Raw genomic sequence first — 42,426 nt, forward strand, 5'->3', positions numbered from 1 at the left:
CCAATTAACTTAAGCAGTTTTTAAAACAAAGCAGCTGATAAAACTAAAAACTCTTAGTTTTATCAGCTACTTTTAAACTATTTAAATAAATCGCTCCTGAAAAACTAAAGTTTTTCAGTGCCCTCGAAAGTCGCTTCAGTGATTTTTTATATTATGCTATATATTCATTATCTACTGGGTCACTATTAAAGCTTGTTTGAGATGATTTTGAGGTTATCTTTTCCTGTATTGATATTAAAGCAGGAATAACTATTGGAAGTAATACAACGCTTAGTAGGAATAATCCAGTAACTACACAAATAGCTAGTTCCATAAGAACATGTATATTTGATGGATATAATGTAGCAAAAGTACCTGCAAGAATTATCGCTGCAGACATTACTACGCCTCCTACATTTTTAGCTGCAAGTATTATTGCTTCCTTTGGATTTGTATTTGGATATTCTTTAAAACGAGTCATTAAGAATATACTATAGTCAACTCCTAGAGCAGCTATTACTACAAAGGAGAAGAATGGTACGTTCCAAGACATTCCGTCAACATTACTAAATAGCTTAGCGGTTAAGAACGCTGTTACTGAAATTGCTGTATAGTAGGCTGCAACTAGAGAACCAACTATATATACAGGTATCCAGAAGGATCTTATTACTAAAACTAATAGTACAAATATAGCACCAAGAACTATTATTTGAGTAAAAGTTATATCGTGAGTTGCTATATTGTTTAAATCATTAGTAGTTGCTGTTGGACCAGCTACACCAAATTTAGCATCTGCAAGCTTTGATCCCTTTAATTCATTCTTAACCAAGTCATTTATTTCGTTAATTGTCTTCATTGATTCTTCTGCATACGGATCTGAGTCAAGATTGATAGTTAACTTAGTTATCTTTCTATCGCTAGACATATAAGCATCAAACATTTTTGTAAGGTCTGATTTCTCAAAGGCTTCCTTAGGGATAAAGAAACTCTTTGTTCCATTTGTTAACTGTGTTAAGAAATCATTAGTTTTATTTATACCGTCATAGATTGAGCCTAAACCATTGCTGCTCTTACCTATACCGTCTTTAAGTTGAGTTAAGCCGCCAGTTAATTTGTTTAAGCCGTCATATAATTTATCTTGGCCATCTTTTATTTTGCCAGCGCCATCTTGTAATTTTGCCATGTTGTCAATTATAGCCTTCTGACCAGCATTACCTTGTCTTAAACCTGCTGCTAAACCAGCTTCACCTTGTTCTAATTGAGCTATTCCTTGAACTAGTTTTGAATTTGGACTTGTACTAGCTATGATTAGGTTTAAACCATCATTTAGACCTAATAATCCAGTTGTTAGTTGATTATAGGTTGCATTAAATTCAGTAACTTTTCCTGAAAGTCCATCTAATGTAGCCGAAAGTGTTGCTAGTGTACCTCTAAGTTTAAGGATATCAGGATCGTTAGCAGGAACTTTTGTTGCAAGTGAATCTACAGTTGAGTTCATTGATATTATAAATTGTTTAAGTCCTGATATTTGAACTGGAAGAGCATTATAAAACTGTCCGATACCAGCATATCCCTGTTGGATTGTGGCTAGTTTACCATGGATAGTTTGAAGTCCTCCGTTTATTTCAGCAACTCCACCTTTTACGCCTGAGATACCAGAAGTAAGTTTATCGGCGCCATTAGCCCCTTGATCTATACCAGCGCTTATTTTCTTAAGACCATCTGTAATTGCGCCCATACCATTTTGTATTGCGCCTGTACCAGTTGAAAGCTCTTTAACACTTGAAAAATCAGGAGTAGTAAGACTACTGTCTATCTTCTTTAATCCATCATTTATTTGACCTACACCACCATTAGCAGAGCCTAACCCGTCCACTACTGTCTTTGTTTGAGAGTTTGTGTAGAAGTTTTCTATAGCATCACCTTTTGGCTGAGTAACACTTGATACCTGCTGTATACCTTTTTGATTTTTAAGCTTCTCTGTTAGAGAATCTATAACTGCTAAATCTTCATTGTTATCCATAGCATCTTTGTTTTCGATAACTACAGTAGTAGGCATAGCCTTACCTCTACCCATCTTGTCTGCAATTAGATTGAAGCCTTTAACAGATGGTGTATCAGCACTTAAATCTTTAAGACTATCAAAGGATAGTTTTGTACTATTAAATGCGATTACTGGAGTTATTATAGCTGCCACAAGTATTATAGATATAGCTGGATGTTTAACTGAGGCCGAAGTAACTTTTTCCCAAAGCTTGTTTTCTTTATGACCTGAAACATTATGTGAAGGCCAGAATAGCTTTCTAGCAAGCAACTTCATTAATAGTGGAGTTAAGGTTACAAGTTCAATCAATAGCACTGCTATACCAATAGCTACAGCATTAGCTGAACGATATATTGGGAAGCTAACAAAAGTTAAACTAGCAAAGGCCATAAATACTGTTAGTCCACTATATATAACTGTTTTTCCAGCAGTTTTGTAAGTTGTAACTATGGCGTCATCTATTGAAAGACCATGTCCCAATTCTTCTTTGAATCTATTGAAAAGTAATATATTATAGTCTGTACCTATACCAAACAACACAAGAATTACGAACATTTGTGTTAAGCTTGTTATAGGGAAGTTAAATGCATTGATTAGTATTCCTATTATACCCATAGAGCAAAGATAAGAAACACCAACGGCAAGTAGTGATACGAAAGGTGTAACTATTGAACGGAACATTATCATTAGTACTACTAATATAAAACCTACAGTGATAAAAGCACTTTTATCTACACCTTTATTAGTAGCAGCTAAGTAATCATTATTAATAGCTAGTTCACCAGTTATATAGTGAGTTGTCTTAACATCTTTTAAAGCATCTTCAAAAGCACTTATTATGGTTTCACTATCTTTAGTACCTTTTTCATAAGTAACTTGAGCTATTAGAGTAGTACCATCCTTAGAGATCATCTGGTCCTTAGCTTCAGGCGTTCCGAAAGGATCCATTATACCGTTTATTTTTAGTTCATCTTTCTTATCGTTAAGACTTTGTATACCTTTTTCGATATCCTTCATTTCTTCATCAGATAGTTTATTTGGGTCATTAAACACAAATATAGCAGTGTCACCTTTTGAAGTCCCCATTTTGTTTATCATCTCTGATGCTTGCTTTGATGGCGAATCATCACTTATTGAAGCTTGACCTTTTTGGTTTAATATCTGCTTTAGGTTAGGTTGATTTATGGTAAATAAAACTGTTGCAATTATCCATATAGCTAACAAAACCCATCGAAATTTTAGCATCTTTCTCATGTATTTATCTCCTTTGTCTCTTCTTATATTATAGATATTTCAGGTGAAAGTATTAAAAATGAATTTAGTGTTGTGAATGTTTGACAGAGCAATAATGCTTTAGGTTTCATGCAAAAATTTGAGGCTATAGTGCTTAAAGTTATTACTCATAAGCTACTTTTAAAAAGTTCATATTAGCATTGGATGGACACATTTTTTAAAACGTCCTCTATTCCTTGTTTTACATGTGCCTCCTCATAAGCTATACCTAAGGCTTGAAGGTTATAGATTGTAAGTGCATAGGCATAGTTTGTTAAGCTAGTAGGAGTATCACTCTGAAGCCATTCCATAATTACGTTATAGAGTGTACCAATGAAAGCTAAAGAGCATATCTTAACATCAGGGGTTTTAAGATCACCGGCTTGCTTCATTTGTTCAAAATAATTTGAAGTGTAGCTCACGTACTTTTGAGTGATCTCATATCGCCTTTTTTCGAACCTAGAGTTTAGGCCAACTGCTTCAATAAGCAGAATTCTTGCTAGAGGTTTGTTTAATTCAATAGCCTTTAGAAAGAAAGTTATAGCCTTGCTAAAACCTAAATCAATTTCCTTGTTTATGTTATCTAGCGAATTAATTAAAGCATTAAAAAATTCCTCAGATACGTCATCATAAAGTGTATCAAACAGATCTTCCTTGTTCTTAAAATAGAAATAAAAGGTTCCTACAGATATATCAGCAGCATCAACAACATCTTTAACAGTAGTGCTATGATATCCATTTACAGAAAAAACCTTTATTGCAGTTTCAAGAATATGTTTCTTTTTTAAGTCTTTTCTTTCTTGTGTTTCCTTTGAACTTTTGTAAACCATTATATTACCTCATTTCAAGCATAGAATGACGCTTCATTTTATGCTTATTATAATTCTAATTTAGGTTAAATGTCAATGTTGTGAAAATGTTTACTTTGCTTTTATATAAAATAATTTAGTAGGCATATTAATATAGGATAAACAATTCAATGAATTTTATATGATGGGTGCTAATGAAGGTAACGAATAATATGGTTGGGTAGCGTATAAAGGAAATGCAAAAGCAAATTAAAATAAATCTATAAGTTAAATAAAAAAACTAAAGCAATGCATAGTATATCAGCATAGCTTTAGTTTTTTTGAAGAGAAATGAACATTTAATTGAATTATCTTATTAGTATAATATATGTAGGAAGAACAAAAGAAATTATGGCTATAAGTAATGAACCGATTGCAGATAGTTTATTATTTTTCCATTGATACTTTGCAAAGCTTAATAAATACATATTAAGAATTAAAATTATTATTATTGCAATAAACTTCATAAAGGTCAGTCTCCTAACATAAAGTTTTTAATTACTTTTCTCGCTAGATAATATTTCTGAGTTATATATCTTAGTTCCATTACGTCTTATGACAAATTCTACTTCTGTATGGACCTCTGAATCTTTAAATTTCTTAAGCCAATGATAATCTTCGAAGTCTTGTATTGTACTAAATTGAGTAGAGGCATAAGAACCAAATCTAAATACATCTGTTTTTAATAATTGGCATTTTTCAATTGTTTTATCTATTTGATTTTTTATTGAAACCTTAAAAGCATCTTCAATTAAAGGTCTTAACTTATTGCTATCATAATCGATAGTACTTTGAATAGAGTTAATATCACCTTCAAGGAATATCTTTAGATTAATAATTGGTCTATCGTCTTTCATATTTACTTTTATTTTAGGTGGTTTTTGAGGTCGAATATTAAGTGCAACAACTTTTTTTTCTTCGATAGGATCTTGAATAAAGAAAAAACCCCTTTCGAATTCATTTCGTATCATAAGAAGGGCTCTGGTTTCATCACCAGTTAGTTCACCAACCATTTTTCCTCCATCGAATATAGCAGAACCAAAGAACTCTGTAGGAGTTCCACCTTTACGTGGAAGCTGCCCTGCATAATAGGACCCACCAGAAGAGAAATTTGAGTTATCAAATCCATTGATTTCATGAAAATTTTCACCATTATTTGTTGAACCTAATGGTAGCAAAGGCTGCTCTATAGGACTTTTAATTTCATCAATCAGGTCTCTGTAAGTAGCAATAGGGAAGTAACCGGATTTTTTTGATTGAAACATTAAGCCTTCCTCCATTTTTGATAGAGAATGAGTTGTAACTGGGATATTATTTTCAAGAAATTTTCTTGCAGAACCTTTAGTTACGGCACAATACGTATCTCGTCTTACTTCCCGTTTTCTAATAATACCATTTACATAAGGGTCTATTCCTTCTTTTGCTAGTTCTTCAGAAAAAATCATAAGATTTGTATGATTAAAGGTTAATTCTCTGGAAATATAAGAATTTATCATATTAATTCCATTAAAAAAAGTAGGGCAATCTACTGATAGAATCAATATATCACCTTTTTGTGAACTAGTTATTCCACCTTCATTGGCGCTATTGTTTGAATTTTTATCAGAAGAAGTAAGTTGAACAGTTAATCTAAGTTTATCTGCTACGCCTTTTTCTAAACCTACGCTATGCACATATGCGAATTCTGTTACTTCATTTGAGTCAAAACATCCTGAAAGTATTGAAGAAGATATGGCGCATATCAAAAAAATAAAGATGATTTTACGCATTTTTTATCACCTTCTTTTTCCGTATGATATCTATAATAAGTGCAGCAAAAGGTAAAGCAAAAAATACAACCCAGCCATATTGTCTTAATATAGTGATAAAACTCATAAGATTCATAAGATTATTTGGTATCATACTCAATGCAAAAAGTATAATTGCTGATGGAATTATTAAAGGACGCATGTCTTGTATCCTGAAGGCTTTGCAATAAGTTGATAAAAAGGTATAAAATAGTGTGCTTACTGAAATTAATGTACCGATACTCCAGGAAAATATAAATATAGGATCAAGCCTATTAAAGAAAAAGCCTAACTGTATTACTCTGGTCATGGTGTACATTAGCGAAGTTACTTCTTGTGCTTGAGAATATCTGAAAATTAAAGTGGACGAAAGGTAAGCCGCTGATATTAAACAACCAGATATTATTAAGGATGTAAAGCCAATTTTTTTTAAGTGTTTTGTGCCTTGCAAAGATTGTGCTATGACTCCAAGTATTACTACCTCACCATAAAAAGAACTTTCCTTAAGGCCAAAAACTACGGTAGGTTTTATACCATAACCTAATAAAGGAAATAAATTGTGATAATCAAAATGATTGTAATTAAAAACTATGGTTCCAATAAAGCTTAAAAGTATAAAGTATCCGATGTGCTTAGAGAAACGTGCAATAGTTTCGAGTCCTAAGAAGCAAATGATAGTTATCACTACAATTTGTGTAAAAATATGAAAAACAAGCGGAGTTTCAGGGATAACGTAAACTTTCGAAACTTCACTAAATTCTCTTAAAAGTACAGCTCCATTTACTAACAGCATGATTGATAAAATAATAGATGCAATAGAACCTAATAGACGGCCAAAAGATTTTTCGAAAGCAAATACTAGGTCTTTGTCAGGAAAACGCTTTAGCAAAATATAAATAAATGTAAAACCAACAATTGCAGTAGCAGCAGATATTAAAGTCATATACCAGGTAGAAGTTCCTAAAGCTTTAACAGTCATACTTGGGCCTACGAAGTATATTTTGACTGAAATAATAATTACAATAAGTGTTATAGCTTCTTGAACACCGATTTTTCCTTCTTTAATCACTTGTTTCCACCTTCTTTAGCTTTATTATCTAGTTTGGAAGAAGTTTTTTGCCTTTTTCTATCTACTGTATTTAAGAAATCAGGTCTTAATTTCTGACTAATTATTGGTTTCCTTATAATTAAATCAGCAGAATCCTTATTAGTAGGAGACACCGGAGAAAGGTAAGGAACACCAAAGGATTTTAAGCTACAGGCTAAGCCGCTAATAATAACAATTCCTTCTGTTATGCCTAAAAAACCAAGTATGGATGCTAAAAATATAAAGAAAAATCTTAACATCCGAAGACCTAAGGACACTGAATAATTAGGAATCGAAAAGCTTCCAAGTCCTGTTATTGCTACAATGATAATCAATATTGGGCTCACAAGCTTTGCAGCTACTGCAGCCTGACCTAATATAAGTGCACCTACAATACCAAGGGTTTGACCTATTACACCTGGTACACGAATACCGCCTTCACGAATAAGTTCAAAAGAAAATTCCAGCATTAGTATTTCAATTAGTGTTGGAAAGGGAACCTCTTCCTTTGAGGTTGCCATTGCAGCTAATAATTCTGTTGGAATTGCTTCGTGATGAAATAGTGAGAGAGCTACATAAAGTGCTGGTGCCAAAACTGTTACGAGCATCCCCGCAAGCCTTATTATTCTCAAAAATGAGCCATATTGCCAGCGAAGGAAGGTATCCTCCTGGGCATGAATAAAATCATAAAAGGTAGCAGGTACAATATCAATAAAAGGAGTACCATCTACAATAATAGCCACTCTACCGTCTAGGAGGTAGTTAGCGGTTCTATCAGGTCTCTCTGTATTTAATATTTGAGGAAAGATTGAGTATTTACTATCCTCTATATATTGGGTTAACAACCCGCCTCCGATAATAAAATCTGTATCTATACTTGCTATTCTTTTCTTAGCTTCATTGACTATATCCATATTGGTTAAACCGTCAATATACAGGATTGAACAAAAGGCTTGATTGGTTTTACTAACTTTCATTACTTCAGCTTTTAGATTTTGGTTTTTTATTATTCTTCTAATCAAGCTCACATTTGTACGCATGTTTTCTGTAAAGGCTTCCTGAGACCCAAGAATAACGTTTTCAGCGGTAGGTTTATCTACAGCACGTTTTTCAAAGCCTTTTGAATCGATAATAAGCACTTGATTGGAACCATCAATAAATAAAGCTGAGTTTCCGCTTAGAACATTTATTATGGAACTAGGAAAATCATTTTCTTTAGAAACTTCATTTGCTGTGATTATGTTATCGTATATGTAATCATATAAGGTTACAGAATTCACATTGTTAAAGTAATCCTGGAAGTTCTCTACCTTCATAAGTTGCCTTATTACAAAATCACTGACAAACATTTTATCCACCATTCCATCAATGTAGACAATGAAAGCATCTATTTTTCTTGCAATTTTGAACTTCCTGATTTTAATATCATTATTATTTGTAATATCAAATTCCTTGTTTATTCTTTCGAGATTTATATTTATATCTGTTGAAATAAAATCATTATCAGATTGTAATGGAACTGGAGAGTTTGCATCCTTTGTTTTCGTTACTGGATTTTGAGCAGGATTTTTAGTACCTTCTCGATCACTTTCCAAAAGTTCGAAGGTAGTGTCTTCATTTGGTTTATATGTAAAGAGATTATTTAATAATTTAAACATAATATGAATCACCTTTGTAAGTTAATTTATATTAGTATTACACTGATTGGCTCTAATATTCATATAGACATACACTATATATTGGTAATGAAGCTAGGTTTAATATGGAATTGATTGATCTTTATATAAAAAAGTACGTGGTAAGAGGGGGAGGACCAGAAGGAAGTGGCAGGAGTGTATAATATAAATTAATAGTTGAGTTAGGAACTCCATAATAAAATCATTGTCGACTTTTTAAAAATATTAAATATGAAAGTTATATTAAAAATATAGAAAATTCTTAATAAATACTGGAAATTATTAATGAAAGGTGTATAATAAAAATATACAATGATAACTGTTATCAATTGATTAGGGGCTAAGTTTATTTCACAATAAAGATAAAGAAAGAAGCCTAGGAAACTTATAACAATAAATTAAATCATTATTTATAGAATTTTATATATTAAAATTAATAATAATATAGAATATCTGAAGTTGTGAGAGGAGTGGAAAATATGAAAAAGTTAGTTTTAATAAGACATGGAGAAAGTCTTTGGAATTTAGAAAATAAATTTACTGGGTGGACAGATGTGGACTTATCTGAAAATGGACTTATAGAGGCAAGAAAAGCAGGCAAGATACTTAAGGAAAACGGATTTACTTTTGATGTTGCATACACTTCAGTATTGAAGAGAGCTGTAAGAACCTTGTGGATAATACTTCACGAGATGGATCTTATGTGGATACCTATCCATAATTCTTGGAAGCTTAATGAAAGACACTATGGTGCACTTCAAGGACTAAATAAACAAGAAACTGCTGAAAAGTACGGAGAAGAGCAGGTTCATAAATGGAGAAGATTTGTTGATGTTAGACCACCAGAGCTTACTAAAGATGATCCAAGGTATCCTGGTCATGAAGTCAAATATAAAGGATTATCAGAAGATCAATTGCCTTTGACAGAAAATCTAGCAGATACTGAAAAAAGAGTATTGCAGGACTGGTTTCAAGAAATAGTTCCCGCTCTAAAGGAAGATAAGAAGGTTATAATAGCGGCACATGGTAATACTTTGAGAGCTTTAGTTAAGTATTTAGATAATATATCTAGTGATGGAATAGCAAGTCTTAATATACCAACAGGAACACCTTTGGTATATGAACTTAATGACGATCTAACTCCAATTAGACATTATTATTTATCTTTAGACGGAAAGCTTCCAGAAATGGCAATACCAAAAGATATTAATGAAAGTAAGCAATTAGTAGGAAAAGCGTAATGATACTTTGATTTCAAAAGTTATTATAGAGTTCCTATATTGAAGCTTAATTTGTACTTGTTCGAAAATCCTGTTATTTTATTCTTTAGGAATTTATAACTAAATTATATTTGCGGATAAAGATGTACCACTTCGATCAGAAATCTATTTTCAAAACTCCTCTGGGTTCTGAGAGGAGAATTCGAAAATATAAATTTTATTACGAAGTGGTACATCTATAATTATGCTAACAGACTTAAGACATAGTATAGTCTGTGATCCCCAACCTATTTCCGAAAGGATCCTCAAATTCTACTGCCATTCCTGTCCTTATAGGGAAAGGGGAAGATAAAAAGTTTACTCCATTACTTTTCATTTTCTCGTATTCTGTATTAACATCTTCAACTACAAACCAAGTAGTAGGTTTTGCATCTTTAAATTTATTTCTATCTTTTAATATAAGGGCAGGTTCATTGTTACCTACATTAAAAGCTATCATGCCTTGATTTGAAAAATCAAATTTTAATGGCAAGCCAAGGGTATTCATGTAGTAGTCTTTAGCTGAAGTAATGTCATCTACTGGTAAAAAGAAATTATCATAATCTTTCATAATACACCTCTTAAGTTTTATTATAGTAATATAATTGATTAGAGTTTTTCCCAAGCAGGAAGCTTATGCATCATAGCTTTAGCAGCTTCATTAGCAACATCAGGGTTCAATCCTTGAGTTTTGATTATGAAGTTAGTTAATGAATCAAGTTTTTCGTCATATGATTGCATTGTTCCGTCAGGTCGTGAGCAGTATTTGCAATAGTCTTTTTTCTCATCTCTATCTGCAAAATCCTCAATGTTTTTCATTGGCATCCCGCATGCAATACAAGTTTTCATTTTCTAATTACCTCCTAAGTTATATTTTTATTAAATTAATATAATGAGCTAATAATTCAGTTCCATAAGTTTTTAGTACAAACTGATTTGGTGAAAAAAGATCACCATTGGTTAAATAGTAATGTATTAATCCAATCCAAGTGTTATAAAGTAAGTCAATAGGAATAGGACGGATATTTCCAAGAGATATCTCTCTTTCGGCAGCTAAGCTAATATGATGAGAGATAGTTGAATTAATACTTATATAGACATTACGAACTTCTTTAGGTAAAAGCCGTCTTTCAATCACGAGCCTTGTATAAAAATCTTCAAACTCAGATAATCCAGTTATATGAGCTTTTAACAAATCCTCTAAAGTACTTTCTTCACTGACTAGTTCGTGGAGACGAGTAGTAATCTTATTACCAAACTCATTTATAACAGCTATAAGAAGATCTTCTTGAGTAGGGAAGTGTGAAAATACAGTTCCATGAGACACATTAGCTGCCTTTGCAATATCTATCGTTCTAGTTGATAAAATCCCATTTGAGCTAAATTGGTCCATTGCTATTGATATTAATTTGTTTCTGGTTTCTCTTTTTTGAATTTGTCTTTTATTTTCTGACATAGTAACACCTCGGTTGTTAAGTAAAAACTCATTGAGTTATGACTCAATAATATACTAATCATAAAATAATGTCAAGATATTCTGGAGAGGATTTACATTATTATTAGCATTGACACATTATAGAAAATATTATATAAATAAGATAATAATTTAATAAGGTCTTATTAAGAGTGGTGGAGGGACTGGCCCTTTGAAACCCAGCAACCAGTATGTTTCATTTGCATACATGGTGCTAAATCCTGCAGCAATGCTGAAAGATAAGGAACGTGTTTTGTAAATCTCTTTTCTTTCAGTGAAGAGATTTTTTGTTTTTATGAAAAAATATTTAAAATAGGATACATATAAAGGATTCCTATATCGAAACTTAAGTTATACTTGTTCGATAATCCCGGCTTCTGGGGATTATAGGGCTCGTATAAATTAATAGTTGAGTTAGAAAGTGCATGGGTATTGCTGGTATCAAGGAATATGACGTGTAGTGAAGGTTAATCTTACTAATATTATTAAACTTACATTAAATTATGAATGGGGGCTTTATAAATGAAAGGCAATTTTAGTACAAGACTTACTCATCTTGGAGATAAAAATCCTAAATCAGTTTCAAGATCTAAGACTATTCCAATATCAATGACTTCAGTATTTGTATTTGATGATGTAGAAACTCTTGATAAAGTTTATGAAAGTGAAGAAGAAGGATATGTTTATTCAAGAAACGGTAATCCAGGGCATGATGCTTTAGAAGAGATAATAGCAGGAATAGATGAAGCAGAAGATGCTCAGGTGTTTTCCTCTGGAATGGGAGCAATAGCGATGTCTATAGTTGCTAATGTAAAAGCTGGGGATCATATAATAGCAGCTAGCGTTTTATACGGGGGGAGTTATACCTTTTTAAAGCAAGAGCTTGCAAAGTTTAATGTTGAGGTAACCTTTGTAGATGTGGTAAATGAAAGTATTGAACAGTATTTTAAGCCAAATACTAAGGTGGTGTATGTAGAAACTATATCAAATCCTTTGATGGAAGTTATTGATATAAAAGCTATAGCAGAATTGACACATAGACATAGTGCAAAGCTTATAGTAGATAACACCTTTGCTACAGGAGTAATATGTCAGCCATTAAAACTTGGTGCAGATATTGTTGTATACAGTGCTACAAAGTATATATGTGGGCATAGTGATGTTACAGGCGGTATTGTAGTTGCAGATAGAGAGAATGTAAATAGTATAAGAAATACAGGGGCTTTATATGGTCCTATGATGAGTCCTTTTGACGCTTGGCTTTTAATAAGAAGTCTAAGAACTTTGGAACTTAGACTAAAGAAGCACTCTGAAAATGCTTTAAAGCTTGCTGAATACTTAGAAAAACATGACAAGATAAAGAATGTTTACTATCCTGGTCTTAAAAGTTCACCTTACTTTGAGGTAGCAAAATCACTATTTAATGGAGATGACTTTGGAGGTATGCTAAGTATTGATGTCATAGATGGAGAAAGAGGAGCTTATGAATTAATACGAAATCTTGAAAGCATAAAATTTGTTCCAAGCCTTGCAGGAGTAACGACTTCAGTGTCATATCCAGTAAAGACTTCTCATAGAGCATTAACAGATGATGAACTTAAAAAAGCTAATATATCTAAAGGACTCATAAGAGTTTCTGTTGGACTCGAAGATATAGATGATATTATTGGGGAGTTTGATAAGGCTCTAGCAAAGATATAGATATGTATTTTACTATAAAGTTGGTAGATTACTAATTTTTTTAAGTATAGAATATTTACGATATAGAAATTATGCAACGTAACGAAAAGCACTTGAAATTATTACTAAAGATGTACCACTTCGAACTGAAAATTATTTTTAAAACTCTCATGGCTTTTGGTGAGAGAATTTAAAAATAATAAGTTTTATTACGAAGTGGTACATCCATATTAATTCTTTGCGCAAGCTCATTATAGCGTTGGATGAATAACCTATTAATTTCAGCATGATACATTCAATAACACCAAATATAAAAGTCTAGTTACGAGTTAGAAGTTTTATGTTTATCATATAGAGTTTATTAACGGATATTAGAAGTATATAACCAATTAAAGCGCCTATAAAGCTACTTATAGAAATTGCCATAATGTAATTTATTCTTATTGAGGACATCATAAAAAAGCTAAATAATATAATGAGATTTATTGTCAAAGGTAATGCAAGTAATAAAAGTTCAAGCTTCTTCTTTGATTTTGAGAAGAGTACCGGTACCCAATATCCTAGTGGTATAAAAATGCTCATAAAAAACACTGATGAAGGTAATAAACTAGAAACTGAAGCTAATTCTATTCCAGGTATAGGAGTTCTATTACCAATAAAGATAAATGATATAATCATAAGTAATCCAAATAATAGAGTTATTTTATTTCTATAGTTTGAAAGTGAATTCGCTACATTTAATCTTAAATGCTTTGCTTCTCCAAAGCTATCGATAGATTTTTTTATAGCCTCAGTTTCTGAGTAACCTTCAGACATGTACTGAAGCTTTAATAACTCCAAATGATCCTTGAATTCTGAGATTAGTTCTAGTTTTCTTTTTTTACTTATCTTTAAGTCTGAGACTATAGAACTAATGTATCTATCAAGTTCTTCCATGAAAACCCCTCCCTACAATTATTAATCAGTCTATTTAATGAATCCCATTCACTAAGTTTTTGTGACAACTTTTTTCTGCCGGCTGCGGTAATACTATAATATTTACGCCTACCACCGATTTCTGAACTTGACCAATAAGAGTGAATAAGTTCCTTTTTTTCTAGTCTTTGAAGTGCAGGATATAGTGTTCCTTCTCCCATGCTATAAAGCTCATTGCTTTTCTCTTTTAATTTTTTTGCAATTTCATAACCGTATAAATCTTCTTTTTCTATAAGTGATAAAAGAAGTATATCAATACTTCCTCTCATAAGTTCTTTATCCATAAAAAGCTCCTTCTATGTATTTTATTTCCATTAAGTACTATACTACATCGTGTGACTAGGTATGTAAAGATGGAAAAGAATAAATCGTACTACAAAATGTGACAAATTACCCTTTAAAAACTCACCTTATGACAGGGATGTATATATAGACAAAGATAATAGTGTTACATATAATCTAATCAAGCGAGTGTTTACTCGACATATCGGAGTCAGAGTGTATCAGCTTTTTCTAAAGATGAAAGAGAAAATAGTTCTAAAAGTTATAGATATGATATTAAAATAGTGCAAAAGCAATATGCCATTTTGCATTTGAAATGTAATACGATACAGAGGCATGTATTATTTATTAATAATTATATAGGATGGTGGAGCTATGAAAAGAATACTTATTGTAGATGATGCAGCTTTTATGAGGATGACTCTTAAGGTCATACTTGAAAGAAATGGATTTGAGGTTGTGGGTGAAGCTGCTAATGGAGTAGACGCAGTAGATAAATATATGAAATTAAAGCCAGATGTCGTAACGATGGATATAACAATGCCTGAAATGGATGGTGTGCAGGCGTTAGAGGAGATTATAAAGAAAGATCCTTCTGCAAAGGTAATTATGATTTCTGCTTTAGGGCAAGAGACCTGGATTAAGAAGGCAGTAATTTTAGGTGCCAAAGGATTTGTTGTTAAACCTTATAAGGAAGAATATATTGTTCAGAGCTTAAATAAGCTTTAGATACTTTGAGATTAATTTTAATAAAGAAAACTTTAGCTGCCTATAAGGGCAGCTTTTTCTCTATAGTATAGTAATTAACAAAAGCTTCAAATAGCAAACCTATAAGAACATTAGGGATTTATCATGATATAACGTATTAAATAAGTATTACTTTGGAATTTTTTTCAAGTTAAAAACAATATACAAAACTAAGTTTGCAAAATCTGCATAAATTGTCTTTAAAATTGAAAGATTAACGTAGAAAGGCAATTTATATTTACTATGTTAGAAGGTGTTAAGACTATGGGTAAGAAAAAAGAACTAACTCCAGAGCAAAAGGAGTATATGAACTTTGCAAGAAGTAAAGAACCTAAGAGGCCAGTTGTGAAGAATTGTATTAGAGCATTTTTAGTAGGTGGACTTATATGTACGATAGCGCAGTGTCTACAATGGGTATTCATTAGATATTTTGGATTTAATGAAAAAACTGCAGGAGCTCCAACTTCAGCAGTGCTGATAATAGTTTCTATTTTACTTACTGGACTGGGCGTTTATGATCATATCGCGCAGTGGGCAGGAGCAGGTACTGCAGTTCCAGTAACAGGTTTTGCTAATACTATGGCTTCAGCAGCTATAGAACACAGAAGTGAAGGATATGTTTTAGGAGTTGGGGGAAATATGTTTAAGCTTTCTGGATCGGTAATTGTTTTTGGAGTTTTTTCAGCTTTTGTGGTAGCTATAGTGAAGCTGACTATTAAGTGGTTAGGTGGGATGTAGAATGCTGAAAGGAAGACAAACTTGGATATTCGAATCTAAACCAGTGATAATTTCTTCTGCTGCAGTAGTTGGTCCTTTTGAAGGAAAAGGAGCTTTAGCTGAGGATTTTGATGTAATCCATGAAGATGTTTGGATGGGAGCTGATACTGTAGAAAGAGCTGAAAAAAGACTGTTAGAAGAAGCCTGCAATGTTGCAATAGAGAAAGCTGGCATGAAGAAAGAAGACATACAGTTTTTTATAAGTGGAGATCTGATGAATCAGATAATATCTAGCAGTTTTACTGCAAGGTCTTTAGATATGCCCTTTTTTGGTGTATTTGGAGCATGCTCTAGTTCAATGGAAGGTCTTGCATTGGCATCACTAATAGTTGATAGTAAAGCGGCACAATATGTATTGGCTGGAGCATCTAGTCACAATATAGCTGTAGAAAAACAGTTTAGATATCCTACAGAATATGGTGCACAAAAACCACCAACAGCTCAGTGGACAGTTACAGGTGCTGGAGTAGGTCTTATAGCACAACAAGGAGAAGGTCCAAAAGTAACCTCTGCAACTATAGGAAAGGTTGTGGATATGGGGATTGGCGATCCATATAATATGGGAGCAGCTATGGCACCTGCAGCAGCAGATACCATAGAAAATCATTTTAAGAATCTAAACATAGAGCCATCTTATTATGATTTAATCGCTACAGGAGACCTAGGGAGAGTAGGTCATGAATTAGTTATAGAGCTATTGAAGAAGAAAGGGATTGAGATGCCTAAGGATAAGTTTATGGACTGTGGGCTTATGATTTACAAGGATGATCAACCAGTAATGGCTGGAGGAAGCGGATGTGGATGCTCTGCTACTGTAACGTATGCGCATCTACTCAAACGGATGAAAAAAGGAGAATTAAAAAAAATACTAATTATAGCTACAGGGGCATTGTTATCGCCGATATCATATCAACAGGGAGAAACTATTCCTTGTATTGCCCATGCAGTATCCATTGAGATGTAAGGAGGCGATTGCTTAGATGATGACTTTTGTTTGGGCTTTTATAATTGGTGGACTTATATGTGTTATTGGTCAAATAATGATGGATATATTTAAATTAACACCTGCTCACACTATGAGTACACTAGTTGTAGCAGGTGCTGTTCTAGGGGGATTGGGTTGGTATGATGCGTTAGTGAAATTTGCAGGAGCTGGTGCTTCAACTCCTATAAGTAGCTTTGGTAACCAACTTGTAAAGGGAGCATTGATGGAAGCTGAGACTACAGGATTAATTGGTGTTTTAACTGGTATATTTGATATAACAAGTTCAGGGATTTCTGCAGCAATAATTTTTGCATTTATTGCAGCACTTGTGTTTAAGCCAAAAGGGTAGGACTAATGCAATTAGTATAAAAAACAACTTTTGATGAAAATAAATAATTAACTGATTAAGCCGTCGAGTAATATTCTATGGCTTTTTAGTCATAATAAAGATGTACCACTTCGAACTGAGATATATTTTTAAAACTCTCACGGGTTCTGGTGAGAGAATTTAAAAATAATAAGCTTTATTACGAAGTAGTATATCCATAAAAGGTAAAAAACTGAAAATATTTAAATATGAGCTTGAAAAATAATCGTGAAATAGGGTGATAAAATGCAAGGTAGCACAGTGACTGATATTAAAACTAACAAATTAATAGATGAGAAAAGTCCGTATCTTCTTCAACATGCCTATAATCCAGTAAACTGGTATCCATGGAATGAAGAGGCTTTTGAAAAAGCAAAAATAGAAAATAAACCTATATTCTTAAGTATAGGTTACTCAACTTGCCATTGGTGTCATGTTATGGCTCATGAGAGCTTTGAGGACGATGAAGTGGCTAAACTTATGAATGAAGCCTTTGTATCAATAAAGGTAGATAGGGAAGAGAGGCCAGATATAGATAATATCTATATGACAGTATGCCAGATGCTTACTGGAAGTGGGGGGTGGCCTTTAACTATAATAATGACTCCAGACAAAAAACCATTTTTTGCCGGCACTTATATACCTAAGACTAGTAAGTATGGAAGGATAGGTATGAGAGAACTTACTAATAAAACTAAGGAGCTTTGGAGTGAGGACAAAGATAGGATTTTTGATTCAGCAGAGCATATATCTGAAAGAATAAAAGAAGCGGCAAAGAATTCTCCAGGGGATTTATTGAGTGAAGAAGTTGTAGAGCTTTGCTTTAAGCAACTTAGTAATAGCTATGATAATAAGAATGGGGGATTTGGTAACTCGCCTAAGTTTCCAACACCTCATAATTTGTTATTCTTAATGAATTATTATCGTATAAATAAGGATCAAAAAGCCTTAGATATGGTTATTAAAACTTTAGATAGTATGAGCATGGGAGGAATTTATGATCATATAGGCTACGGATTTCATAGATATTCAACTGATGAAAAATGGCTACTTCCTCATTTTGAAAAAATGCTTTACGATCAAGCTATGCTTACTTTGGCCTATGCAGATTGTTATAACATTACAAAGAATGATTACTATAAGGAAATTGCAGAAGGTATATTAGGATACTGCAATAGAGTGTTATTGTCAAAAGAAGGCGCATTTTATTCGGCAGAAGATGCGGATAGTGAAGGAGAAGAAGGCAAGTTTTATGTATGGTCTATAAAAGAATTAAGAGATATATTAGATGATCAAGAACTTGAGCTTTTAAGTAGAGTATATAATTTAAAAGAAAACGGCAATTTTAAAGATGAGGCTACAAGAAGATTTACTGGTTATAACATACTTCATCTTAAAGAAAAATTAAGTGAACTCAGTCATGATAAGTATGATGATAACTTAAATAATACTTTAGATAAGATAAGAGACACATTGTTTAAGAAGAGAGAGCAAAGAGTACATCCTCATATGGATGATAAAATATTAACTGACTGGAATGGTCTTATTATAGCTGCTTTAAGCAAGGCAGCGGCTATATTTAACAGGGAGGATTTTACTAAAGTAGCTTCAAAGTGTGCTGATTTCTTTATTAATAGTATAGAAGATAATGGGAGTTTGTTTCATAGATATTGTAAAGGGCAGTGGAATATACTAGGCAATATTGATGACTATAGTTTTATGATATTTGGCTTAATAGAGCTTTATGAAGCTACCTTTAATGATAGATATCTAAAAAAAGCCATTGACCTAATGAATGAACAAATAAAGAATTTTTGGGACGACGAAGGAGGTTTTTATTTTACATCATCAAATGAAGAAGAAGTTCTTACTAGAATGAAGGAAATATATGATGGGGCAATACCTTCAGGAAATTCTATAACTTTTTTGAATCTTCTTAGACTCAGTAGAATAACAGGAAACACAGAATATGAAGAATACTGTGAGAAACTTCAAAAAGCATTTTCTAATATTATAAAGGAAAGTCCAATAGCTTATACTCAAATGGTTTCAGGTATACTTCTATCTCTTAGTAAAAGTGAAGAAATAGTTGTGGTAGGTGATATTAGCTCAGATGAGTTTAAAAATTATGTAAGCAGTATTAGGTCAGTATGTTCTCCGGCTTCAGTATTAGTTGCTAAGAATACCAATGAATCGCATCCCTTGATTCATGAAATAGCAGACTATACAAGATATCAAGATAAGGTGGATGACAAAACAACTATATATATATGTAGGAATTTTACTTGTAATGAGCCAGTGACAAGCTTGAGTGAAGCAATAAGAATGATTGGTAAATGAGGATAAGAAACCTCTACGTGAATTTATTCTAGAGCACTGATAAGGATTATTAAGATGTTATAACAATATTTCAGGCCTTTTTTGGAGTAATAAATTATTCTAAAAAGGCCTGAAAACTTTTAGTGCTTTCTTCATTAACATTATATGAATATTTTAACAGAGTAGAAAAAAATTTTTCGTACGATAATTATATTAGATGAACCATATGAAGTAGTTTAATTAATAAATTAAAATAATTAAAAAATAATTAATGTTAATAGACATTATTTTTCTTATAGATTATAATGTTTATAAATAATATGAAATTAATGTCAAAAAATAAGTGAATTTGTCTATGAAGAAGGGAGGTGGAATATGAGTGTTCTATAACAAAGACTTTAAGAAAAAGAAGATTTTTAATATATTTATAATAAGTTTTGTAAGCTTTATGTTTGTAGGACTTTTGATCCCTTATATAAATCCACCTGTCACAAACGCACAACAACAGGAGAAAAATATTTTACTTATAAATTCTTATGATAGTACTTATACATGGACAATAGATCAAACCGATGGAATATTAAGAAAGTTTAAGGAAGCTGAACCAAAATCCAAGGTATATGTTGAGTATATAGATTGGAAGAATAGTCCGTATGAAGAGAATTTGGATAAGTTTAAGCAATTGATTAAATATAGGTATAAAAATAAGAAGATAGATTTAGTTATGACAACTGATGATGCTGCCTTAAATTTTTCACTTAAAAATAGACAAGAGTTATTTGGAGATATACCTATTGTCTTTTCTGGTGTATTTGATGAAGCTGCAAAAAGAATGACCGATGGTTATGATAATGTTTACGGAGTATTTGAAGAGGACGATATTAAAGATACAGTGAAATCAGCAATGCATATATATCCGCATAAAAAGAAGCTATATGTTGTTCATGACAATACTGAAACTGGAATAGCATCCTTTAGAGAAGTTGAAGAAACATTAAATAGTCTAAATAGTAATGTTGAATTAAAGGAAGTTAACAAGTTATCGCTAAGCAACTTAGAAGCGAGTATTCCTGTAATAGATAAAGACAGTATTGTACTTGTCACAACTTATGCAAGAGACAATGAAGGCAAAACAGTACAAAATGAAGAACTTACAGATATGTTAAGCAAAAAGTTATTAGTTCCTATATTTGGTGTTTACAAGATGAATTTAAATCATGGGATTATAGGTGGTTATTTGCTAAGTGGAGAGGTGCATGGAGAAAGTGCAGCTGAATTAGCAATAGAGATTATTAATGGAAATATACCATCTACGTATCTACGTGAAGATAAGAAATCTATTATAGGTATATACGATAATAACATAATGAAGAAGTTTGGCATATCAAAGCAGCAGTTGCCAGCAGGTAGTGTTTTAATTAATGAAGACTTTTCTTTTTATAATACATATAAGCATCTGGTATGGGGTGTTATATCAATAATACTTATACTAACAGCCGTGGTAACAATACTAATAACAAATATACTAAGAAGAAAAAAGGCTGAAGAAGAGCTGAAAAAGAATAACTATGAACTTTCTGCTCTCTACGAAGAATTAGCCGCTTCAGACGAGGAACTGAGACATCAATATATAAGGTTAGAAGAGAATAGAGACATTATTCAAAAAAATGAAGAAATGTATAGATTAGTATTTGAGATGGCTAACGATGGATTATGGGAAATTAACCTAATAACTGGAGAAAGATATTTTTCAGATAGATGGTATGAAATTTTTGATTTATCAATAGAAGAATTAAGAGATATGAAAGAATGGTACAAGATAGTACATCCCGAAGACTGTCTTACTGCTTGGAACTTTGTTATTGAGGTAAGTGAAGGAAAAAGAGAAACCTTTTCATTTGATTTTAGGATTATGAAAAAAGATGGACAATATAAATGGATTCATTCTATTGGAAAATCAATGAAGGATAAGTATGGTAAACCTTTTAAAATTGTGGGTTCACACTCTGACATTCATGAGAAAAAACTTCAAGAGGATCAGATTAGGAGATTGGCATTTTTCGATTTTCTAACTGGATTGCCCAACAGAACTGAAATATCCAGAGTGTTTGATGAAATTATAAAAGAAGATAGTGAGAGAAATATAGCTGTAATATTTATGGATTTAGATAATTTTAAAAATATCAATGATTCTTTTGGACATACGATAGGAGATGATTTGCTAATAGAGGTATCTAAAAGAATTAAGTCCGTGACTGGAGACAAAGGTGTAGTTTCAAGACATGGAGGAGACGAGTTTTTGATCTTATTACCTGATGCAGTAGATGAAGAATTTATAAATTCGTATATAGAGGACTTAGTGAAAAAGTTAGGTAGTAACATATCAGTAAACGGCGTTAATGTGATAACGTCAGCAAGTTTTGGTGCAGCAATATATCCAAAAGATGGACATAATTTTGAGGAACTATTTAAAAATGCTGATACTGCAATGTACAAATCAAAAGAAGCGGGTAAAAGGACCTTCACCTTTTTTGAAAGATGGATGAATGATAATATACTTGAAATGCTTATAATGGAAAACCAATTGAGATTAGCATTAAATAAAGATGAATTTGTACTTCATTTTCAACCTAAACTATCCCTAAAGGATTCACGAATAGAAGGCTTTGAAGCTTTAATAAGATGGAACAGTGAAACTTTAGGATTTGTTTCTCCTTTTAGATTCATAACATTAGCTGAAAAAACAGGCATAATTATACAAATTGGTAAGTGGGTATTGGAAAAGTCCTGCGAGTTTATAACAAGAATTCATAACCTAGGTTATAGGGATATCAATATATCATTAAATGTATCAGTGGTGCAACTTCTGCAAGATGATTTCTTAAACATGGTAGAAGGGGTCATTGCTAAATCAAGTGTTGACTCTAACTTTATTAATTTAGAAATTACAGAATCTATACTTATGGAGTCTATAGATAAAAACATAACTAAGTTGAACAAGCTTAAAGAAAAATCTATAAAAATATCCTTAGATGATTTTGGTAAGGGATATTCATCTCTAACTTATTTAAAGGACATGCCTTTTGATACTTTAAAGATAGATAAGGTATTTATAGATGAATTATGTTCTGAAGATACAAACAAAGCAAATGAAAGTATAGTTGGTGTAATAATACAACTTGCTCACCAGATGGGACTCACTGTTGTTGCAGAAGGAGTAGAAACTGAAGAACAATATAATTATTTAATTAATAATAAATGCGATATTGTGCAAGGTTATTACATATCCAAACCGGTGCCAGAAGAGCAAGCACTAGAGCTTTTAAAGAAGTATAATTCTTGATAAATCTAAAAGTTCATATATTATGGATGTACCATTTCGTACTAGAATTTATTGTATTTAAAAACTCCCACCAGAATCAGTGAGAGTTTTTAAAATAGATTTTGGTTAGAAGTGGTACATCTTTAAGGTTGTACAAACATAAACTAATTCTCAGTTAATTCTCATTAAAGCATTGTGTGAATAACTATTTAATTTCACCAAAGACTTAATTGAATTAAAAAATTAAAAAAATGTGGAAACGTGTGTTCTTTTTGGTATAATAGTTATGGTATTCTTTTTTATTCCTTAACTTATATTGTGTTTTAAGTCGTTACACATATAGATAAACTACTTCATAATTAGAATTAATCAAAATAAAGCTTCGGAGATTCATCGAAAGCATTATTTTGATTCCAAGGATTGAAGTAGTTTATCAATTCAGAGGAATAGATATAATTAAGTTATATGGATCTAAGGAATAAAAAAAGGGAGTGTTTAAGTGGATAATGTAATAATTCACGTAGATATGGATGCTTTTTTTGCTTCAGTAGAAGTATTGGATAATCCTAGTTTAAAAGGTAAGCCAGTTATTGTTGGAGGCACATCAAATAGGGGAGTGGTAGCAACATGTTCTTACGAAGCAAGACGTTTTGGTGTTAGGAGTGCTATGCCTATATTTATGGCGAAGGAATTGTGCCCTAATGCAGTGTTTGTAAAGCCAAGATTTTGGAGATATAAAGAAATTTCTAATGATATATTTAATATATTTCGAGAAATTACTCCTTATGTTGAGCCCTTAAGTATAGATGAAGCTTATTTAGATATAAGCTATATAAGTAAAAATCCTGTAGATATAGCAAATTATATAAAAAATAGGGTTAAAAATGACATTGGACTTACGTTATCTGTTGGTATATCTTACAATAAGTTTCTGGCTAAACTTGCATCTGATTGGAATAAGCCTAATGGTCTTAAAATCATAACCAAAGAAATGGTGCCAAAAATCTTGTTTCCCTTATCTATAAACAAGATATATGGACTTGGTTCAAAGTCTGTTAAAAAGCTAAATAATATAGGAATCTTTACTGTGGAGGAATTATATAAACTCCCTGAGAATATATTTATAGAATACTTCGGTAAGTTTGGACATGATATCTATGATAGAATAAGAGGTACAGATAATAGAAAGGTCATAACATCAAGAGAAAGAAAATCTATAGGAAAAGAGACTACTCTTAGAGTTGACACAGATGAGATAGAGGAACTTAAAGAATATATAAAAGAGTTTTGTTCAGATATAAGTTCTATACTTAAAAATAAGAATGTTAGTGGAAAGACTATAATACTTAAAATAAAAACATCATCATTCGTTAGCCATACCAAAAGCAGAACGCTAAACAACTTTATAAGAGAAGAAAATGATTTGTATAATGAAGCTATAGATATATTAGAAAATCTACAATTAGAAGAGAAAATAAGGTTAATAGGATTGTCAATATCATCCTTGAAAGAGGATACAATAGAGCAAATGTCTTTTTGGAGTAAATAAATTTATATTTAGTCTATAAATATGAAAAAATGGAGATAATCGTTATAGGATATTTGCATCTGAAATTATAAACTTCTTGGGAAGGGGATTTTATATATGGAACATAAATTAGATATAGAAAGCAGTAGTGCACATCAAAACGATATGACAAAGCTTGAAGCCTCGCCTTTTGAGATTTTGATGAAATTTGGGGTAAGTGAAGAGGATGTTGTTGCAGACATAGGTTGTGGAAGAGGAAGTTTTACTATACCTCTAGGAAAAATGATAAGTAAAAATAAAATTTATGCTTTGGATAATTCAGAAAAAATGTTAGATGAAGTGGATAAAAAAGCTATATTTAGTGAGCTGAATAATATAATAACAATAAAAACTGATCATAATAATCTTAAACTGGAATCCTCTTCGATTACTTTTGCATTAGCCTGCAATGTAATTCATGAAGTAGAAGATAAGCAAACTTTTTTAAGTGAGATTAATAGAATGCTAAAGGATAATGGTAAACTAGCCCTTTTAAATCCTTCAATTCAATGTGAAGAACACCAGATTAAAGCTAAAGACCTAATATCAATAGAAGTTATAAAAGAATTATTAGCTATGACTGGGTTTAGAGTCCAAGAAGTTTTCAATTTTGATGGAAGAAGTTATGGAATATTGGCAACAAAAATATAAAGTAAAGAGACTGAAGTTATAAAGACTTCAGTCTCTTTATTTATTACGAAATTTAATTCTGTAATATAGATGTTTATTTATCTATTATAGGATAAAACATATTACTTGTAACTTACGAAAAACTCCATTACAAAAGAGTTTTGATCGTAACTGTATGAAAAACCTTTAGAATTATTTATATAATTTAATTCAGGGTGCTTTGATATTACATCTACTAATGCATTTGGTGAGAAAGTATTAGTATCGTAAATGCTTGTCTTACATATTATTGAGGTTTGTTTTTTTGATAAACCATTATAAATTATATTATAAAAGTCATTTTTATTATTTGCGAGTAGGTTATTAACTTTAAAGTAATTTGCTGCAGTATTATTGCAAGTAGGGTAGTTGCTCTTTATCCAACTGTGATCTACTGATATTTGAGCGTCCGTTACATTGAAGTAGTTATAACTTAAGAGATTTCCAGATTTAGACACTGGATCATCAAAAGTTGTGTCTAAGTGATAGTAAGCACCATTTATGCTGACAAGATTCCATGCATGGGGTACACCGTTGGCAGTTCCGGTTATTATCTTATTACTTACTCCTGCTGCGTTTAAAAGCCTATACATAGCCTCAGAGTAACCTTGACATACTGCAACTTTCTTAATAAATACTCCATAAGCTGTAAAAGAATCATTAGGAAGAGAATTAAGCTCAAGATTTTTAGAGTCATAAACAGTGTTATTTACCACATAATTATGAAGAGCCAATTCCTTATCATAATCATTCATCCCTTGTTTTATAACTGAGGCAACTATGGACTGAACCTTTGAATTCACAGAATTTATTTGTGAAGTAAAACCTTCTTTTCCTGCTTTATAATTGAAGTGTAAAACTACATTATTTCCAGTTGTATTATACTGAACATTTTCAAGGTAGCCTGCGTAACCAGTTTCACTAGCAACCTTTAAAGCAAAATCAACAAGACTTCCATTTATGGATAGCTTAGATAAATCAACTGATATATCAGTTCCAGTTTCTATTCCTTTTTTGATAGCATCATATAGAGCTGATTCAGTTGAAACATTAACTTTCGATGCATTATTGGCATTTATGTTAGAAGATTTACTTGAAGTTACTGATTTTACAGCTGATGCAGAATTATTTTTATCGACTGGTGTTTGAGCATTACTAGTTGAATTCTTATTTTTAGTAGAATTAGTAGAATTATTTGTACTTGCAGTACTCTTTGAAGAAATATCTTCAGGTGGATCATACTTTATGATATTAGGCTCACTGCTTGTACTAGCACTTGTTGCTACAACTTCATTTTTTGTGCAACCATATAATATAGTATTTAATGTTATTATAGTACAAAATATTAAAGTTAATTTTTTAAAGTTCATTTACAGTTCACCTCTTTATAAGTCTATAAATATTTCTTCTTTTTAAAATATAAAAATTCAATAATAGCTATAATTAAGGCTAATCCAAAAGAGGATATAAAGCCAAACTTATTAGATATTAAGGGCATAATCTCAAAGTTCATACCAAAAACTCCTGTAATTATGGTAAAAGGTAGAGTAAACACTGTTATAAAAGTTAAAAGTTCCATAGTTTTGTTCATCTTATTTGCAGATATTGAATTATATATATCAATGCAAGAATATATAGAGCTTTCAACATCTTCTACTATTTGAAGAGTATGGTCGAGAGAAAAAAATACCTTGTTGTACATTAGTTGTTCTGATAACTCGTCCTCTAAATAATTAACCATTGATTTATAGTAAGTGGTGTATCTTTTAATGATAGAGAGAACCTTCTTTTTCTTAAGGATTTGTTCCATTTCTACAGTTTTATCCGAAACTGCATTCTCAAAAAGTTCCTCTATAGATTCATTTAATCTCATTAGCTTGTCGCTATAGACAAAAGATAAATACTCAAATAAATGAAGTAGCAGTGATTTTGCGTTGATATTTATATCAGCAATTAATTTTTCTTTTAGGAATTCTATACAAGCAGTATCCTTCAGATTTAAAATCAAAGTTTCTTTGAATAAGATAGCTTCTAATATGTATTTACTATTAGTATTTAAATAGGGGATACTTAAAAGTATTGTATCTTTGTCCTTATGCGTAATATCTCTACTTATAGTATTTACAGTACCTTTGCGAGGACTTCTAAAGAAAGCCTCACTTTTGTCCTGTGATATATATAAAAGTGTATTTGAATCAATATCTTTTAGATTGTCCACTGCTGTATTATCTATAGCATGTCCATCTTTATAAAAAATATAAGCCATGATGTGCCTCCAAAAGAACAATGTGTCTACTGCCAGATTTTTCTCATATACGTTGAGAAAAGCAGATGCGGAAATAAAGGTAGAACTAGCGATTTTCTACGGGGGATCTCTATAGACAATTATATGATAAATATAGTTTAGTAACAACTATGATTATTATGGGAGTTAGGGATAGAAATAAATAAAAGTTTGCTAAATAGTTAAGAATCCTCACATGATAACAGTTTCTATAAATCATGTAAGGATCCTTAAATCTAATCTAAACTAATTTTGGTAGGCTTTCAGCAAATTTGTAAAAGTCTTCATATGTACCTTTGTGGTCTGCATTAGCTATATCTTCGGATCTTTTTAGTAAGTTATCAGTTATGAGATAAGTCTCAATTCCTAGCTTACCAGCAATCATATCTTCTTCTACATCATTACCAACCATCATGCAGTCATTAGCATTTTTTCCTAAATCATTTAATATTTCTTCATAGAATTTAACCTGTGGTTTACAGTAATGATTCTTTTCATATGAAGATATATAGATGAAGTCACTGGCATTTAAGCCTGCCCAGCTTATTCTATGAAGTATTGCTTTAAGAGGGAAAAGTGGGTTTGTTGCTATAACCAGTTCATAGCCTTTTTCCTTTAGTATGGCAACACTTTTTTGTATATACTTATTTTCATATACAGCTTTTTTAGCATTTAAAAAACCTGAATCATAAAAACTATAAAATCTTTCTTTATATGTATTTATGTCTGTCTCTATTCTAGCTGCAAAGTCTTCCATAAATACTTCTTCATTAGTTTTAAAATCTAAATTCCTTACCATAGCTTCAGTAGAGGCCCATATGTTTTTAGCTAAAGTTTTTCCATCAATAAGATCTGAAAGGTATATAGCCATTTCAGTAAAGTATATTTTTGTGAATTCATCTGTGTCCATAGGCAGTAAAGTTCCATCTAAGTCAAATAATATAGTATTCATAAAATTCTCCCATCTAACCTTTTATTTACTCATACGTTGAAATTAAGTTGATGCTACCTCCAATACTTTAATTAAAGTTTATAAATAGCAATGTATACTTGTATAAACTAAAAGAAAGCATAATAAATATTATAATAAAATAATTTTATTAATACAATGTTTTGTAACAGCTTGTTTTTAGAAAAAACAAAATGTCTATACTAGTTAACATGTTACTATTGTTGTTGCAAATGTTTACTGATAAATTTTTTAATTATAAAATGAGGTAAAAGGAGTGGTGATTGTGATATACGAAAAATTAAGTAAATTTCCAGATAATTTTCTTTGGGGATCAGCTTCAGCAGCATATCAAGTAGAAGGTGCATGGGATGAAGATGGAAAAGGACCTTCTGTATGGGATATATATACTAAACTACCTGGAACTACATATATGGGAACAAATGGTGACGTTGCAGTAGATCATTATCACAGATACAAAGAAGATGTTGCCCTTATGAAAGAGATGGGGTTAAAAGCCTACAGATTTTCAATAGCTTGGAGTAGAATTTACCCAAGTGGAAAAGGTCAAGTTAATGAAGAAGGCTTAAAATTCTATGATGATCTTATAAATGAATTAATTGCAAATGACATAGTACCTCTTATAACTATATACCATTGGGATGTTCCTCAAGGATTAATGGATGCATATGGTGCATGGGAATCAAGAGAAATAATAGATGATTTTAATGAATATTGTATAACTTTATTTAAGGCTTATGGTGATAGAGTAAAACATTGGGTTACTTTAAATGAACAAAATGTATTTATAGGTCTAGGATATGGTACGGCTTTACATCCACCTGGAGTAAAGGATCAAAAGAGACTTTATGCAGCAAATCATATTGCATTTTTAGCAAATGCTAAAGCAATACAATCTTTTAGAAAAATAGTTCCAGATGGAAAGATAGGGCCAAGTTTTGCTTATTCACCAACATATCCAGCAAGCAGTAAGCCAGAAGATATATTAGCTTTTGAAAATCATGAGGAGCTAACTAGTCATTGGTGGATGGATGTTTATGTTAAGGGCGAATATCCAAAGGCTGCGTATAAATATTTAGCAAGCAAAGGCTTAGCACCAAAAATAGAAGAAGGAGATATAGAACTTCTTAAGAGTGGTACTCCTGATTTTATGGGTGTTAATTACTATAGAACAGCTACTGTGGAAATGAATCCATTAGATGGTGTTGGAGAAGCTAAGATGAATACTTCTGGTAAAAAAGGAACTACTCAAGATGGTGGTATCCCAGGCGTATTTAAATCTAAGAGAAATGAGCATTTAGAAGCTACTAACTGGGATTGGGAGATAGACCCAGAAGGTTTAAGAGTAGGACTTAGAAGAATAACTAATAGATATGGATTACCTATATTGATAACAGAAAATGGACTTGGTGAATTTGACAAGTTAGAAGAAAATGATGTTATTAATGATGATTATAGAATAGCTTATTTAGAAGCTCACGTTAAAGCTTGCAAAGAAGCAATAACCGATGGGGTAGAACTTATAGGTTACTGCACTTGGTCTTTCACGGATCTTTTAAGCTGGCTTAATGGATATCAAAAACGTTACGGTTTTGTCTATGTAAATAAGGATGAAACTGGAGATAAGGATTTAAGAAGAATCAAAAAGAAGAGTTACTATTGGTATAAAGAAGTAATAGAAACCAATGGTGAGAATGTATAAAAGTATTACTTCATAATTAAAAAATGTTTTTAAATTATTTCATAAGTATTTATGAAAACTTTAAATATAGCATATAATATGAAGTGAAAAATTATAAATAGCAAACCCTTATAGTTAATATATAATAAGTTCCAAACTTGAACTTGCACCTATTAGAGGTAGTATAAGAATATTGTATTCTTACCTATATCTAGTAGGTGATTTTTTTCATTTAGCACCTAGTTGAATTATGGACTAGATTTAGAAAGTGTAAGCAGGATAAATTGTATATTAGGCTTTTAAGATAAATTATTAGACAATTCTAAGAATTTTTCGAATTTGTAAGATTTCGTTAGCTATGATATCATTATAGCTATAATGTTTTAGGAGGTATTAAAAGTATGGACCCGAGCCCGTATGGTAGTATTTTGTTTCAATTATTATTAATAGTGTTTTTAACACTTATAAATGCATTTTTCTCATCTGCAGAAATGGCTATAATTTCTTTAAATAAGAACAAGGTTAGAAATCTTGCTGAAAAAGGAAATAAGAAAGCCATATCTTTAATAAAACTTTTGGACGAACCTAGTAACTTTTTAGCAACTATACAAGTTGGTATAACCCTTGCAAGCTTTTTTGCTAGTGCATCTGCTGCTACAGGAATAAGTGGTGAGTTTTCTGTATTCTTAGAAAAGTTTAATATACCGTATAGCAGTCAAATATCTTTGGTGGTAATAACTATTTTATTATCATATTTTACACTAGTATTTGGAGAATTGTTCCCAAAAAGAGTTGCGCTTCAGAACTCAGAAGCCATAGCTATGTTTTCTGTAATGCCAATTGTATTTGTTTCAAAAATAAGTAGTCCTTTTGTAAAATTCCTTTCAGGATCCACTAATTTATTGCTAAGACTTGTTGGAATAGATGGCAAAAACTTAGAGGAAAAAGTTTCTAAAGAAGAGATAAAATCCTTAGTTCAAGTTGGACAAGAGCATGGTGTTATAAATGAGACCGAAAAGGAAATGATAGAAAGTATAATAGAGTTTGATGACAAGCTTGCAAAAGAAGTAATGACTCCAAGAACGGAAGTGTTTTTAATAAATATAAATACTCCTATAAGAGAAATTTCTTCTAAGCTATTAAATGAAAACTTCTCTAGAGTTCCAGTTTATGAAGGTCATATTGATAATATAATAGGTATACTATATATGAAAGATTTCTTCTTCCAGGCAAATAAGACAGGGATAGATAAGATTAATATAAGAAGCATATTAAGAACTCCTTATTTTGTTCCTGAAACTAACAATATAGATACTCTGTTTAAAGAACTGCAAGACTCTAAGAATCACATGGCTATTCTTATAGATGAATATGGTGGATTCTCAGGGGTAGTATCTATAGAAGACTTAATAGAAGAAGTTATGGGAAATATCTTTGATGAGTATGATGAGAATGATAATGAAAGTGAAATTAAGAAGTTAGATAATGACACTTATTTAATAGATGGACTTTTATCGATAAATGATGTTAATGAACATCTACATCTAGATATAGAAACTGACAACTTTGATACCATAGGTGGATTTCTTGTAAGTATGATAGGAAAGATACCTAAAAGTGACGAAGAGAAAATAGTTGAATATAAAAATGTTATGTTTAAAGTAGAGGAAGTTGGAGATAAAAGAATTAAAAAGATAAAAGCATGCATGACAAGATAATATAGATTTTTTAGATTAGTTAAAAACCTTTGTTGAAAAACAAAGGTTTTTTTATGTGAAGAAAAGCCGCTTAAGTAAAATTTTTATTGTACTTACATGGACTAATCCGCTTTAGAGCATAATAACAATAGGGAATGTTAAAATACAATGTTATTCATCCTTAAGGAGCTTATGAAAAGAAATTTTCATAAGAATTCTGAAGCATAGTCTAATGCTAGAGGTTGAAGGTATTTAGAAGATAAAGGTTTATAGTACTTGGTGCATAGTATAAGGGGGCATTTTTAATGAAGAAGTTTTTAGCGGTAGTGATAACTTTAGCAATTCTTGGTTTTTCCATATGGAAGTTTGGATACATAGCTAGGAATAGGTTTTCTGTATATAGAGAGGATAACATCAAATACATTACTAAGGTAGATGCTAAAGATTTCTATACTTATGAACTAGGAAAGTGGAAAAAGAGCTTTATAAAGGGAGTAAATATAGGTGCAGCTAAGCCAGGTAGCTTTCCAGGAGAACATGCAATAACCAAGGAAGAATATAAAAGGTGGTTTAAATATATAAGTGAGATGAATGCTAATAGCATAAGGGTATATACTATTTTAAAACCAGAGTTTTATGAGGCTCTTTATGAATACAATAAGGAATCTATCAAGCCTTTATACCTCTTTCAAGGTATTTGGATTAATGAAGAAGATATAGCAAATATAAAAAATGCAGAAGATCAAAAAATAAAAAAACAAGTAAAAGCAGATATAAAGACATTAGTAGATGTGATTCATGGAAAGGCAGAATTGCCAGAAAAGAAAGGTTATGCCAGTGGTGTTTATAAAAAAAACATATCTAATTACGTAGCAGGATGGATACTTGGTATTGAGTGGGATCCTGAGTTTGTATTAAATACAAATGCTCTTAATAAAGATAATGTTAGTTATGATGGGAAGTATTTATATACAAATAATGCATCTCCTTTTGAAAAGTTTCTTTGTGAGTTAGGGGATTATGCCATAGAGTATGAATCAACAAGCTATAAGATGCAAAGACCAACTAGTTTTACCAATTGGGTAACTACTGATATGCTGTCGCATCCAAATGAACCTTTATCTACTGAGGATATGGCAGTAGTAAATCAAGAACACATAAAAAGTAAAAGTTCTTTTAAACCAGGATTATTTGCATCTTATCATATATACCCTTATTATCCTGATTTGATGAATTATCAGCATGAATATGCACAGTTTAAAGATGCGAATGGGAAAACAAATACGTATAGAGCTTATTTAAAGGATCTCAGAAAACAACATACAACTCCGGTTCTTGTAGCTGAGTTTGGTATTCCTGCATCTAGAGGTAAGGCTCATGAAAATATACATATGGGATTTAACCAAGGAGATATCGACGAAAAGAGCCAAGGAGAGATGGATAAGTTTATGCTCCAGAATATATATGATGAAGGATATTGTGGAGGTTTTGTATTCACATGGCAAGATGAATGGTTTAAGCGAACTTGGAATACTATGGATTTTGATATTCCAGAGAGAAGAGCTTATTGGTCAAATCCTCAAACCAATGAGCAGGAATTTGGAGTTTTAGCTTTTGATCCTGGAAAGAAAGCTAGTGTATGTTATGTTGATGGGAATGCTGATGAATGGGAAGATAGTAAACTTTTGGCCAAAGGCAGTGATTTTAGCGTTTATGCTAAACAGGATGAAAAATATTTATATCTATATGCAAAGGTAGATAATTTCAATTTAGAAAAAGATAAGTTTATTATTCCAATAGATGTAACACCTAGTTCAGGTAGTTTATCTCTTAAGGATACTAATATAAGTTTTCAAAGATCAGTAGACTTTATTGTAAATATTGATGGTAAAAGTAATTCAAGAATTATGGTACATAGTTATTACGATTCTTTTTATTATCTCTATGCAAAACAATTAAAGATGATAGATAGAAATACAGCGTTTGAGAATAAGGACAACAATATATTTAATCCAATGTATTTATGTCTTAATAAAGAGTTATTACTGCCTCAAGATAAAGTTGTTATACCTTTATCAAAGTATGAAACTGGGAGACTAACTTTTGGTGATGGCAATCCAAAACATGATACCTTTAACTCATTAACAGACTTTAATGTTAATGGCGATAATATAGAAATAAGAATTCCATGGCAATTATTAAACTTTATGGATCCATCTACAAAGAGTATAATGAAGGACTTTAATGTTTATGGAATTAAGGCTACAAAAGTTGATGGTATATATATAGGAGGAATTCATATAAGCAATAATAAAGTCATAAACAGTAATGATATGGGGTATTTCACCTTAAATGAATGGAATAACCCAAGTTTTCATGAGAGGCTTAAGCCTTCCTATTACATATTAAAAGAGGCGCTTAAAGATATAGGAGGACAGTAGATTGAAGAATAAATCACTTTTAATGGCAAGCAAGGATGACAAAATGACCGAAGGAAAAATTTTAATTGTTGATGATGATGCGGCCTTAACCTCAATAATGGTTAGTAGGTATAAAGATAAGAAATACTCTGTTGCAGTAGCTGATAATGCAAATGAAGCGCTAGTATTAATGAAATACACCATGTTCAATCTTCTTATAATCGATTTTTATATGGATACGATGTATGCAGATGAATTTATAAGAAAGGTTAAAAGATTAGATGATAATATTAATATAGTAGTTTTATCAGCTCAGAAATCAACTGAAAATATAGATTATATTTTAGAGATTGGAGCAAGTGAAATTGTGAAAAAGCCATTTTCACCAAGAGAGATGGATGAAATCATAAAAAAGTATATAAAAGAATGATGGTGAATTCATGGAACAGTATATATATTATTCTATAATTCTTTTCAGTACCATAGTGGCATTTCTTTATGTATATATAATAGTAGAAAAAAGTATAGAAAAGATAGCTAGAAAACAGAGAGCTAAGTACGAGAAGCAATTAATTCCTGAGATAGATTCTATAATCAATAAGGTAATAGATACTGAAAATACAAATGATATTAATATTGATGAAAAGAGACTTAAGAAAATACTTAGGAGTAATATAAGAAGGAGCATAGTAGAAGAACGAATAAGCTATTACCTTGAAAATTTTACAGGCGAATTTAGAGAAATCTTAATACAATTTTGCGAAGATCATAAAATTGTAGACAATGAATTGAAAGAATTAAATACAAGAAATATATATAAGAAAGCACTGTGCTGTAAAAGGCTAGGAGAATTAAGAAGTAAAAAGGCCACAAAAGATTTATTAGAACAAATACCAACCTCTATACAAGATATAAAATATAATGCACTTTTAGCTTTAGCTAAAATAGGGGATGAACAAAGTTTTATAGATGCTTTCTCGAGGATAAATGGATCAATTCTACTAAGTGAAAGAAGTCTAATTGAAATAATAGATAGCTTTGAAGGAAATAAAAGTTTCGTGTATTCAAAAATGATAGATGCAGAAGATGAATTTATAGGTTCCTTATTTATAAAGTCTGCAGGAAATTCAGTAGAGTATGCTTTGATAAAGCCAATAGCAAGATATTTAGATAGTAGTTCTAAAGAAAGAAGAATAGCAGCTATTAAGGCTTTAGGAAATATGAAAGATATTGGGTATATAAATAAGATTTCTAATCTTTTAGATGATGAAAGTTGGGAAATTAGGGCTTTAGCTGCTAAAACTCTGGGAAGATATAGTGATACAGATAGCATACCTAAATTAATTGATAAGTTATCTGATAGACAATGGTTTGTAAGATATAATTCTGCTGTTTCTATACTTAAATTAGATAAAGGGTTAAAGTATGTGTATAAGGTATTTGAAGGACAGGATAAATTTGCTAAAGATATAATAATATCAGCTATGGAAGATATGGATCTATTGGCGAGAATATTTGATGATGAAAACCACAAATACTATGATGAAAAATTAGCTGTGCTTATAAAAGACTATATTGATAACGGTGGTGAAACAAAAGATGAGTAATATTTTAAGGGAAGTAATTTTAGCGTTTAACCACTTTATCTTATATTATGTTCTTATTGTTAATGGAGTCTATTTTATTCAACTTATATTATCAAGCTTTAATTTATATGATTATATAAGAAAGATGAGATACTCCAACCACAAAAAATATACCGAATCTGATAATATGATTCCTATATCAGTATTAGTGCCTGGATATAATGAGCAGGAAACCATAGTCGACAACATAAAATCTCTTCTGGCCTTGAACTATCCTACATTTGAAATAGTAGTTATTAATGACGGATCTAAAGATGAAACTCTACAAAGAGTAATAGAAGCATTTAAGCTCAGAAAGGTGTATCAACCTGTAAGATATAGAGTTGCAACTAACGAGATCAAAGCAGTATACAAAAATGTAGATATACCTAAGCTAGTAGTGGTAGATAAGGTAAATGGAGGTAAGGCCGATGCCTTAAATGCAGGAATAAACATATCTAGATATCCAGTGTTTGCATCTATTGATGCTGATTCAATATTAGAAAGTGACTCCTTAGTAAGAGTGATAATGCCTTTTGTAGAGGATAAACTCACAATAGCTGTAGGAGGAATAGTTAGGATCGCAAATGGAAGTACAATAGATAATGGCAAGATAAAAGAAATAAGGCTTCCTAAGAATAGGGTAGCGATGTTTCAGATAGTCGAGTATCTTAGAGCGTTTTTAACCGGCAGAATGGGTTGGGATTCAATTGATGCTTTGCTTATAATATCAGGAGCTTTTGGAGCGTTTAAAAAAGAGAGTGTTATAGAAGTTGGAGGCTACACTGTTAAAACTATAGGTGAAGATATGGAGCTAGTAGTAAGGCTTCATAGAATTATGAGAGAAAGAAAAGAGAAATATAGAATAAAATTTATACCAGACCCAGTTTGCTGGACGCAAGCACCTGAGAAATTCAAAGATCTAAGAGTACAACGAAGAAGATGGCAGATCGGACTTATGGATAGTTTATTCAAACATAAAAGGTTGTTTTTTAATCCTAGATATGGAAAGATAGGCATTTTAGCAGCTCCTTATTTTTGGGTATTTGAGATGATTGGACCTGTAGTAGAAGTAGTTGGATATGTATTTATTCCTTTATCTTATTTTTTTGGGGTGCTTAATATTAGATACTTCATACTCTTTTTAGCTTCATCTATACTATATGGAGTTATACTTTCTATAGGAGCAATACTATTAGAGGAATACACCTTTAATAAGTACCCATCAATATGGCAGCTAATTAAATTAACCTTTTATGGAATAATAGAGAACTTTGGATATAGGCAGATGACTACGTTATATAGATTAGAAGGTATAATTAAGTTTAGAAAGCTAAAAGGTAGTTGGGGTAGCATAAAAAGGAAGAAATTTCAAGGATAAAACAATACATAAAGATGTACCACTTCGTACTAAAGTTTATATTTTTAAAGCCTCTTACCAGAACCTGTGAGAACTTTAAAAATAGATTTTAGATTGAAGTGGTACTTTTTATCTATATTTAGCAATTTATATCGGTATTATTGATTTATAGTTTCATTTCTTATTTGTTCTAAGTCAGCATTATCAAAGTCAGAGACAACTTTAATAACTCCGTAAATATTATTATCTTTTTCAATAAAATAAGTATCTTCTTTATCAAATTTTATATCTAATTGTCCAATATAATTGCTTATTGTGAAGCTGGTAATCTTAGTATTAGTGGTAAATCCTATAATGTCATACTTACCATCGGCATTATTCATACCATCTAAATTAAGAGAAACCTTAGCTGTGAGACCTTTTTTTAATACCCAAACTAAAGGCTCAAATTCATTATTGTTAGCTTTAATCGAAAGACTTTGTGTTACACCATCAATTTTAGCTTTTACAACTATTTTATCAGTAGGTATACTAGAGATAGGCTGACCGTATAATTGTGGTTCCTTTGCAGCACCTCCAGCAGGAGAACAGCAACTTGCTCCAGCAGCAGATTGTTGTTGATCTGATTGTGCCTTAGAAACGTCTTCTTGAGATACATTTCCTAAGTCATCAACAACTTTGATCTTACCAGTAATCATCCCCATCCAACAGCTATAATCAATATCTTTATCAGTAGGAGTGAACTCAATTACATTTTCACCTGATTTTAGTTTTTTACTTATGTTTAGATTAGGAAATACAATTTCATTATTACAAGAAGTTATAAGTTTTCCATCAATAACTATCTTGGCAGGCACATTTTTCTGAAGAAATACTACATTAGGAGAATAACCTTTGTTATCGGCAGTTAAGTTAATAACTTGTTTGCCATCTACTAATTTTCCCTTGTTATCATCAGACATCTTAACATTAGAAGCTAAGTTTTTACCACTTAACATAGACATAGGTGATATATTGAAGCCCAGAAGGGTAAATCCTCTGTTAGCCATGATAAAGCCTAATAATATAACTATAATTCCACTGACTTTTAGCAGCTTTTTAGTTTTGCCACTGTTAAGAAAACTTGCAAAAGCTCCAAATATAAGCATAAGTGGGATAGTACCTAAGGCGAAGATGAACATAGAAATAGCACCTTTAATTGGACTACCGGTAGCAAGGGCGTATAATTGCATTGTTTGAAGAGGTCCACAAGGCATCAAGCCATTCATTAGACCAACAACTAATGGTTTACCTGCTATTGATTTTTTTGAATTACAATTTGACCAAGGGAGTTTAAGGCTAATAGACCTAAAAAATTTAAATCCAGCCAAATTAAATCCCATTATCACCATAAAAACTCCGGCTATTATAGATATTAATGCTTGAGTCCCTATAGTTATAGTAAATACAGATCCTATAGCGCCTACTAGTCCACCTAATAGTGTATAAGATATTAATCTTCCAAAGTTATAAAAAAGTGAAGGTTTTAGGTTTGAAAATTTATTTGCACCTTTTATTGATATACTTTGAGAAAGCATTATACCTCCACACATACCTACGCAATGTAGTGAAGTGAAGATACCTATTACAAATAGCATAACGTATGTAGTATTTGTTCCTAGTTTAGAACTCATATCAAAGCCGATAGAATTCTGCCCTAATTTTATAAATACAAATGCTATAAGTATTATTGCAATTATAGGTAATATTTCAGTTTTAGCAGAATTACTTTGTGATAAAGTATTTCCTGTGACTGTGTAACCTATCTCTTCTATTGCTCCACATATCTTCCCATAAGAGCATTTTTCATTGTCGAATTTTACATAAACCGATGAGCTATTATAACTAGCCTTTACTTCTAATATTCCAGAAAGAGTTTTCAAAGAATTAGTTATTCTATTTTCGCAAGAAGTACAGGTCATGTCATTAACGTTAAGGTTTATACTTTTTATTGCCATTCTATCACCCCTATAACATTTTACACCTCAAATTTATTTATCTTATGGATTGTTTATTCGTGAAAAAATATCATCATACTAATTATGATATCTATTTTATATGAATTCTTTATGAAGAAACAGAAAAAACTTAATATAACCTTTTAATTTCAATACAATTCCAAGTATAAAATAAAAACTACCAGAAATATTTCTGGTAGTTTTTATGCTATTTCATTGATTCTAGTAGAGCCTTCATGCTTTCTCTTATACTTAAAAGTTTTTCTGGTGACAGCTTTGTATTTTCCAATAACTTTTGAGGAATACATTCAGCTGACAATTTTTTATTCTTGCCTTCTTCAGTAAGCTTTATTATAACGTTTCTTTCGTCTTCTTTATCTCTAATTCTCTCTATTAAATTAGAAGCTTCTAACTTTTTCAATAATGGTGTTAAAGTACCAGAATCAAGATATAGCTTGGTTCCTAATTCTTTTACAGTTACACTATCCTTTTCCCAAAGTGAAAGTAGAGTTATATACTGTGTATAAGTAAGACCTAGCTCGTCGAGATAAGGTCTATATCCCTTGATTATTTCTTTGGAACAAGCATAAATAGCAAAGCAAAGCTGATTATCTAATTTTAACATTTCATCTTTTAATTCGTTATCTTCCATTGTTACACGTCCTTTAAAAGTTTATTTATATCCTCCTCAATCTTTGAAGGAACTGTAGTTGGAGCAAATCTGTCTACTACATTTCCATTTGCATCAACTAAGAATTTTGTGAAATTCCACTTAACAGCTTTATTTAAAAGTCCACCTTTTTGAGAAGTTAAATATTTGTAGATAGGGTGAGCATTTTCACCATTTACATCAATCTTCTCAAACATCTTAAAAGTTACTCCATAGTTTAGCAGACAAAAACTTTTGATATCTTCACTGTTTCCAGGATCTTGACTAGCAAATTGGTTGCAAGGGAATCCAAGAATCTCAAAGTTTTTATCTTTAAGCTTATTATATAAATCCTCTAGTTCTTTAAATTGAGGTGTGAGACCACACTTACTCGCAGTGTTTACTATAAGTAATACTTTACCCTTATAATCAGAAAAGTCAACCTCTCTACCATCTATATCTATAGCTTTAAAATCATATATACTCATTTTTAATACCTCCAATAATATTGAGTTTAATTAAATTGCATAAAATTAAATTGATAATATAAATATATCATTTATATATCTAAATGTAAATAGTTCTTCTTTGAACGAATTAAAATAAAATGAAAATTAGAAATTTTATTACCAGTATTCAAATTAAAATTATCGATAATATATTAATAGCTTTTACTGATAACAACTAGATATTCATGAAATATAGCATAAATTTTATATAAATTATAATAAAGCTTCTATATAACTTTCCATACTTAAAGGATCAACAGGAGATTCAAATCTTCCGATTATCTTACCATTTCTATCAACAAGGAATTTAGTGAAGTTCCACTTTATAGAATCATCTATTAAAGATTCAGGGAATTTTTCTTCTAAAAATGCACTAAAGAATTTTTGCTGGGGATCATTTAAATTAAAACCTCTAAAAGGTTTTTCTGATGCAAGGTAATTGAATAATGGTAGAGCATCTTTTCCTCTAACATCTGCTTTTTCAAACATATTAAATGTTACTCCATAATTGATGGAACAAATATTTTTTACATCTTCATTTGAGCCAGGTTCTTGATTTTCAAATTGATTTGAAGGAAAACCTAAAATCTCTAACCCATTATCTTTATATTTTTCATATAATTTTTGTAGATCTTCAAGTTGTGGCGCAAATCCGCATTTAGTTGCTGTATTAACAATGATTAAAACCTTACCTTTGTATTTAGATAATTCTATTTCTTTTCCATCGATGTTGTTTACTTTAAAATCATAAATAGCCATTTTAAACATCTCCTAATTATATATTATAAAATTTAATTGTATAAAACTGAATTGCATACACATATAATAGCACGAGAAGTTTTTATTGTAAATATAAATATTAAAAATTAATTTATAAAATTAATTTTTTACTATATGAATCTGCTAGTCCACCATAAAACACATATTTTAAAACTATCATTCCAGAACTCAAAGGAGTTTTAAAAATAGATTTTGAAGCGAAGTGATACATAGTGAGTGAGTGTGGCAAATCAAGTGAAACGTTGACATTTCAATGTATTAGTGCTATATTTAGTCATGTATTTAAAACCTTATAAGGGGTAATATTATGAAGATAACACAGGAAGTAGATTATGCTTTAAGAGTAGTTTTATACTTTTGCAAATTAGATTACGGTACAAAGATAGAAGCAAGATCAATATCAGAACATGAAAAAGTTCCTATAAGATTTTTGCTTAAGATACTTAGAAAATTGACACATGCGAAGATTGTTAGTTCTTATAGGGGTGTTAATGGTGGTTATTCATTAGCAAGACTTCCACAAGAAATACATTTGAATGATGTTATAGAAGCAATAGATGGGCCTACTTATGTTGCAAAATGTATAGGTGAGCCTGAAATGTGTAATGCAAATAGATCTGGAAGATGTCAGCTACATAATGCTTTGAATAGAATTCAAAATATAGTTGATGAACAGCTAACTGGCATAACCTTTGATGATATAATGAATAATAGATTTAATTAGGGATTGATATTCCCTAATTTTTTTATTCTTTTAAAACTGCTATCGAGTTTTTTACTCAATAGCAGTTTTTGTTTTTATATAGATAAACTACTTCATATTAGAATTTATCCAAATAAAGCTTCGTAGAACCATCGAAAGCTTTATTTGGAGTTTAATGATTGAAGTAGTTTATCAGTTCAGCGGAATAGATAATCCAGTTCTGGCTAATAAAACTAGGCTATATTTCTGTTAACTATTAATGGCAATAGGATTATAAGATATAGATTCTATTTGGAACTGGTTTATCTATAGATAAACTACTTCACATTAGAATTTATGTTTTTAAATTCTCTGCTCAGAACCCAGCAGAGTTTTAAAAATAGATTTCAGATCGAAGTGATACATCTTTATAGGGTTCCTAGTTCAACTATTAATTTATACATGCCCAAAATTCTCTAGAAGCCGAGATTTCCGAACAAGTATAAATTAAGTTTCGATATAGGAACCCTTTATAGGTATCCTAGGTCTAAGTTTAAGTTATACTGAATAACCACAATTTTTCTTCAAATACTAAACATACGGAGAAAGGTGGTTGAATTATGGGTAGAAATCATTTAAAAGTAGAATCTTTGCAT

General features: G+C 31.1%; 35 protein-coding genes and 1 riboswitch. Of the genes, 17 read left to right on the forward strand and 18 right to left on the reverse strand.

The features are described from left to right. Window positions 1-151: 151 nt before the first annotated feature. From JHL18_RS17160 to JHL18_RS17185, 6 genes are all read right to left on the reverse strand, one after another. Complete coding sequence (locus JHL18_RS17160; RefSeq protein ID WP_200271486.1) at window positions 152-3,277, reverse strand: MMPL family transporter; 3,126 nt, start codon at window positions 3,275-3,277, stop codon at window positions 152-154. A 173-nt stretch (window positions 3,278-3,450) separates the two neighbouring features. Continuing rightward, entirely contained in the window at window positions 3,451-4,125 is a 675-nt protein-coding gene (locus tag JHL18_RS17165; protein ID WP_200271488.1) for a TetR/AcrR family transcriptional regulator, read from the reverse strand. Window positions 4,126-4,451: 326 nt separating this feature from the next. After that, window positions 4,452-4,610: a hypothetical protein gene (locus JHL18_RS17170; protein WP_200271491.1), complete on the reverse strand. Its 159-nt coding sequence runs from the start codon at window positions 4,608-4,610 to the stop codon at window positions 4,452-4,454. 27 nt (window positions 4,611-4,637) lie between these two features. Further along, window positions 4,638-5,912, reverse strand: a complete 1,275-nt coding sequence (locus tag JHL18_RS17175; RefSeq protein ID WP_200271493.1) for a Ger(x)C family spore germination protein — start codon at window positions 5,910-5,912, stop codon at window positions 4,638-4,640. After that, entirely contained in the window at window positions 5,905-6,999 is a 1,095-nt protein-coding gene (locus JHL18_RS17180; RefSeq protein ID WP_200271495.1) for an endospore germination permease, read from the reverse strand. Before JHL18_RS17180 ends, JHL18_RS17175 begins: the two co-directional genes overlap by 8 nt. After that, window positions 6,996-8,675 carry a spore germination protein gene (locus JHL18_RS17185; protein ID WP_207753047.1) on the reverse strand — a complete coding sequence of 560 codons (1,680 nt, stop codon included), beginning with the start codon at window positions 8,673-8,675 and terminating at the stop codon, window positions 6,996-6,998. The genes JHL18_RS17180 and JHL18_RS17185 overlap by 4 nt, the downstream gene beginning before the upstream one ends. A 497-nt stretch (window positions 8,676-9,172) precedes the next feature. Between JHL18_RS17185 and gpmA the strand changes: the two genes are divergently transcribed. Further along, window positions 9,173-9,934 (forward strand): 2,3-diphosphoglycerate-dependent phosphoglycerate mutase, encoded by a 762-nt coding sequence (gene gpmA, locus JHL18_RS17190; protein ID WP_200271498.1) that lies wholly within the window; start codon window positions 9,173-9,175, stop codon window positions 9,932-9,934. Window positions 9,935-10,169: 235 nt separating this feature from the next. On the opposite strand, the gene JHL18_RS17195 is transcribed toward gpmA, so the two are convergent. From JHL18_RS17195 to JHL18_RS17205, 3 genes are read right to left on the reverse strand one after another with little or no spacing between them, the layout of a single operon-like run. Beyond that, window positions 10,170-10,523, reverse strand: a complete 354-nt coding sequence (locus tag JHL18_RS17195; RefSeq protein ID WP_200271500.1) for a VOC family protein — start codon at window positions 10,521-10,523, stop codon at window positions 10,170-10,172. Between the two features lie 38 nt (window positions 10,524-10,561). Next, entirely contained in the window at window positions 10,562-10,801 is a 240-nt protein-coding gene (locus JHL18_RS17200; RefSeq protein WP_200271502.1) for a zinc ribbon domain-containing protein, read from the reverse strand. A 19-nt stretch (window positions 10,802-10,820) separates the two neighbouring features. Further along, window positions 10,821-11,408 carry a TetR/AcrR family transcriptional regulator gene (locus JHL18_RS17205; protein WP_200271504.1) on the reverse strand — a complete coding sequence of 196 codons (588 nt, stop codon included), beginning with the start codon at window positions 11,406-11,408 and terminating at the stop codon, window positions 10,821-10,823. Between the two features lie 158 nt (window positions 11,409-11,566). After that, a riboswitch (SAM riboswitch) is annotated at window positions 11,567-11,672 on the forward strand. Between the two features lie 276 nt (window positions 11,673-11,948). Between JHL18_RS17205 and JHL18_RS17210 the strand changes: the two genes are divergently transcribed. Beyond that, window positions 11,949-13,127: a trans-sulfuration enzyme family protein gene (locus tag JHL18_RS17210; RefSeq protein WP_200271506.1), complete on the forward strand. Its 1,179-nt coding sequence runs from the start codon at window positions 11,949-11,951 to the stop codon at window positions 13,125-13,127. 297 nt (window positions 13,128-13,424) lie between these two features. Here the strand turns inward: JHL18_RS17210 and JHL18_RS17215 are convergent, their stop codons facing one another. Both JHL18_RS17215 and JHL18_RS17220 read right to left on the reverse strand, forming a co-directional pair. After that, window positions 13,425-14,042 carry a permease prefix domain 1-containing protein gene (locus tag JHL18_RS17215; protein ID WP_200271508.1) on the reverse strand — a complete coding sequence of 206 codons (618 nt, stop codon included), beginning with the start codon at window positions 14,040-14,042 and terminating at the stop codon, window positions 13,425-13,427. Further along, on the reverse strand, window positions 14,009-14,365 hold the full coding sequence (locus tag JHL18_RS17220) for a PadR family transcriptional regulator (RefSeq protein ID WP_200271510.1): 357 nt from the start codon (window positions 14,363-14,365) through the stop codon (window positions 14,009-14,011). Before JHL18_RS17220 ends, JHL18_RS17215 begins: the two co-directional genes overlap by 34 nt. 373 nt (window positions 14,366-14,738) lie before the next feature. On the opposite strand from JHL18_RS17220, the gene JHL18_RS17225 reads away from it, so the two are divergent. From JHL18_RS17225 to JHL18_RS17260, 8 genes are all read left to right on the forward strand, one after another. Further along, window positions 14,739-15,092, forward strand: a complete 354-nt coding sequence (locus JHL18_RS17225; RefSeq protein ID WP_200271512.1) for a response regulator — start codon at window positions 14,739-14,741, stop codon at window positions 15,090-15,092. Between the two features lie 282 nt (window positions 15,093-15,374). Beyond that, a complete protein-coding gene (gene spoVAC, locus JHL18_RS17230; protein ID WP_200271514.1) occupies window positions 15,375-15,848 on the forward strand; it encodes a stage V sporulation protein AC in 474 nt (157 codons plus the stop codon). Between the two features lies 1 nt (window position 15,849). After that, window positions 15,850-16,851 (forward strand): stage V sporulation protein AD, encoded by a 1,002-nt coding sequence (gene spoVAD / locus JHL18_RS17235; RefSeq protein ID WP_200271516.1) that lies wholly within the window; start codon window positions 15,850-15,852, stop codon window positions 16,849-16,851. Window positions 16,852-16,867: 16 nt separating this feature from the next. Continuing rightward, window positions 16,868-17,221 carry a stage V sporulation protein AE gene (gene spoVAE, locus JHL18_RS17240; protein WP_200271518.1) on the forward strand — a complete coding sequence of 118 codons (354 nt, stop codon included), beginning with the start codon at window positions 16,868-16,870 and terminating at the stop codon, window positions 17,219-17,221. Window positions 17,222-17,485: 264 nt separating this feature from the next. Then, the gene (locus JHL18_RS17245) at window positions 17,486-19,579 is read left to right on the forward strand and encodes a thioredoxin domain-containing protein (protein WP_200271520.1); all 2,094 of its coding nucleotides are present in this window, start codon (window positions 17,486-17,488) and stop codon (window positions 19,577-19,579) included. A gap of 358 nt (window positions 19,580-19,937) precedes the next feature. Continuing rightward, entirely contained in the window at window positions 19,938-22,901 is a 2,964-nt protein-coding gene (locus JHL18_RS17250; protein WP_200271522.1) for an ABC transporter substrate binding protein, read from the forward strand. A 478-nt stretch (window positions 22,902-23,379) separates the two neighbouring features. After that, window positions 23,380-24,429: a DNA polymerase IV gene (locus JHL18_RS17255; protein WP_200271524.1), complete on the forward strand. Its 1,050-nt coding sequence runs from the start codon at window positions 23,380-23,382 to the stop codon at window positions 24,427-24,429. Between the two features lie 96 nt (window positions 24,430-24,525). Next, window positions 24,526-25,098 carry a class I SAM-dependent methyltransferase gene (locus JHL18_RS17260; RefSeq protein ID WP_200271526.1) on the forward strand — a complete coding sequence of 191 codons (573 nt, stop codon included), beginning with the start codon at window positions 24,526-24,528 and terminating at the stop codon, window positions 25,096-25,098. A gap of 101 nt (window positions 25,099-25,199) precedes the next feature. Here the strand turns inward: JHL18_RS17260 and JHL18_RS17265 are convergent, their stop codons facing one another. The 3 genes from JHL18_RS17265 to JHL18_RS17275 form a co-directional block, all read right to left on the reverse strand. Continuing rightward, window positions 25,200-26,486 (reverse strand): transglutaminase domain-containing protein, encoded by a 1,287-nt coding sequence (locus JHL18_RS17265; RefSeq protein ID WP_200271527.1) that lies wholly within the window; start codon window positions 26,484-26,486, stop codon window positions 25,200-25,202. Window positions 26,487-26,509: 23 nt separating this feature from the next. Then, window positions 26,510-27,382 carry a magnesium transporter CorA family protein gene (locus JHL18_RS17270; protein ID WP_200271528.1) on the reverse strand — a complete coding sequence of 291 codons (873 nt, stop codon included), beginning with the start codon at window positions 27,380-27,382 and terminating at the stop codon, window positions 26,510-26,512. A 259-nt stretch (window positions 27,383-27,641) separates the two neighbouring features. After that, entirely contained in the window at window positions 27,642-28,352 is a 711-nt protein-coding gene (locus JHL18_RS17275; protein WP_200271529.1) for an HAD family hydrolase, read from the reverse strand. A gap of 283 nt (window positions 28,353-28,635) precedes the next feature. Here JHL18_RS17275 and JHL18_RS17280 point away from each other — a divergent pair, with 283 nt between their 5' ends. The 6 genes from JHL18_RS17280 (at window position 28,636) to JHL18_RS17305 (ending at window position 37,174) form a co-directional block, all read left to right on the forward strand. Further along, complete coding sequence (locus tag JHL18_RS17280) at window positions 28,636-30,072, forward strand: family 1 glycosylhydrolase (RefSeq protein WP_200271530.1); 1,437 nt, start codon at window positions 28,636-28,638, stop codon at window positions 30,070-30,072. Window positions 30,073-30,452: 380 nt separating this feature from the next. Then, window positions 30,453-31,769, forward strand: a complete 1,317-nt coding sequence (locus JHL18_RS17285) for a hemolysin family protein (RefSeq protein ID WP_200271531.1) — start codon at window positions 30,453-30,455, stop codon at window positions 31,767-31,769. A gap of 284 nt (window positions 31,770-32,053) precedes the next feature. Then, window positions 32,054-34,189: a family 2 glycosyl transferase gene (locus JHL18_RS17290; RefSeq protein WP_200271532.1), complete on the forward strand. Its 2,136-nt coding sequence runs from the start codon at window positions 32,054-32,056 to the stop codon at window positions 34,187-34,189. Window position 34,190: 1 nt separating this feature from the next. Continuing rightward, window positions 34,191-34,598, forward strand: a complete 408-nt coding sequence (locus JHL18_RS17295) for a response regulator (protein WP_200271533.1) — start codon at window positions 34,191-34,193, stop codon at window positions 34,596-34,598. Between the two features lie 10 nt (window positions 34,599-34,608). Further along, the gene (locus JHL18_RS17300; RefSeq protein WP_200271535.1) at window positions 34,609-35,775 is read left to right on the forward strand and encodes a HEAT repeat domain-containing protein; all 1,167 of its coding nucleotides are present in this window, start codon (window positions 34,609-34,611) and stop codon (window positions 35,773-35,775) included. Continuing rightward, complete coding sequence (locus tag JHL18_RS17305) at window positions 35,768-37,174, forward strand: glycosyltransferase family 2 protein (protein ID WP_200271537.1); 1,407 nt, start codon at window positions 35,768-35,770, stop codon at window positions 37,172-37,174. The genes JHL18_RS17300 and JHL18_RS17305 overlap by 8 nt, the downstream gene beginning before the upstream one ends. 137 nt (window positions 37,175-37,311) lie before the next feature. Here JHL18_RS17305 and JHL18_RS17310 read toward each other — a convergent pair whose 3' ends face one another. From JHL18_RS17310 to JHL18_RS17325, 4 genes are all read right to left on the reverse strand, one after another. Next, entirely contained in the window at window positions 37,312-39,150 is a 1,839-nt protein-coding gene (locus JHL18_RS17310; protein ID WP_200271539.1) for an urease accessory protein UreH domain-containing protein, read from the reverse strand. A gap of 208 nt (window positions 39,151-39,358) precedes the next feature. Continuing rightward, window positions 39,359-39,802 (reverse strand): MarR family winged helix-turn-helix transcriptional regulator, encoded by a 444-nt coding sequence (locus JHL18_RS17315; protein WP_200271542.1) that lies wholly within the window; start codon window positions 39,800-39,802, stop codon window positions 39,359-39,361. 2 nt (window positions 39,803-39,804) lie between these two features. Beyond that, window positions 39,805-40,287, reverse strand: coding sequence for a glutathione peroxidase (locus JHL18_RS17320; protein WP_200271544.1), 483 nt, complete (start codon window positions 40,285-40,287; stop codon window positions 39,805-39,807). 234 nt (window positions 40,288-40,521) lie between these two features. After that, window positions 40,522-41,067: a glutathione peroxidase gene (locus tag JHL18_RS17325; protein WP_200271545.1), complete on the reverse strand. Its 546-nt coding sequence runs from the start codon at window positions 41,065-41,067 to the stop codon at window positions 40,522-40,524. Window positions 41,068-41,395: 328 nt separating this feature from the next. On the opposite strand from JHL18_RS17325, the gene JHL18_RS17330 reads away from it, so the two are divergent. Beyond that, the gene (locus tag JHL18_RS17330; RefSeq protein WP_200271547.1) at window positions 41,396-41,812 is read left to right on the forward strand and encodes an RrF2 family transcriptional regulator; all 417 of its coding nucleotides are present in this window, start codon (window positions 41,396-41,398) and stop codon (window positions 41,810-41,812) included. Window positions 41,813-42,426 lie beyond the last annotated feature (614 nt).

This window comes from Clostridium yunnanense, from assembly GCF_016595795.1.
Classification (GTDB): domain Bacteria; phylum Bacillota; class Clostridia; order Clostridiales; family Clostridiaceae; genus Clostridium_AR; species Clostridium_AR yunnanense.

What these genes read in the sequence shown, in the direction of transcription:
- JHL18_RS17160 (WP_200271486.1), bottom strand. Translation starts at nt 3,277, where the DNA reads ATGAGAAAGATGCTAAAATTTCGATGGGTTTTGTTAGCTATATGGATA.
- JHL18_RS17165 (WP_200271488.1), bottom strand. Translation starts at nt 4,125, where the DNA reads ATGGTTTACAAAAGTTCAAAGGAAACACAAGAAAGAAAAGACTTAAAA.
- JHL18_RS17170 (WP_200271491.1), bottom strand. Translation starts at nt 4,610, where the DNA reads ATGAAGTTTATTGCAATAATAATAATTTTAATTCTTAATATGTATTTA.
- JHL18_RS17175 (WP_200271493.1), bottom strand. Translation starts at nt 5,912, where the DNA reads ATGCGTAAAATCATCTTTATTTTTTTGATATGCGCCATATCTTCTTCA.
- JHL18_RS17185 (WP_207753047.1), bottom strand. Translation starts at nt 8,675, where the DNA reads ATGTTTAAATTATTAAATAATCTCTTTACATATAAACCAAATGAAGAC.
- gpmA (WP_200271498.1), top strand. Translation starts at nt 9,173, where the DNA reads ATGAAAAAGTTAGTTTTAATAAGACATGGAGAAAGTCTTTGGAATTTA.
- JHL18_RS17195 (WP_200271500.1), bottom strand. Translation starts at nt 10,523, where the DNA reads ATGAAAGATTATGATAATTTCTTTTTACCAGTAGATGACATTACTTCA.
- JHL18_RS17200 (WP_200271502.1), bottom strand. Translation starts at nt 10,801, where the DNA reads ATGAAAACTTGTATTGCATGCGGGATGCCAATGAAAAACATTGAGGAT.
- JHL18_RS17205 (WP_200271504.1), bottom strand. Translation starts at nt 11,408, where the DNA reads ATGTCAGAAAATAAAAGACAAATTCAAAAAAGAGAAACCAGAAACAAA.
- JHL18_RS17210 (WP_200271506.1), top strand. Translation starts at nt 11,949, where the DNA reads ATGAAAGGCAATTTTAGTACAAGACTTACTCATCTTGGAGATAAAAAT.
- JHL18_RS17215 (WP_200271508.1), bottom strand. Translation starts at nt 14,042, where the DNA reads ATGGAAGAACTTGATAGATACATTAGTTCTATAGTCTCAGACTTAAAG.
- JHL18_RS17220 (WP_200271510.1), bottom strand. Translation starts at nt 14,365, where the DNA reads ATGGATAAAGAACTTATGAGAGGAAGTATTGATATACTTCTTTTATCA.
- JHL18_RS17225 (WP_200271512.1), top strand. Translation starts at nt 14,739, where the DNA reads ATGAAAAGAATACTTATTGTAGATGATGCAGCTTTTATGAGGATGACT.
- spoVAC (WP_200271514.1), top strand. Translation starts at nt 15,375, where the DNA reads ATGGGTAAGAAAAAAGAACTAACTCCAGAGCAAAAGGAGTATATGAAC.
- spoVAD (WP_200271516.1), top strand. Translation starts at nt 15,850, where the DNA reads ATGCTGAAAGGAAGACAAACTTGGATATTCGAATCTAAACCAGTGATA.
- spoVAE (WP_200271518.1), top strand. Translation starts at nt 16,868, where the DNA reads ATGATGACTTTTGTTTGGGCTTTTATAATTGGTGGACTTATATGTGTT.
- JHL18_RS17245 (WP_200271520.1), top strand. Translation starts at nt 17,486, where the DNA reads ATGCAAGGTAGCACAGTGACTGATATTAAAACTAACAAATTAATAGAT.
- JHL18_RS17260 (WP_200271526.1), top strand. Translation starts at nt 24,526, where the DNA reads ATGGAACATAAATTAGATATAGAAAGCAGTAGTGCACATCAAAACGAT.
- JHL18_RS17265 (WP_200271527.1), bottom strand. Translation starts at nt 26,486, where the DNA reads ATGAACTTTAAAAAATTAACTTTAATATTTTGTACTATAATAACATTA.
- JHL18_RS17270 (WP_200271528.1), bottom strand. Translation starts at nt 27,382, where the DNA reads ATGGCTTATATTTTTTATAAAGATGGACATGCTATAGATAATACAGCA.
- JHL18_RS17275 (WP_200271529.1), bottom strand. Translation starts at nt 28,352, where the DNA reads ATGAATACTATATTATTTGACTTAGATGGAACTTTACTGCCTATGGAC.
- JHL18_RS17285 (WP_200271531.1), top strand. Translation starts at nt 30,453, where the DNA reads ATGGACCCGAGCCCGTATGGTAGTATTTTGTTTCAATTATTATTAATA.
- JHL18_RS17290 (WP_200271532.1), top strand. Translation starts at nt 32,054, where the DNA reads ATGAAGAAGTTTTTAGCGGTAGTGATAACTTTAGCAATTCTTGGTTTT.
- JHL18_RS17300 (WP_200271535.1), top strand. Translation starts at nt 34,609, where the DNA reads ATGGAACAGTATATATATTATTCTATAATTCTTTTCAGTACCATAGTG.
- JHL18_RS17305 (WP_200271537.1), top strand. Translation starts at nt 35,768, where the DNA reads ATGAGTAATATTTTAAGGGAAGTAATTTTAGCGTTTAACCACTTTATC.
- JHL18_RS17310 (WP_200271539.1), bottom strand. Translation starts at nt 39,150, where the DNA reads ATGGCAATAAAAAGTATAAACCTTAACGTTAATGACATGACCTGTACT.
- JHL18_RS17315 (WP_200271542.1), bottom strand. Translation starts at nt 39,802, where the DNA reads ATGGAAGATAACGAATTAAAAGATGAAATGTTAAAATTAGATAATCAG.
- JHL18_RS17320 (WP_200271544.1), bottom strand. Translation starts at nt 40,287, where the DNA reads ATGAGTATATATGATTTTAAAGCTATAGATATAGATGGTAGAGAGGTT.
- JHL18_RS17325 (WP_200271545.1), bottom strand. Translation starts at nt 41,067, where the DNA reads ATGGCTATTTATGATTTTAAAGTAAACAACATCGATGGAAAAGAAATA.
- JHL18_RS17330 (WP_200271547.1), top strand. Translation starts at nt 41,396, where the DNA reads ATGAAGATAACACAGGAAGTAGATTATGCTTTAAGAGTAGTTTTATAC.